This is a genomic window from Proteiniclasticum sp. (genome assembly GCF_032054185.1).
GTDB lineage: Bacteria > Bacillota > Clostridia > Clostridiales > Clostridiaceae > Proteiniclasticum.
Genome location: NZ_DAMBTF010000009.1, coordinates 1 through 57,671 on the forward strand (window position 1 = coordinate 1; position 57,671 = coordinate 57,671).

Below are 57,671 nucleotides of genomic sequence, written 5' to 3' on the forward strand. Positions count from 1 at the left end.
ATTTACGGACAGGCAACTCCATCAACTTTAAGTCATTTGAAATTAGCTAAAACATCAAACCGTTAATATTGTTGCTTGCATAAAAAAACCAGTTCATGAGATAATAATCAAATATAATAATCGACAGCACTTATTTATGTTATTCAACCTTTGGAGGTAAACCATGTCTAATACCCGTAAGATAACATACACTGCCCTATTCTTAGCTTTTAGTATCCTTCTCCCTCAGATTTTTCATCTGTTCGGAGGTACAGGTCCTGTATTTCTTCCCATGCATATTCCAGTTCTTATTGCTGGTCTATACCTTGGAGGCATACAGGGAGCCCTCATCGGTTTTCTTGCACCGATATTCAGCTCCATCTTTACCGGCATGCCGGTAGTTCCCATCCTCTACTTCATGATTGTGGAAGTTACGGTTTATGGATTTACGGCAGGATACTTCTATAAGAACAGAAAGCTGAATATCTATCTGTCTCTCATTCTTTCCATGGTTATCGGAAGACTGTTCCTTGCACTTACCGTATTTTCACTGCAGCCTCTTTTGGGACTCAAACTCTCACCAGAAGGTTATTTCACCGGAGCACTCATTACAGGAATCCCTGGAATGCTGATTCAGCTTATCTTCATACCCGTAGTGATCAGACTTCTTGAGAAGGCAGGTGGACATATTGTCAGAAACCATGCTTAACCTTCTTGAAGAAAAGAATGCTGCCTGTCTCATCTATAGTGGAGACAAGCTCCTTCATATCTCTGGCAGCATAGGGGTAAAGCCTCTACTGGAGTTTCTGGAGAAATATCCTGAAGGATCAGGAGAGAAAGATCTTGTCCTCATCGACAAGGTCATCGGAAAAGCTGCTCTCCTTCTCTCTGTTCATCTTGGCATCAGGGTCATCTATACACCAGTGGCAAGCAAGGCAGCAGTTGAAGCTGCAAAGCTTCACCATGTTGAGCTTCATGCAGAATCTGTGGTTCCCTATATCATAAATAGACAGAAAAATGGTGTCTGTCCATTGGAACAGTCCGTTATGGAGACAAATGATCCAGTAGAAGCATTAGTGAATATCAGAGCCGCAATCAAAATACTCATGGCCACTAAAAAGGGCACAGAGCATAATTCGCTATAAAGCATAGAAGAAGCTTATCATCTAAGATAAACTTCTTCTTTTTCAGTATCTGAATAATCATCAAGGACTTGATCTATAACTAAACGACAGAGCTTAATCACGCTTATCCTGCTTTATGTTGATTCTTTTAAGTAATGCATGAGGGGCGTTCCATCACTACTTAAAAGATCAGATCTGCTTACTTTTTAAGATCGTATGTTTTAACAATCTGGTCAGGGATCTCTCCACTGGCTTCTTTGAATACCCAACCCGAACCTTCCAGTTTACTGATATCCAGTCCTGCATCCATCAGGGGTTTCGCATCAAGAACAAAGACCATATCGGAATCATTTAATCCGAGTTCTTCCGTCCAGATCACTTCATTTGTACCCCCAAGATTAAGCACATAATGCTGCTGGTCTTCATGATACATTAAATTGTCTGTATCTTCAGCCAGAAGATTTTTCATGGATTCGTCAGAATCCTTGCCTGTTTTCTTGGTGTCAGCGATATCATATGGCAATATCAGTAGCGCGGGCTGTTCCATACCCATATCATCTTTACCGGCCTCTTGGACTATCCAGACATTCTTATCCAGTTTTTCTACATCCAGTCCTGCATTGATCAGTGGTTCCGCTTGAACGACCATGGCAAAGTCAGCTTTATTTGCCGACATATCCTGGCTCCACTCAAACTTTTCACCTGGTTCTACTTCAAATCCCCAATGCTGCAGGGAATCATGGAACCCTTTCTTTTCCGGATATGACTTAACAATTTCATTGAAGGCACTTATTCCCGAATCTGTTATATTTTCCTCTGCATTTTTGGTGCCACATGCAGATAGAGAAATAACAATCACGGATGACAGGGCAACGGTTAACATAAGCTTTAAACTATTCATTACTATTCTCCTTTGGTGTTTTATTCACTTCTATAAAATACTAAAACATTGTGGAGAACTTAAGGAGATGATCAGGTTGCTCGACGGTTCTGAAAAGCATTTATGCTTGCACTGATTTCAAACAGAAACCAGAATCATTTCATGGAATTCATTACTGGAACCTTGTCCTTCAAGATTTAACAAAAATAATCCTTCAGCACATGAAAATGCTGAAGGATTATTCGGTGTCTACCGGTTATTTCTTCGATAAGTTTTCTCTGCAGAAAAACATCTGCTCTTCGAAAAAACTGATTCTGCTATAGAGGATCAGGCAAGCGCAAGCGCCACCTTCTTCAGATCATCTATAATCGTAATGAACTGAGGACACTGAGGCTCACATTGGCCACATTCCTGGCACATGGATGCTCTCTTTGATTCATCCATGTTATGGTAGTTCTTTCTTGCCCCTTCATAATCTTCATAAATGGCACCGTTGTTCCAGATTTTGAAGTTTCCTGGGATATTCACCCCGAAAGGACATGGCATACAGTATCCGCAGGCGGTGCATTCATTCATCTGTCTGCTTCTATAGATCTTCGTCACCTTCTCCACCGCTTCACTCTCTAGAGGACTTAGAGACTGATAATCGCTAAAGGTGCGCAGATTATCATCAAGCTGACTCATCTCCGTCATACCAGAAAGAATGACCTTAACGTTCGGAAGTGAAGCGACATATCGGAAAGCCCATGATGCAACAGATCTGTCAGGACTTACTTCATGGAAGATATCTTCCATGACTTCTGGAAGCTTTGCAAGCGCTCCCCCCTTTACAGGTTCCATGATGACAACAGGTACACCCATCTTTTCCGCAAGATCATATCCCTTCATGCCCTGCTGGATGACTGTATCCACATAGTTAAGCTGAATCTGGCAGAAATCCCAGTCTCTATAAGTGAGGATTTCCTCGAATACCGGATATTCATCATGGAAGGAAAATCCGATATAGCTGATCTTTCCTTCATCGCGAAGTTTTTCCACCTCACGAATCATATCCAGTCTTTTGATGTCCTCCCAGCGATCTTTACTCAGCGCATGGAAAAGGTAGAAATCAACTCTATCCATCTGAAGTCGTCTCAGCTGCTCCTCAAAATATACTCTGACATCAGAAGTCTCCTTAATGAGCCATACTGGAAGCTTTGTCGCAAGGTAGAAGCTGTCTCTGTCATATTTTGCAAGAGCTTTCCCTACAAACTTCTCACTCTGCTGATCATGATAAGGGTATGCTGTATCGATATAGGTGACTCCACTGGCCATTGCATGATCAAGAAGTGCCTGTGATTTCTCCTCATCTATACTCTTGTCCTCATTCATGGGAAATCTCATGCAGCCATATCCCAGTATTGACGGTGATATCCCCAGTTTTTCAAATCTTCTCTTTTCCATCATGTTCCCCCTTGTTTTTAAGTGTCACAAAATCAGTATATGCTGCCATTAAAATATTCATGACTGATTTTTGACATAGAACTTCTTCTCTTGTTATCTATTTTACCATAGCCAGTAAGTTCTTTGTCATGACATGTTTTAAAGCATGGGATTTATCATGAGTTTACAGTAATCAAGCAAAAATTTTAAATCCTACCGGAAATAATAGAAACCTTCCATAGTCGTCAGATTGAAGTCCGATCTGCCCTATGGTAATCCCTGAGTATCTGCTTTGTGAAAGGCTCTTTAATGATGCTTTTCTAATTGATCCAATGAAAAGCAGAAATCACACCCTACATAATATAAACAATTAGAGGGTGTGATCTGTTACACAAGATATTAAATAAATTTGCTGAATCTGTGAAGAATATTATGTGATGATCAGAAGAACATCAATTTGCCTGTCATAAGCTTCGAGGAAAAAGCTCTTTTTGTCATGATTCACATTCATTTAAACGGTTTTGTTTTCATCCCCTGCTTCTTTCTATATAGCAATGCCTAAACTGCTACCCTGCAGTACTTCTCCACTTTAAATCCGTAGCTGAGCCTGAAAATATCTTCATTTCTCGACAGATCCAGTCCAGTCAACTCAATGATCTTATTGATTCTGTAGGAAAGACTGTTTCTGTGTATGGACAGCGCTTCTGCCGTTTTGACCATTTGAGACTGGTGCTCCACTAAAACCTGAAGGGTTTTATAGAGTTCTCCATTATGGATCTGATCGTATTTTCTAAGAATATTCAAGGCAGGATGAGCATACTGCAGAAGATCTTTCTCGTTAAGATTGCTGAGCATAATGTAGAAACTGTAATCAGAGAAATACATTATCTCTTTTTCAATCTGAAGTCTTTTTGAGATCTTATAAAGCTGAGCGCTTTGCCCATAAGCATCCTTTAACGCCATAATATCCGTGCACGGACTGCTCATGCCCATGTGGATGACACCTTGCTGGAAAAGACCAAGAAGTCTTCTCTCTTCCTCCGAAGTAAGCCTTCCATCTTGAGAAAGCCTGCAGATGACAAGTAGATTCCCTTGTTCTTCCAGACAGAAGGCACCAGGGAGAATATACTTAATCTGCTCCTTCAAGAATGTTGTGGCTTGAATACTGTTTAAGTATTCATTTGTCTTCATCATCAAGCAGCTCATCTTTTCAGGAAGTTCAATCTGATTGATTTTGAACCTGATCTTAATGAGTTCTTCATCTCCCCCATGGATCAGTTCATGAATCAGATTTTCTTCCTGAGATCCAAATACCCCCTTATGCTCTTTTGTCCGAAGAAGAACCTCACACACTGAGCTGCCCACCATTGGAAGATACTCTTCAATTAAGGCATTCTCGATTTCTCTTTTCTTCAGCATAATGACGTAGCCGACAAGTCGGTCCTTGTGGAAAATTTTACTGCATGACTTTACATAGGCAGAAAAACTGCAGTTCACCTCATAGACATCGGAGTTATGAGGGAAAGGTCTGATCTGGTCTATCTTGTGTACTTCTTTGATAAACTCATAGGAGCAGTAACCCCTCCTGATATTCGCTTTCCATATGTCATCATCAATATCTTCCATGGAGGATACGTCAAGAATTTTAAACCCGGCATCAATAATAATGACTGGATTTTCAAGTGTCTTTTCCGAAACCTTTAGTATGCTCTTAAGATCAGCCCCTCTCATGGCAAGAGCCATAAGCTCAGTCACCTGATAACTGGTCTTAAGTTTTTTCTGCATAATATTATTCACTGCCTGAAGCGCTTTCAAAGTGTGCTCTTCTCGTATCAGGGCATAGTTTGATATCATGCCGTTCTCCAGTGAATACGCCAAATGTCTGCTAACGGATTCATCCTCAAAATCTCTCTCTTTTATTCCGATAATGGCAGACAGGCCAGCCCCTTTCTCAGGGCTGTCCGCTTCGGCTTTAATCCATGATATGATCTCCTCTATATTTCCAATATAGAGCTTTTTCCTGATATTTTGAGCTCCATTCTCAAAAAGACAAATCTCACTGATTTCATCCTCTACTGTAATTTCTGATCTTAAAATCTCCAGTCTGTTTTCCTGCTTAAGTACCCTTAAGACGCTTCTGAAATCCATCACTTTCCCCTCTTTCCATTATACAGATTCTTATATTGACACCACTTGGGCAAGACGCACAAATACTCCTCTGATATTCATGCACTCCTCATCTATCGCCTTCTGAATTCATTTGTTATTATTATAACAGACTCTTCATGAATTGTCATAAATCTACATATCGCTTCAATGCCTGAACTTTTGAATCCTGAGTAAAAACTGAAAAATATATGCTGAGTACAATGATTTTTCAAGTCTTTAAAATCAGGGTTTTGTTCAAAATGCCAAAATATATTTTATGAATATCTTAAGAGGAGATTGTTATGAAATACGAAAAGTTATTTGAAAGAGGTAGAATCGGAAAACTTAACCTGAAAAACCGTGTGGTTATGCCTGCCATCGGCGTTAACCTTGCCAATTCCCAAGGAGAAGCTACAGATGTGATCACCAGGTACTACGAAGAAAGAGCCAAAGGTGGAGTTGGTCTGATCATCACGGAGATTGCTCGTATTGATGATGAATATGGTGTCGGTACACCGAATCAGCTTTCAGTCACTGAAGGGCGTCATATTCCCCATTTGGAGAGAATGATTGAAACCATTCAGAAGCATGGCACAAAAGTGTTTATTCAGCTTCATCACCCCGGCAGAGAAACCAAAAGCAGTCTCATAGGCGGAAAACAGATTGTTGCGCCTTCTGCCATCATGTGCAAGGTGACTCAGGAAATGCCGCGTGCCCTGACCACAGAAGAGTGTGAGGGCCTTGTGAAGAGCTTCATCAAAGGTGCAGTCATCTCCAAAACTGCCGGTGCAGACGGAGTAGAGATTCATGCCGCTCATGGTTACCTTCTTAATCAGTTTATCTCCCCTTACACCAACATCAGGACAGATAAATATGGTGGAAGTTTCCAGAACAGATTAAGAATTCTTTCAGAGATCATAACTGGAATCAAATACATGTGTGGAGCGGACTTTCCTGTTTCAGTAAGGATCAGCGCTGATGAATTCGTTGAGGGCGGCTTAAAGCTTCCTGAGTCGGTCAAGATCGCCAGAACCTTAGAGAGCCTGGGCATAGATGCAATCAATGTCAGCAGTGGAACCTACGAAAGTGCCACCACCATCATTGAGCCTGGATCCTATCCACAGGGATGGAAAAAGCATTTGGCTACAGAGATCCGCAAAAATGTTAAGATCCCTGTCATCGCAGTAAACAATATTAAAGACCCTCAAACTGCTGAGCAGCTTTTAAATGATGGTGTCTGCGACTTTGTTGGAGTGGCTCGTGGTCATCTGGCTGACCCCAACTGGGTAAATAAAGCAAGAGACGGAAAAAGCGATCAGATCAGAAAATGTATCGGCTGCCTAAACTGTTTTGCCGAGCTCAATCAGGGAAGACACATGAAGTGTGCGGTTAATGCCAGAGTAGGGCGGGAAATCGAATTTTCAGACCCTAATATAGATGGAGAAGGAAAGACTGTTGTGGTAATCGGTGGTGGACCTGCCGGGATGCAGGCTGCCTTACTTCTTGATCAGAGAAAGTACAGAACCATCCTCATTGATGAGAGAGAGAAACTTGGCGGAACGCTCAATGTAGCTGACAAGGCCCCCATCAAGGAGAAAGTGGCTGACATGAATAACGGAATGATCCGTGAGATTGAAGAGAGCGGCGTTGATGTGAGAATGAATACGAAGGCTACAGTAGAAATGGTGAAGGAACTGAATCCTGATGGCATTTTCGTTGCAGTAGGTGCCACGCCTGCCATTCCACCTATCCCAGGAATTCAAGGGAAAAATGTCATGCTTGCAGAAGATGTACTCACCGGGAAGTCCGTGGCCACAGGCAGAGTTGCCGTAATCGGTTCAGGACTTACAGGTCTTGAGACCGCAGAGCTTCTTGCTGACAAGGGTCATCCCATTACCCTTGTGGAGATGCAGAAAAACATCGGCCCTGGCATTAACCGCACCATTTTAGTGGACTTGATGATGAGATTCCAGAAACATGAACCTGTAATTATTCCCAATCATCGCCTGATGGGGATATCAGAAAACGGCATCACCATTATGAATCAGATGAACAATCAGGTTATGCAGATAGAGGCGGATACCGTCGTTCTTGCCCTAGGAGTAGCACCAAGGCGCTCTATGGTGAATGAGTTCTTGGACGCATTCGAGAATATCCGGGTCATCGGCGATGCAGAGAAAGCTGGGCGTATTCAGGAAGCCATTAAAGAAGGATACAGCCAGGCCTTTGCTTTCACCACTAAGTAAGAAGGGGGATTTTTACCATGAAAGATTTTAAAAATAAGGTTGCCGTTATTACCGGAGCAGGTAATGGATTCGGATTTGAAATTGCCAAAGAATGTGCAAGCCGGGAAATGAAACTGGTTCTTGCTGACATTGATGAAGAAAGTTTAACCGCTGCTGTGTCCTATTTTAAACATAAGGGTGCTGAGGTTACCGGTGTCCACTGTGACGTCACCCTCGACAGTGAAATCGGGAAAATGGTGGATACCGCTATGAACACCTATGGAAGCATTGATTTTCTTGTCAATAATGCTGGTGTCGCCATCTCAGGTCCCGTATGGGAGCTCCCTCTTCAAGACTGGGACTGGATTGTGGGTGCAAATCTCATGAGTCAGATTTACGCCATGAAACGGGTTATCCCCATCATGCTTAAGCAGGGTTCTGAGTGTCATATCCTGAATGTGGCATCCATTGCAGGACTGATCACAACAAACGGCATGCCCGCTTATCACACTACAAAGCATGCAAGTGTGGCGCTAAGTGAGAGTACAAGCTTTGATCTTCAAGCCATAAATGCCAATATCCAGATGTCCGTATTTTGTCCCGGATTTGTTCAGACAGACCTTCATCATCATGAGAACCATCGTCCTGAAAGATTCTCGGACAAGAGCGATCCATACTACAGTTCTCCTCAATATGCGGCAGGACTTAAGAGAGCCGAGTTTGTCATCACAACAGGAATGCCCATTGACAGCATAGGCATGAGTGTGATGAACGGCATCGAAGAAAATCAGTTCTACATCCTGACTCACCCGATCTATAACACCCTGGTAGGTAGACGAGTGAAGGACATCCTTGAGGGAAGAGGTCCTGATCTTAAGGTGCTAAGGGGCTAGTCTCTTCAGTCTATGCTTCAAACTGACCAGGCTTCTGGCCAATGAGACTAAATCTTCTTCTAAACTCCATGTTTTTCAGTATATCCAAAAAAACCCATTTATTCTAAAAGGCGCCGACTCCATCTGGAGACGCCGCCTTTTCATTTGGCTCTGTATGAAAGTAGTGTTGAATAAAGGTAGAGTAGGTCGGAGGAATTTCTTCCTCCTTCCCCTCATCAAACCGTGCATGCGGTTTTCCCGCACACGGCTTTCCGATGTTCTTCTTCCATGCGCATCATAACGTCAGGCCGCGAGTTTCTTCAGTCCGGCGGAGTCCAGGAGGTGCACGATTTTACGGTACCCGCCAAGCCTCCTCTTTTTCTGATGTTTCATGTTATACCAGAGGATGAGACGTTTCGTGACGTACCAGTCGAGGGTATTTAGTGCCTTCTTCGCATGTTTCAGGCCGTAGTAGTTCCTGAGTCCTACAATCTTGGGGTTCAGGATTCTGACGACCTCCTGCACTTCGAGGAGCAGGCTGCTCCTTGACTGGAACACCTCTTTGATCTTTTCCCTCATCGCTTTCTTCGCTTTCTTCGACGGCACCTGTGCCGTCGTCGTGTAGCGTCTGCCTTTTCTGGTCTCCATCTGGCTTCGCCGATGATGGAAGCCAAGGAAGTCGAACCCGTCCTTGCCGTCATACATGTTCACGAACCTCGTCTTCTCCAGGTTGAGCTGGAGGCCAAGCTTCGCCATCACATACGCCACCGCCTTATAGGCGTGGCCGATATCCTTCTTCGTCTTTGCGATGATGACGAAGTCATCGGCAAAGCGGACCAGGGTACCGAGGTGGCTGTAGTTCTTCTCCCAGTAGCAGTCCAGCACGTTGAGTTAGATGTTGGAGAGGAGCGGGCTGATGGAAGCGCCCTGTGCGGAGCCCGTTTCGGTCTCTATCACGTGGCCATCCTCCATCACACCTGCCTTCAGCCATAGCCGGATGAGCTTCGTCATCCTCCTGTCGCATATCCTTTTCTCCACCAGCTTCATGAGCTTCTCGTGGTCGATGTTGTCGAAGTATCCTTTGATATCCGCGTCCAGCACCCACCAACCTTTGTTGTTGCATTTCTTTCTGATGACCTCCAACGCCTGATGCTGGTTCCTTTTGGGCCTAAACCCGAAGGAACAGTCCCTGAAGTCCGCTTCGAAGATGGGGTCCATGACGATTTTCGCCGCGGTCTGGACCACCTTGTCATAGAGGGCATGGAACCTTCGCTGCCTGTTGTTTTTGGCGCACTGGTATAGTCCCCGCTGGAGTTCTCGTACTTTGTCTATGGTGTTGTTAGCTTTCGCATTCACTCGCGCTTACCTCCTTGGGGGACTTGAACAAAGCAGAGCCCCTTCCCTGGCCATGTTTGTGTTTTCATGACGTCACCGGTACTATGAGCTCCTCCGACTCCTTCTCTGCCAGAGGGCAATTTCACCACTTCGGGCTTATATGCCTCTGCTCTACGGCGTACGCCGTGCAGAGGAAGGTCTCTCCAGTTCCAGACCATACTTTGGATACATGTCGCTTCCTCTATACCGTGGGATTCTTTGACAGTGCGCGTCCAAGCTCTTCCTGTCTTCCATGGTCTTCGCCCATATGCCCGGGGCTTGACTTCCCATCTTTCCACTTGCGTGGCCTTTTTGACGATACGGCAGAATTCACTTCATGTTACGACCTGCATCCTTGCTAGCACTCTTCTCGAGTTACATCACCCTCCCGCTTCACACGCACCATTTCTGTTACGCATGGAGATTGGCTACTGGGGCTTCTTGGCAATTACCCCGTCCGGACTTTCACCGGCAGTATGGTCCAGCTTAGCTGGACGCACGGCATAGAAAAAGGGATTGGCATCCCTTTTATATTTTCTTATGCTTTATTCTGCAAATAATACTCCTTAACCCCAACTACACCAAGTACAATTAAACTAATTCGAATTATTGTCAGACAAATATTTGTACGGGTATGAACAAACTTACCTGTCATACTTCCATAAATCCAAAAGAAACCTAACAAAATATATAAATAATTTCTAATTAAATCTTTTCTTGTTTGGTTAGTCTTTATCTTCATTTTAACATCTCCTTATGGGAGAAAGTTTAAAGAATCAATAATATCGCAGTAACATTATATTATATATAAATATAAAGAATATATAACTTCTTCGTATATTAAATGGTTATAATTCAGATTCCTCTGCCTATCTATATATACTTATATTATACCATTTTCCAAGAAATCATTCCATTTTCAACATATATTCCATACAGAGCCTTTAATTTAACCTTATATTTTCTTATATCTCTCTTTAAGCTTATTCATCAAAAAGCTTCTAAATCCACTTACGTCTTTCACATCTATTTTTCGGATCAGTGCTGCCTGGTTTACTGTCAGATAGAATATAAAATAATCTTTGCTTTCCCTGACTCCGTAGAACTGAACATACTGAACTTCTCCAGTTGATTTAAAGGCTTCATTCTGAAGCATCATCTTATCCTCATAAAATGTCAGTTTGTTTATACTGTCAAAAGATCCCGTCTGGTCTGTCTTTATCCTCTTTGCATTTTTTCGTTCGATCTGAAAAATGATAATGACAAAAGCTGACGGTGTGAGAACGAGAAAACTGAGGATAAATCTGACCCAGCTGAACCCATAGGTATCGAATCCGATCACCACACTTCCAATAATTGACATGAATATCATCAGTGGAATCAGCAGCCTGTTTCGTCTGAACGTTGCGATATACAGAAACTTCTTATAGTCTTCCTTGGTCATTGTGGTTTCTATGTTGAATTTAGGTTCTTCTAGTCTTTCCAATGTATCCTCTCCTCAGCTGTATGGAGCAGCCTTCATTTTAAGGCTCTACTTCCATTTCATATTCAGTCATATTCTCAAGAATCTTTATAATATCTTCTATCAGTGAGAGTGCTTTTTTATTCTTCAAGAAGCCCATTTTGTTTACTTTGCCGTCAATCAGAATTTCTCTATTGCCGGCCAGGTTAATGGTATGGTCTCCTGCAGCAATACTGATCATGTGTCCACCGTAACCCTCAATAGAGCTTTCATCACCAAAATAGGAAAGACCGCGGTGGAAGGAATACCTGCTCATAATCTGCACTAACTCCTCAGCATCTGACGTTTCGTGTTCCAGAAAGTAGTCTTTTGATTCACTACTCGGTGTGCCATCAGACGGATCAATGGATCCTGCGTAATGTGATATCAACAGGTCCTCTCTTTCTGACAGGTATCTTTCAAACTTCATTGGATAGAATAAAAACGCACCAGCCGATATGGTCAGGATTATGATTATGCTGCTCAATAATAATTTTCTGCTACTCACCGAAACACCTTCTTTCTTATCATGATTGTACACTATATTTAACTAAATAATAACACCTTTATTATATCTTTTTCATATTATTTCTTCATTTTAAGGAATATTAAAAGGTCAGATTTCTTCTGCTGAAGATTAACACAGTAAAACAGAAAAAATCACAGACCCGTATCACTTTCTATAGCTGCAAAATAATAAATCAGACCACTAATCTATATTCACACATAGCACCAGTTCATTGCTATGAAATAAAACCCTGTTTTTGTGACCGCCGCTCCGGTCTATTTCTTAATAATTGTATCTATAGGCTTATATACCATCACAATTATCATAGCAGATTAATCAGTCATTCAGAATGAGGTAATGCTCCAATACCGCTTTATCTGAATGCTTGCTTTCACCGAAAATATTCTCAAAATTTGCTTTCATCCGAAGTTTCTATTTGCTATACTGGAAAAAACTTGTAGAAAAAGAAAAGAAGCACGCCTATTTGATATCATCGTCAGCACTTATTAAGAAGCCCTCCCAGAATCATCAGTCCGCACCCTATGAATTCCAGGATACTCCGGTGAAACACCGGCTGTATTTTCTTTTTATGACATCTTTCTTCACCTTCATTACAGGATTTCTATTCAATACGCCTTTTGAAATCATAAGCGGCCTTGGCAGAATCATAACTTCTCCGAGCATCCTTCTCACGGACTATATGGCAGTGGGGAATATCGGCTCGGCTTTTGTAAACAGCGGTCTGCTGATGCTTCTTTCTCTATTTCTCGCCATCAGAAGCAAAACTACACCAAGTGGTCCACTTGTGGCCGCTGTCTATACCGTCGGCGGATTTGCATTCTTCGGAAAGAATCTCTACAATATCCTGCCCATCATGGCCGGTGTTCTCTTCTATTCGAGATACCAGAAGGAATCATTCGGAAAGTTCATTCTTCCTGCACTTTTTGGAACAGCTCTTGGACCGCTGGTCAGCCAGATTTCCTTCGGCTATGAATTATCCCAGGCTTAGGCATAGTTCTGGGCATTTTGGCCGGTATTGCTGCTGGATTTATCCTGCCTCCCTTAGCCAATCATTTCATCAGATTTCATCAGGGGTATAATCTCTACAACATCGGGTTTACCGCAGGAATCATCGGGATGGTTTCCATGAGTATTCTCCGAGGCATCACTCTGGATAACCCAAAAACAGCGATCCTTCTTGGAGAGAAGAGCACAGGACTCTTCGTCTATCTGGTGCTTCTCTTCCTCTCCATGATCCTCTATGGCTACTTAACCGGTCATGACCTTCGAAGGGGACTCCCGATTCTCTTCTCAAGACCCGGTCAGCTGGTTTCAGACTTCATCGCGTCGGATGGATTCGCCGTAACCATGGTCAATATGGGTCTTCTCGGCTTCATCTCCATGGGATATCTTCTCCTTGCGGGATGAGCACTGAGCGGTCCCATCATCGGCGGAATCTTTACAGTAGTGGGATTCGGTGCTTTCGGTAAGCATGTCAAGAATGTGCTGCCCGTCATGGCCGGAATCTACATCGCAAATCTTGTCTTCCAGTGGGAAGTGTTCTCAGTCGGTTCACTCCTTGCAGCCCTTTTTGCCACTACCCTTGCTCCTGTTGCAGGTGCCTATGGCATCATTCCCGGAATCATTACGGGTTTTTTCCATATGGCTGTGGTCATGAATGTAGGTTTTCTTCATGGCGGAATGAATCTCTACAACAACGGCTTCTCCGGCGGCTTTGTCGGCGCCATACTCGTCCCTGTCCTTGATTCCCTGAATATCGGAAAAGATCATTATGAGGAGGAAACCTAATGCAGAACAGAATACGATCCGTGAAGATTCTTGAGGAAGTCATCGGTTACTTCCTCCATCACCAGATTGATCATCAGGATATCGATTTTTTCGCAGACTACGAGCGGATGGACATCACCGTATCCGGAGAAATTCCAATACCCCCAAAAGATCTTGAGCATCTCCACAACCTTCTCAATGAACCGAGAAAGCCGGAGTACGAAGAATACTACTGGAGCCTCCTGGGCGCTACGGGAAAAAGGCAGGAATTTCAGCTTCTGGGATCCCTTGTGGACAGCGGCAGCGCTCGCTGGGAAGATGGAATCTTAACTGTACACATTCAAAGAACATATTGAATGTTGTGGGAGACCTGATGGTATTACCGAAGTTCGGTAATGCTGTCGCTTCGGCTGATGACGGTCTTATGGCCGCCCTGCTGGGAAGGCTTGCAGTTTCTACGGGATGATCTTAAATTATTCCACTATGAGTGGGAATGTGTCTGAATCCGGTTCTCCGGAATCTTCAGTAATAGAAACTTCAATCAATAAAAAGAACATGCAACAGTCACATTGAACCGCTGCATGTTCTTTTATGCTCAGATATCTTTGACTGTCCCTAACTGATCTCTGAGAACTCTGATGTGCATTTTGGACAGGTGATTTTCACCTTACCCCTTCCTCTTGGGATCCTTACTTTCTGCCGACACTGTGGACAGCTGTAGAAGCGGTAGATCTTCCTTTCTTTGAAACGTCTGATCTGTCCCTGCCAGCTGCTTCCAAGTCTATGACGAAGCTGAAGATACTTCCGGTTCTGTCCGGAACATCTGTAGTAGTCCTTCGACAATATTCTGAAATAGGCAGATCCGATGGCTGCAAATCCTAAGAGATTAACCAAAGTGTTTCCTGTCAGACTGCCCATGATGATCATCGCCATACTGAGCATCATCAGAAATTTTGACAGCTCATCAACGCCATAGCGACCTCTCATGAATCCGATTATTTTCTCTTTCATTCTTGACTCCTCTTACCGTGCATTTTTTCTTTTCGTTCACAAAGAACTGCTATGCATCTGTTTAATGAACATCGTACTCCATAAAACATAAAACTTTCTTTATGGAGATATTTCAGAGCAATTCTCCTTGGCTTTAGATCAGAAAAGAGAACCCCAGATATTACTGTCATGGAGTAATATCTGGGGTGATGCTGATTCATCAGTCATATTTCTTTTCAAGTTCTCTCCAGGATGAATAGGCTAGATACAGCCCCCCTAATAGAGAGGTGATTGCCGAAACGATGAGCCTGTTTATGAAACCTTCGGACTGGAAATAGCTCTGTGAAAATCCGTGGTCTACTAAAGGAGAGATGAAACCGACCGCGACAAACAATACCAGACCCATTTTCATGATTCCCCATCTGAACATATAGGATTTCAGGCCCTGGGGTTTGATTTCTTTCCATAATCTCCTGTTTCTTTCGTCAAACATCTCTTTCTCCTCCTGAAAATCAGTTAATCCTATGGCTCTGTTCAAAGCTGTTCTGCCCTTTTTCAGTCCACATCGGCAGAAAAGGATAAACTGTAGCGATGCTTTACTGCCTCATCAAGCGGAATGAGGACCCCGCTCATTTCCTCATAACCTGTATAGTCCACTTCAGCTTCATAGTCAACGCCATATAGACTGTTACTGAAGCTTGAAAAATTCCAATTGTGTAAATAGAAGTCGCTTATCATCTCATCAAGGACATCATCAAATAGACTTACCTCTTTCTGTGCACCAGCTAATGCGAGAGTGGTCAGCATGATTTCCAGCCTGTTGCTAGAAAGGGGCATTTTCTTTCCATCGGCATTCACCTCAAAGGATACACTCTTTATGATCTGATCCTTAAGATTAAACCTGAAGGCAGGTTTTTCGTAGTAAGAAAGTTCAAGGACAACATCTTTTTCATCTCTTGTGCTGATCCACTCTCCGTACCTGTTCAATTCATAGTCTTCATCAATATCCATGATATCCTTGTAGTGATCATAGTTCTCCACAAATTCCGCAATGGTAAGTGCTCCTCTGTTTGGCGGAAGCTTCTCCACCTGAACCAGAAATACTGCAGCGGTGATCACAGCTGCCTCAAATACGATAAACAGCGCTCGACGATAGATTGTTTCACGCTTCATGGTATAGGCAATATCATAATCCCAGGGAAGAGTTTCTTCTTCATTAAGCGCTTTGTAGCTGACATAGAGCCGATAATAATTATAAAGGGGAATCTGGAAGCCGAGTCCGTAACGGACAACCTCAAAGGTTCTTCTCATGGCATCCCTGTAGGAAAGATGTTCTCCATCTGTCGATGTGATCCTCATCCCGAATATAGCTTTTCCTGGGGTAACGGCAAATCTCGAGAGAAAAAAAGGTTCAATAAGTATCATCATCAGCACCACGAGAAGAGATACGGCAAAATTCTGCAGGAAGTTAAATCTGGAGGTAACCGCCTGAAATCCCATAATCAGAATGCTGTCGAGGATAACTGAATAGATCTGTATATCGATGAGTCTTGCAATTGCCCGCCTTAATGGACGATAAACCTGCGGGAGCCTGTCTCTTTTAACCGAAAAATAGTTTGTGTTCAGCTCTTTCGACTTGTGTTCCAGCTGATTCAGATATTTTCTGACATCAAGATTCAGAAGAGAACTGTTCTCTTTCAGCATTTTACTGCAGAGCTCTTTTGCATAATTGACTTCTTCATTCTGCTCCTCAAGGATAGTCAGCTGCTCCTCCAGTATACGATCAAGAGAATCTCTTCCTTCAAAGAGGGTTCTGATCTTTTCAACAGGCACATGCAGACTTCTCAAAAGTCTTATTCTCAGCAGCCTTTCCACATCTTCATCCGAGAAATCCCGATATCCGTTATCCCCTCTTATAGGACTGATCAGGCCTTCCTTTTCATAGTATCTGATGTTGGTACGGTCCATTCCTGTCCAAAGTTCCACTTCACTGATCTTCATAGATGATTTCCTCCTTGTCTGTTATCTCTATTCTAAACTACGTACAAGGTACACAGTCAACTAAAATGTATGATAAATTCAAATAAAACCTGAAATATATATATCATTAATCTAAGTATACCGATAAACCCGCATAAGAAAAAGGACAATCCTTATCTGGATCATCCTCATCTTCTTGTTCAAACTTCTCTTGGCCTTCATGCATCCTTCAATCTTTTCTTCAGGAATCTACAGAATCCTCCATCCTTCATCCTTGGGATTTTCCATGAACACCTTCAGCTTCTCTTTGTCCCTTTTGCTGATATAGTCCATCATCAGTGCAGTATCAAGAAGCTCACTGTAGTCTGTCAGAGAATACTGGGAGACTTCATTTTCTTTCATGGATTTTTCCGCTTTCTCCATACCGTAGGTAAAGATGGAGAGAAGTCCAAGAACCTCACACCCTGCCTCTCTTAAGGCTAGAACAGCTTCGATGGAGGATCCTCCGGTTGATATGAGGTCTTCTATCACAACCACCTTCATTCCCTCATGGACCTTACCTTCAATCTGGTTCTGCTTTCCATGATCCTTTGCTTTTCCCCGAACAAACCCAGACGGTTTTCCCATAAGATAGGCCAGCACCGAGGCATGGGGAATTCCTGCAGCAGCAGTACCCATGATGCACTCGACATCGGGAAACTTCTCACTTATCACTTCTCTCATGGCTTCTATAACCTTTCCCCATTCTTCTCTATAGGAAAGAAGCAACCTGTTGTCGCAGTATATGGGTGAGATGATTCCTGAAGCCCAGGTGAAGGGCTCACTTGGTGAAAGACTCACCGCCCTGATCTTCAGAAGTATTTCTGCTATTTCCTTCATCTTTCTTCTCCTCCCAGAAATTCATTTCTGATCTTCTTGTAGACCTCATATGGGTACTCAGCCTCTGTGATGGGTCTTCCGACAACGATATAGTCCGAACCCAGCTCTCTTGCCATGGAGGGTGTCACCACTCTTCTCTGGTCACCTAGAGCACTCTCCAGAGGTCTTATCCCAGGGGTTATGGTCAGAAAATCCTTCCCCAGTTTTTCCTTAAGACGTGGCACCTCAAGTGCCGAACAGACCACCCCTTGAAGCCCTGAATCTTTTGTCATCTTCGCTAGAGACAGAACCTCATCTTCTAATGGAAACTCCACATGAAGCTCATTCTTCAGTGCATCCTCATCCATACTGGTGAGAATCGTCACGGCAATCATGAGCGGTTTAACCTCTTTATGGTTAAGCGCCTCCATAGCACATCTCATCATTTCCCCTCCACCCATGGCGTGGAGATTCATCATGTCCACATCAAGAGAGGATGCGCTTCTCACAGCGCCCATTACGGTATTCGGGATATCATGGAACTTGAGATCCAGAAACACCTTATGGCCAAGAGTCTTGATCTCAGGCACAATGGAAGGGCCCTCAGCATAGTAGAGCTCCATGCCTACCTTAACATAGACAGGCTCTGTAAACTCTCTCAGAAACTCCATCACTTCTTCTCTATCTTTAAAATCCAGGGCAATGATCACATCTTTCATATTTTTCTCTCCTTCTTCTATCGATGACAGTAGCCGACAGCATCCTTGACGCATGTAAATCCGTACTTTTTAAGCACATGTGGAAGCTCTTCGATGATTTTGGGGCAGGCATAGGGGTTCACAAAGTTTTCCGTTCCCACCGCAACAGCACTTGCTCCGGCATAGATAAACTCCAGAGCATCCTCCGCAGATGAGATTCCGCCCATTCCGATGATGGGGATATTCACCGCTTTATAGACCTCATGGACCATTCGGAGGGCCACAGGTTTTATGGCCGGACCTGAAAGCCCTCCGGTGCCATTGGCAAGAACCGGTCTTCCCGTATGTAGGTCAAGCCGCATTCCAACTAGTGTGTTGATCATGGTGATGCCGTCCGCGCCTCCTTCCTCCACGGCCTTGGCCATGGCTGTGATGTCCGTGACGTTGGGGCTCAGCTTCATGTATACCGGTTTTTCCGACACTTCCCTGATTTTCTTAGTCAGTCTGAATGCCACCTCAGGATCCTGACCGAACAGTATTCCACCTTCCTTCACATTGGGACAGGAGATGTTGATTTCAAGGGCCGAGACATTTCTGTGTTTTGAGATCTCCTCTGCAACGTACGCATATTCCTCTTCCGTGTATCCCGCAATATTTGCGATGATTTTCGTCTCGTATTTCTCAAGATACGATATCTCCTTACTGACTCCCATGAGCCCCGGGTTCTGAAGCCCTATGGCGTTCAGCATACCTGATGAGGTTTCCGCAAGCCTTGGCATGGCATTTCCTCGTCTTGGCTCCTTCGTCACCGCCTTCACCATGATGGCCCCTAAAAGAGAAAGGTCATAATACTCTTCATACTCTCTTCCAAAACCGAAGCACCCTGAAGCCGGCATCACGAGATTTTTAAGATCAAGTCCAGGAAGCTTCATCTCAAGCATTCTACTTTTCATCATTCACCTCTTTGCCTTTTGGTCTCAGTGCCTCAGCTCCAAGTTTCTTTTCGATCATTTTATCCTGCGGATCAGATCTTCTTTCGAGCTCAAAAAAGAGATTCCCCACGACCCTTTTCGAGCAGTGTGAAATCTCATTCATTCTAGACGCCAAAGTAAAGCATAATGCAGAAAAAAGATGATCTGCATGATTCGCATTCAGTCTTTCCAAGTATTTTTCCATAATAAAAACCTCCTTTACCCGTCGTAAAAAGAGGTCAGTTCACCATAACAGATCCAGATAGATTTTTCCTCTACCTCTGATCGGAAAGTATTCATCTTCTCTTTTCAGCCTCACGGGACTGATTTAAAGTATCTATTAGAATTCTAAAGGGGAATTCTCATAATGTCAACCCGCACTTTCCTTTCCCTGCCAATCTGACCCTCTCAGCTGCCTTATCCAGCTGATGATTTCTCAGGCAGTTCAGGCTGAAAAAGAGATGAGGGCTTTCCCCCTGGAAAACCCTCACCCTGTACTCTTATACCACTGTCTGCATATCATCTGTCTTCTGCATTTTTATTCCTGTCCATTTCTTAAGCTCTTCATCGGTTGCAAGCACCATATGGGTACCTCCGATATTTCTCAGCGTCCCCTTGGTATAGTCGATTCCGCTTTCTTCATAGCTGTAGTTTACCGCTTTTCTCTCCTTCTCCGTGACGGGATTGGGATGAGGAATCGCAGAAAGCAGGGACTTCGTGTAAGGGTGAACAGGATTTGAAAAGATCTCATCCGTTGTTCCCGTCTCCACCAGATGACCATAATGAAGCACTCCGATTCTGTCCGAGATGTATTTCACCATGGACAGATCATGGGCGATAAAGAGGTAGGCGATATTCGTCTTCTTCTGAATCTCCTTCATGAGGTTCACCACCTGAGCCTGAATGGAAACATCCAGCGCACTTATGGCTTCATCCGCAATGACAAGATCCGGATTCATGATGAGGGCTCTTGCGATTCCGATACGCTGACGCTGTCCTCCTGAAAACTGATGAGGATAACGATTGGCATGTTCATGGGAAAGACCGACAAGGTCTAGAATGTCATAGACTCTCTTTTTTCTCTCCTCCGATTTCATTTCTGGATGATGGATATCAAGACCAAGCGCAATGAGATCCATTACTTTTTTCCTCGGATTCAGCGAAGCCATGGGATCCTGAAAGATCATCTGCATGTTTGTCCGAAGCGCTTTCGAAGTGTTCTTATCAAGCTTTCCGGAAATATCCATACCCTTGAAGAGGATTTCGCCGTCTGTAGGGTCATAAAGCCTGATGACTGAGCGTCCGATGGTCGATTTTCCGCTTCCGGATTCCCCTACAAGTCCATAGGTTTCCCCCGGATAGATCTCGAAGGATACGCCATCCACAGCTTTCACATAGAACTTTCTCGAGACTCGGAAGTGCTGCTTGAGATTCTTTACTTCCAGTAGAGGTTTTCTATTTTCCACTTTCCATAACCTCCTTCTTCATGGCATTGATTCTGACTTTGAGCTGTGCGGGCATTTCCACTTTCGGTGCATGCTCATGCAGCAGCCACGTGCTGGCATAGTGGGTATCCGTGATCTTGAACATCGGCGGCTCTTCTCTATGGTCTATATTCAGCGCATAGAGATTTCTCGGTGCAAAGGGATCGCCCACCACCTGATTCAGAAGGTTAGGCGGACTGCCCGGAATGGCATAGAGAGACTGTTCGGTCTTCTCAAGGCTCGGTATGGCGGAAAGAAGACCCCAGGTATAGGGATGGCGGGGATCAAAGAAGATCTCTTCCGTGGTTCCTTTTTCGATGAATTTTCCCGCATACATCACGGCCACATAATCGGCTACCTTTGCCACCACACCCAGATCATGGGTAATGTAGATGACCGAGATGCCCAGTTTTTTCTGGACCTCTTTGATCAGTTCAAGAATTTTGGCCTGAATGGTCACATCCAGTGCAGTCGTCGGCTCATCGCAGATAAGCACTTCCGGATCGCAGGCCAGTGCTATGGCGATCACCACCCTCTGTCGCATTCCCCCTGAAAGCTGATGAGGATAGTTCTTCATTCTTTTCTCCGGTTCCGGAATCCCCACAAGATCAAGCAGCTCGATGGCTTTCTTTCTTGCTTCGTCTTTCATTTTACCATAATGGTAGATCATCCCTTCCATGACCTGTGACCCAATGGACATGGTGGGATTAAGAGACGTCATGGGATCCTGGAAAACCATGGCAATACGTTTGCCGTTGATCCTTTTTCTCATCTGTGTTCTGGAGAGTTTAAGCAGATCCTCATGAATCTCTTCTTCTTTTCTTCTGTATGTGAAATCGATGGATCCGCTGTTTACGGTCTCATTGCCCGATAAAATCCCCATGATGGCCTTAACCGTAACAGACTTCCCGCTCCCGCTCTCCCCTACAATGGCGACAGTGTCCCCTTTATACAGGGTGAAATCCACGCCACGGATGGCTTTGATCTCACCTGCTGAGGTCTTGAACGAGATGGACAGGTTTTTTATATCCAGCACTACTTCTTTTTGCATAGCATTCACCTACATTTCTTTCATTTTAGGGTCAAAGGCATCACGCAGACCGTCAGCCAGAAGGTTGAAGCTCAGCATGATCACCGCAAGAACAATCACCGGAAATACGATCATATACGGATGTGTGGTGAACGACTTGAAGGCATCACTGATGAGCGATCCAAGGGATGCATTCGGTGCAGGCACGCCAAGTCCTACAAAGGCCAGGAAGGCTTCTGTAAAGATGGCATTAGGCACGGAAAACATCGACATGATGATCAGCTGTCCGAAGATGTTGGGCAGAATCTCCTTGAAGATGATGAAAAAATCCTTCGCCCCTAAAGTCTTTGAAGCCAGGATGAAATCCTGCTCCTTCAGCTTCAGCACCTGTGCCCTTGCTACTCTACTCATTCCGATCCAGCCCGTAAGGGCAAGCGCGAGGGTGATGGTAAGCAGTCCAGGCTTCAGGACGATGATGAGAAGAGTCACGAGAACCAGTGTGGGAATCCCGTTTAAGATCTCAGACAGTCTCTGCATGATCATATCCACTCTGCCGCCGAAATAACCGGAAACAAGACCGTAGCTCATGCCGAAAAGCATATCCACAAGCACTGCAACAAGAGCGATATAAAGAGAAATTCTTGTACCTGCCCAGGTTCTTGTAAAGATGTCACGACCCAGTACATCCGTACCGAACCAGTAGTAGGTGTCTTCAAGGCCGGTTTCCTTTTCAGGATTCACGTATCTGTTGACTTCCACAACACCTGTGGAGGTGTTCATGGTTTCTGATCCGTCAAAGAGGCCGATGCCAAGATTTTCGATGCTCTTCACTCTAGGCGCCAGATTCTGATGCTGAATGATCTGAGAATCGAAGGTGTACTCATTCATATTCGGCCCGAATACCGCCATCATAATGATCAGGAGGATGAAGACCAGTCCGAAGATGGCTCCCTTGTTCTTCACAAATCTCATGAAGATGTCTTTCCAGTAGGATTCTTTTGCATAGGATTCATCCACAAAATCGTCCTGATTTTTTCTGATCAGTTCAAAGTCATCCGCTTTAAATTCATAGGTCTCGTTATTCATGGAGATCCTCCTTTGCAAGTCTTATTCTTGGATCGATGATGCCGTAGAGAATATCCACCACAAGCATGATCCCGATAAACATGACACTGTACACAAATGCCAGGGCAATGATGACATTGTAGTCATTGGACTGAATGGCCGTGACCATAAGAGAGCCGATTCCTGGAATGGAAAAGAGCTTCTCGATGACAAGGCTACCTGTCATAAGGCTGACCACAAGCGGTGCAAGCACGGTGATAATGGGAATCAGGGCATTTCTTAAAGCATGAACCAGTACAAGTCTCCTGTTGTCCAGACCCTTGCTTTCGGCAAGAAGCATATACTCCGAACCCAGCACTTCAAGCATTTCGGTTCTTGTGAATCTCGCCACCGTCGCAATGGTGAACATGCTGAGGGCTACAGTCGGAAGGACTGTGGACTCGAAAGGTGCCTGAATGTCATAGAGAAGAGGGAACCACTTCAGCTTGAAACCCATGGAATAGATCAGCGCCATGGCAAACACATAGGAAGGAAGGCTCACACCCAGCACCGAAATCACAGTCGTCAAGGTATCAAAAATGGTATTGTGCTTGATTGCGGCAATCAGCCCCAGTATGATTCCGATCACGGTTCCTGCCAGTACGGACTGAGCTCCGATTCTCAGCGACAGAGGTAGTCTTGACTGCAGAAGCTGTGTTATCGGTGTATTCTTCGAAATATTGTAGGATACACCAAAGTCCCCGGAAACCATTGCTTTCAGGTAACTGAAAAATCTCAGAAATAAGGGTTTATCCAGGCCGTATTTCGCATTGATGATGGCTCTTTGCGCCTGTGTCAGCTTTTCATCGTTAAATGGAGAGCCCGGCATGAGCTCCAGCATAATGAACAGAATAAAAAGAATGACAAGCAGCGTCAATGCGGAGATACCGATACGTTTTAAAATATACTTTTTCATAACACTTCTCCTCATGATATTAAGTCGGAAAACAGAAGAAGGACGCCGCATTTTTTATGTGTTCTTAAGCAGCGTCACACTCTTCTTCAGTTTATATAAGATATAGGGATAACTAATTCTTCTTTGCGTTCTTGAAGACTCTGTTGATGCCCACTGAGTGGAACTCTATGCCTTCAACCCCGCTTCTTACCATGACTGCATCACCTTTCTGATATACAGGTAAGATGACCGCTTCATCCATGACCATTTTTTCAGCATCCTTAAGTGCTTCCCATCTGGCTTCAAGATCAAGGGCAAGATCACCCTTCTTCGCATCTTCAATCAGTGCATCATATTCGGCATTCGACCATGATCCGTAGTTGTTTGAACTGTCTGAAGTCCACATATCGAGGTAGGTCATAGGATCTGCATAGTCTGGGCCCCATCTTGTCAGAACAAGCTCGTAGTCTCCGGCCTGCATTCTTTCCACACGATTTTTCTTCGGCATGGTCTGAAGTTCTACAGTAAGACCAGGAAGAGCTGTCTGCCACTCGGTCTGAAGGAACTGCGCAACATTTATGGAAGCTTCAGTATCTTCAACGAGCATGGTGTAGGTCAGTTCTGTGACACCCAGTTCTTTAAGACCGGCATTCCAGAATTCCGCTGCCTTCGTTTTATCGGTAGCAAGGTAAGTATCAGAAGTCTCTCTGAAGTCTTTTCCATCTGGACCTGTTGCCAGAAGAGAAGGCACTGCAAAGTCCGCTGGAATAGATCCGTCTTTCAGAATATTGTCGGCAATGGCAGTCTTATCAAAAGCCAGGGCCATAGCAGTTCTGATATTCACATTTTCAAGACCTTTAACAAGCTGATTTGGAGAAACATACCAGAGGTATCCTGCCACAACATTCACGAATTCAGGATCGTTCATGAACTGTTCGACCTGTTCTCCGGAAAGGGTTGCCACATCAAGATCTCCGTTCTGATAGGACAGCATGGTCTGCTGTGAATCTTTGATGACCTGATACTGGATACCTTCCAGTGCTACGGCATCAGCATCCCAGTAGTCCGCATTCTTCTCCAGAGTGATGGTTGTCGCTGCAGGCTCGTATGCGGTTACCTTGAAAGGCCCGTTTGCAAGCAGGGTTTCGGGTGAAGTTCCATAGCTGTCTCCTTTTGAAGTGAAGAATTCTTCATTCATAGGAAGGAAGGATGGGAAGGACATAAGGGATTCAAAGTATGGCACTGGAAAATCAAGTTCCACGACCAGTGTTTTTTCATCCTCTGCCTTGACACCCAGTTCATCAACAGCCATTTCACCTGCTGAGATCGCATCGGCATTCTTGACGCCGGCTACGCCCATGATGAAGGCATATTCACTGGCCACTTCAGGATCAACAAGTCTCTTCCAGGCAAATACAAAATCCTGTGCGGTGACTGGTGTCCCGTTTGACCATTTGGCATCTTTAAGTTTGAAGGTATAAGTCAGTCCGTCTTCACTCTTCTCTACGGTATCGACCATAGCAGGGATCGCTGAACCGTCCGCATCTACGGAATAGAGTCCTTCTGTTACAGCAGAAATGACTTCAAAGGATGTCCCATCTGTTGCAATCTGTGGATCCATGGAAGCAACTTCCACGTTAAACTGCACTTTCAGAACATTATCTCCGACTTCGCCTGACGCTCCCGGTGTTTCCGGAGTACTGCCAGGAGTTTCTGCAGGGGTATCCGTATTGCCGCAGGCGGTGACCATCATCACGGCTGCAAGAATCATGGACATTGCAAGAATTCTTTTTTTCTTCATGATTTTCCTCCTTGGATTTTATTGATTATTCCCGCCCTAAGAAACAGCTGTCCATATCTCTCGAACATTTTTATGAACAAAATGTATCTATCGGGTTGTATTTTAATAATTATACATTGAACTTTATGCATGTCAATAAATTCTCAGCGATTTTCGGAATTATGATGATACTTGTTTAATTGACCTTACTTTATTTTATTGTAAACGTATTTTTTCGAGATAAAATTATTAATTTATCATTCAGTAAGAGATATGATATCCGTATGATTATTCTCTGTTTATGATTATCGTTCCATAAGATACCCTTCAAAATACGATTAATCCGTCAAATCAATCATATAAATGACGGATTTCATGCATTTTTAAACCTTTTATGAATAATTATCCGCATACTGAAATCAGCCCGTGAAGGACCATCCTTCAACTAATGCTGCAAGCTTTTTTTTCATCAGTCTCCCCTACATCAGTATTTTCCGCAGATCATTATCTCATGTTTTTTCTCATGTTTTTATCAGGATTATTTATTCTTCATAAGCTGCAGATAATTACCCCCCTGCCTCAGGCAGGGGGGTATCGTATTAGAATTTCATCCGGGAACGACCTCATTTAAAGAGTTATAGGTCACAAGACGCTGTCATATTTCATTTCTCCCAGCCTGAATACCGGTCCATCCTTGCACACTCTCTTCAGTCCGGCCTTGGTTTCCGTCATGCATCCATAGCAGGCACCGATTCCGCAGGCCATTCTTTCTTCAAAAGAGAGAAATCCCTTCTTTATCTGTGCATAGCGCTCATCCAGCGTCCGAAGCATAGCCTTCGGACCGCAGGCATAGAGCGTATCAAAGCTCGGATCCATCTCTCTTATGGCATCCGTCACGTAGCCTTCTGTGCCGTAAGAGCCGTCTTCGGTTGCGATGTATAGTGGACCCAGCCTCTCAAAGTCTTCTCTTAAGAATATGCTCTCCTCGTCTCTGAAGCCAAGGACAGTCGTAACTTCCATCCCTTTTGCCTTCAGCTTTTTGCCCAGCTCATATAGGGGCGGAACACCTACCCCTCCACCGACAAGAAGAACCCTTCCGCTCTCATCCTGGATGGGAAATCCTTGGCCCAGAGGTCCAAGTACATTTAAAAGATCACCTGACTTAATTCCGCTCATTCTCTCTGTTCCTCTGCCCACAACCTTATAGATGATGCTAAGGGTTTTCTCTTTCTCATCCGCATCAAATATGGAAATGGGCCTTCTTAGAAGAAGCTCAGATCCTGTGCCCACTTTGATGTTCAGAAAGCACCCTGCCATCATTTCACTGAAGCAAAGCTCCTCTCCCCTAAGCTTCATTCTATAGACATCCTTTGCGATGCGAATATTCTCAAGGATCTCCATATCCATAAGTTTCTTCATGCCTTAACCTCCTCATAAGCGTCAACGGAAAAGTTCATGGATTCAAGGACATCCAGGATTGCCGAAGCTGTATCCAGGGAGGTCAGGCACGGAATGCTGCTTTCCACCGATTCCCTTCTCATGAGGAAACCATGGGAGAGGAAATCTCTTTTGGCCTGGGAGAAGGTATTGACCACAAACTGCACTTTTCTGCCTCTTATGACATCAAGGACCGTTTCTGTCCCTTCTCCGATTTTTCTGACCAGTTCAGCTTTAAGACCGTTCTCCTGAAGAAAGTCCCGGGTGCCCTTTGTGGCCACAAGGCCGTACCCGATACTGCTGAATCGCTTCGCAAGTTGAAGCGCCTCCTCCTTGTCTCTGTCTCCTATGGTAAAGAGCACCTTCCCGTACTCGCCCATCTCAAAACCTGCAGCGATCATGGCTTTGTACAGCGCCTTGTTGAGCGATCGGTCACGTCCGATGACTTCTCCCGTGGATTTCATCTCCGGTCCAAGAGCGATGTCCACTTTCCGAAGCTTGCTGAAGGAGAAGACCGGCATCTTCACCGCGTAGCCCATCCTGTCCGGCAGGAGTCCAAGAGGCACCTTCTGCTCTTTCAGGCTTATCCCGAGAATCGCCTTCGTCGCCATATCCGCCATGTTCATTTCGGTGATCTTGCTGAGAAACGGTACGGTTCTTGAGCTTCTCGGATTGACCTCCAGAACATACACATCACCACGGGAATCCACGACAAACTGAATGTTGTAGAGCCCTATGATGTGCAGCCCTTTACCGATCCTGTTTGTGTAGTCCACAATGACCTTCAGGGTTTCTTCCTTAAGGGATATGGGCGGATACACCGCCATGGAGTCTCCCGAGTGAACACCCGCTCTTTCGATATGCTGCATGATGCCCGGAATGAGGATGTCTTTTCCGTCTGATACCGCATCCACTTCACACTCCACACCCGTTATATATCTGTCCACAAGAATTCCCTGGGTTCTGGTCTCTTCAGCCAGTTTTTCCATATAGTTTTCCAGCTCCTCCGGCGTATGGATGATCTCCATGTTTCTGCCCCCAAGAACATAGGAAGGCCTTAGAAGTACCGGGTATCCGATTCCTTCTGCGACATGGAGCGCTTCTTCATTATGGTGCACAACCTTTCCTTCAGGCATGGGGATGGAAAGCTCTTTGAGCCTTTTCTCGAAGAGATCCCGGTCTTCGGCAAGGTCGATGCTCTCAAGGCTTGTTCCAAGGATGTTTACACCTTTTCTCTTAAGCCCTGCTGCAAGATTGATCGCTGTCTGTCCGCCGAACTGCACGATGACCCCGTAAGGCTTCTCAAGCTCCACCACATGCATGACATCCTCAAGGGTGAGCGGTTCGAAATACAGCTTGTCGGATATGGAGAAGTCCGTCGAGACCGTCTCCGGATTGTTGTTGATGATGATGGCTTCATACCCCAGTTTACGGATGGACCACACACAGTGGACCGTGGCATAGTCAAACTCCACGCCCTGTCCGATTCTGATGGGACCGGACCCTAGAACGATGACGGACTTCCTGCCTGAAGACTTCGATTCATTTTCTTCGCCATAGGTGGAGTAGAAGTAAGGGGTCTCAGATCTGAACTCCCCTGCACAGGTGTCCACCATCTTGTATACCGGTCTGATCCCTGTCTCCTTTCTTTTTCTTTCCACTTCATCCTCCGTGAGGCCATAGAGTCCGGCGAGATAAGCATCGGAGAAGCCCATTTTCTTGGCTTCGGGAAGGATTTCCTCCAGAGTGCTGTCCATCGTTCTTCTCTCCATCTTTGCAATTTTCGCGATTTTATTCAGGAAGAAGAGATCGATTTTCGTCTCTTCATGGAGGGTCTGAAGGGGTTCTTCCTTAAGGAGCAGTTCATAGAGGACAAAGAGTCTGTCGTCTTCTGCCCGGGAAAGAAGTGAGATAAGCTTTTTCCTCTCCATTGACTGGTATTTTTTCAGGCGGATGTGGTCGGCTTTCACTTCCAGTGAACGGACCGCTTTAAGAAGGCCCTCTTCAAAGGAGCTTCCCAGCGCCATGACCTCTCCTGTGGCCTTCATCTGCGTTCCGAGCTTTCTGTTTGCCGACTGGAACTTGTCGAAGGCGAACCTCGGGAGCTTTACCGCGATATAGTCGATGGCGGGTTCAAAGCAGCAGTAGGATACATTTGTCACGGGATTGATCAGCTCATCCAGTCTGTAGCCCAGAGCAATTTTCGAGGCGATCTTTGCAATGGGGTATCCCGTCGCCTTGGAAGCAAGCGCCGATGACCTTGACACCCTCGGATTGACTTCAATGATGTAGTAGCTGAAGCTTCTGGGGTCCAGCGCCAGCTGGACATTACATCCGCCTCTGATGTCCAGCGCTCTTATGATCTTAAGAGAGGCATCTCTTAGCATCTGCACTTCTCTGTCCGTCAGGGTCTGTACCGGGGCAACAACGATGGAGTCTCCCGTATGGATGCCCACAGGATCCACATTTTCCATGGAACAGACCACGATGGCTGTGTCGTTTGCATCCCTCATGACTTCGAATTCGATCTCTTTCCATCCTGCGATGGACATTTCGATGAGACACTGGTTTGCAGGAGAGAGGGAGAGACCGTTTTCTACAATGGTCCTAAGCTCCTCCTCATTCTTTGCGATGCCGCCTCCGGTTCCGCCCAGGGTAAAGGCCGGTCTTACAATGACAGGATATCCGATTTCCTCCGCGAAGGTTAAAGCGCCTTTGATGTCCCGGGTGATGGTCGAAGGGGGCACAGGTTCTCCGATTTCATTCATGAGCTTTCTGAAGGCTTCCCGGTCTTCGGCCTTTTCGATGGCCTGAAGATCCGTTCCGAGGACTTCCACCTTGAATTCTTCCAGTATCCCGTCCTTTGAGAGCTCCATGGCCATATTAAGTCCCGTCTGCCCGCCAAGGGAAGGAAGAAGTGCATCAGGCCTTTCCTTTCTGATGATTTTCTTGAGAAATGGAAGCGTCAGCGGCTCCATATAGACTCTGTCGGCCATTTCTCTGTCGGTCATGATGGTTGCCGGATTTGAATTCACAAGGACAACTTCTATGCCCTCTTCTCTCAAGGCCTGACAGGCCTGGGTTCCCGCATAGTCAAATTCCGCCCCCTGCCCGATGACGATGGGGCCTGAACCGATGACGAGGATTTTCCTTAGATCTTCTCTTTTTGGCATTATCTTCCCTCCGTATGGATCATCATTGTGTCAAATTCCTCAAATATCACCTTCGCATCCTTTGGTCCCGGTGCACTTTCCGGATGAAACTGCACCGAGAAGGCCCTCTTTCCGGGAATTGTTATCCCTTCTATGGAGCCGTCGTTTACACTGGTATAGATGGTCTTTATATCTGTTCCGGTAAGGGAAGCTGAATCCACCTCATACCCGTGGTTCTGGCTTGTGATGAGGATTTTTCCCGATCTGTGGTCTCTGACGGCGTTGTTTCCGCCACGGTGTCCGAATTTCATCTTCCTTGTTTTCGCGCCTGAAGCCAGCGCCAGAAGCTGGTGTCCCATACAGATTCCGAAGAGCGGAACCTTTCCAAGGAGTCCTTTGACCGTTTCTATGGGTCCTCTCGCATCCTCCGGATTTCCAGGGCCGTTTGAAAGAACCACTCCGTTCGGATCCATCTCAAGAATCGTCTGAGATGAAGTATCGTGAGGAACAACAGAGACATGATAGCCCTTTTCCACGAGTGCCTTAAGGATACTCATCTTCATTCCGAAATCCATGAGAACAACTCTTTTTCCACCCCCAGGCACCTCATAGATGTTCTTTGTTGAAGCACGGCTGATGTGGTCCGTGTAGAATGGATAATCCGCAACTTTCTCCAGACACTCCTTCATCGGCATTTCAGCCGGGAGGATTGCCCCTTTCAGCGCACCTCTCTCTCTGATGTGCCTTGTGAGTTTTCTCGTATCGATTCTTGAAAGTCCTGGTATTCTGTATTTTTCCATATACTCCAGGAGGGACTTCTCGCTTCTTGCGTTTGACGGTGCATCGCAGTATTCCCTGACGATGAGCGCCGTAAGATGAGGCTTCATGGATTCATAGTCATCCCTGTTGATGCCGTAGTTTCCGACCATAGGGTAGGTCATGACCAGCATCTGACCCAGTAAAGAGGGATCGGTCAGAAGCTCCTGATATCCGGACATGGAGGTGGTGAAGACCACCTCACCATAGACATCTTCTCTGTATCCGAATGCTCTGCCTGAAAATTCGCTGCCGTCTTCCAGCACCAGTTTCTTATCCAATGATTTTTCCTCCTTCTACAATGAACTTTCCGTCAAGCATGACCGTCTCTACCTTTCCCTTGACCGCCCAGTTGTCAAAAGGTGTGCTTTTCCCCTTTGACTCAAAATCTGCGCTTTTTATGATCCATTCCTTTTCAAGGTCGATGAAGACAAGATCTGCCGATGAGCCTTTAAGAAGGCTTCCGGATGGCAGCGACATGACTTTTGATGGGCCGACTGTCATGGCATCAATAAGCCTTTCAAGGGACAGATGTCCTTTTCTCACCAGGTGGGTGTTGAGCAGAGAAAAGGAAGTTTCAAGTCCTACGATTCCGAAAGAACTTCCTTCGAGTCCTTTTTCCTTCTCTTCTTTGGTATGAGGTGCATGATCAGTGGCTATGCATTCTATGACGCCTGCTCTTAGACCTTCAAGAAGAGCCTCCCGGTCTTCTCTGCTTCTCAGGGGAGGATTCATCTTGTATCTTCCCTCTTCTCTCAGGTCTTCCTCTGTGAGGAGAAGATGATGTGGGGTGACTTCTCCAGATACCTTAATTCCGTCCTCCTTTGCCCGCTTAAGAGCCTTCACTCCACCTTCTGTGCTCATATGGCAGATATGGTAGGGACATCCTGTTGCCTCACTGATGGCGATATCTCTTATGATCTGGAGATCTTCCGTCAGAGCATGTATCCCTTTATGCTGATGAGTTTTCGCATATTCTCCATCATGAATGTATCCTGAAAAGAGCATGGATTCATCTTCGCAGTGGGTAGTGATGATTCCACCGGCTTCTGCCGTTTTTTTCATCGCTTTATACATCATGCCTGCATCCTGAACCCCTTTTCCGTCATCGGAAAACCCTAAAGCGCCAGCCGCTTTCATCTCACAAAAATCAACCAGAGTTTCCCCTTTCTCTCCTGCAGTGATGGCGCTGTATGCATATACTTTGATGAGACTGTCCGTCTTCACTTTATCGTAGAGAGCTTTCATCTTTTCCGGAGTATCCGGCACAGGATCCGTGTTCGGCATGGCTGCGATGGTGGTGTATCCGCCAAGAGCCGCAGCTCTTGTACCGGTCTTTATGGTCTCCTTATGTTCATGTCCGGGTTCTCTGAGATGCACATGGATATCCACAAACCCCGGTGTAACCAGCATCCCTTTCGCATCATATGTTTCTTCTCCATCTAAGGTTTCAAGACGGTTTCCGATCTCAAGGATTCTTCCTTCTTCGATTCGGATCTCGCAGCCTTCTGTCGTGTTTTCTTCTCTTACGCGTATGGCATTTATGATCTTCATTTCTCACTCTCCCTCAATGCTCTCTCCAGTACCGCCATTCTCACAAAGACACCGTTGCCCATCTGGCACAGGATTCTGCTCCTCCCGCATTCCACCACATCATCCGTCACTTCCCACCCTCTGTTGACCGGTGCCGGATGCATGAGTATTGCGGTGGACTTCATCTTTTCGATCCGATCTGTATTCATGCCATAGCTTCTGTTGTAGGATAGAGGATCAAGAACCGTTCTGACTTCATGACGTTCATGCTGAACCCTCAGCATCATGACGATATCCATCTCCGGAAGAATCTCATCCATATCCTGATACATTCTCCCCTTCTCCTGAAACATAGGCGGTGCAGCAAGATGAACCTTCATCCCTAGTCTTTCCATGATGTGGATATTTGAGTGGGCAACCCTTGAGTGGGAGATGTCTCCTGCAATAAGCACCTTAAGTCCTGAAAAATCTCCGAACTCCTCCTTTATGGTCATAAGATCGAGAAGGCTCTGGGTGGGATGATCTCCGCTTCCGTCTCCACCGTTTAGTACCGGTATGGAGACTTTTCCTCTTAGCGCTTCATAGTATCTGTCCTCCTTGGAGCGGATGACAACGGCATCCACACCTATAGCTTCGAAAGTCCTTACCGTATCGTAGAGACTTTCTCCCTTCACCAGACTGCTTCCTTCGGGATACAGATCCATATTCTGTATCCTCATTTTCTTCTCTGCCATGATAAAGGACTGCTGAGTTCTGGTGCTGGGTTCAAAAAAGAGATTCCCCACTACCCGATCCGGATAATGTGAAATCTCACCATTTTTAAACGCTGAAGCACGATTCAATATAGAAATAAGATCATTTGTGTCAATTTCCTTCAGGCTGTACAGATTTCTTTCCATAATAAAAACCTCCTTTACCCGCGGTAAAAAGAGGTCAGTTAATCATAACAGATCCAGATAGAGTTCCCCCTACCTCTGATCGGAAAGTATTCATCTTCTCTTTTCAGCCTCACGGGACTGATTTAAAGTATTCTAGTAGATTCTATAACGGATGAATTATGTTGTCAACTGGGGAAATATAAATAATAATCCTCGAATTGAGCATAATTCAGCTTCTCGCATATTATGTATTGCTGTTAAAACTAAGCTTTCAGCAGGCAAAAATGATCATTGACTATCTGTTCCAGCTGGCGTTCCACTTCTACAAATTCACAATCCAAATCCAGTGTTTTTACCGTAATTTTATTACCACTCATCTGATAGACATTATTGGGATGTATCAATTCGTCTGTTTTGGCATAAAGCAACATACCCGCTACTTCGTGTTCCTGATCCTTAAGTTCCACTTCCTTATTTTTTACATATGTGAATATCTGATACAGATTACTGGAATGGAGAGTATTTTTATCGTACTGAACCTGTGTGGTATGAGAATAATATTTGACATCTATTATAAGTGTCTTTTCTCCATGACGAAGCATTATATCGGTCTGCATTACAGGCAACATGAACGTGATCCCATCATCAACCTGCCATGGTATCTGTGATGCAGTTACAGTAAGCTGAGGATATTCTTTTCGATAGTATTCCAGAATGAATTTCTCGTACAATCTGTGCATTCGCTGCTCATCCAGATAATCCATCAGTCTTGATGACCCATCAGAACTGGTCTGCAATAAACCCTTAATAACAAGATAGCAAATCGAAATTAACATTCTGTAAGTCTGATTATTACGGTTATACTGTACTTTCCAGTTAATATTATGGATGTCCAAGAGCTCAACTCCGTCAAAAAACACCAGAAGCTTTCTTAAATCCTTTTTTCTGCCCTTCGTCATATCCGACTTCAGTAGTATACCTACAGTAGTCTTTATTATACGATTCATATAAGAATTCACTGAAAACTCATCATATTCACATACCAGCTGCTTTTTTAGAAGACTTGTCGTCTTTATAGAATTTGCTATATTGATTTTGCCGCGAAGAGTCGAGAGAGTGTCGGAATTAGCAATGTATTCTCTTCCTAGTCCTCTCTTCAACTGATACTCTATTCCTCGAGTTAGAATTGACGCACACAGTTCTGCAGTATTATTAAATTCTTCAGTTCTAATGCTTTTATACCCCTGCTCTCTCAAGACTTTAAATGCATAAGATAGCATATAGTAAATATTATTTATAGATATCACTTAATGGCACTCCTTAAATTGCTCGCCCAGTTCTTCACTTTTTGGGGTTCGTCAAACCAATATTCCTTAATCAATGGAATAAGTTCAAATTCAATAATACTGTTAAGTGAATGAATATCCGCCTCTTTCAGATTGCAGAAATAACTGTGACCAATGCAGAAACCCTCACCTAGAGACTCATCATCTGAAATAATTGTATTTAGATTTTCTACACATTGAATGAGCTTATCAAATCTTGAATCATTCAGTCTCACTTTATAATCATTGAAACCTTCTGAACTGAAACCTGGCTGCATTTCAAAAAAAGCAAATCGTCGTCGCATCGCATAGTCAAGCATTGCCAAACTACGATCTGCAGTATTCATCATTCCTATAATATATACATTGTCGGGAACTGAGAATTTTTCATCAGAATACAACAATTGAACTTCAACACCACGTTTATCATTTTCGATAAGCATGAATAGTTCACCGAATATCTTGCTTAAATTTCCACGGTTTATTTCATCAATGATAAAGAAGTACGGGTTATCGCTGTCTAATTCCGCCTTCTTACAGAAGTTATAAAACACGCTTTTCCTGAGTTCGAATCCAGCTTCTGTAGGGCGGAACCCCATGATGAAGTCTTCATATGAGTAACTTTGATGAAACTGGATCATCATTACACGTTCTTTATCCTTTACACCCATCATAGAATAAGCAAGACGTTTGGCTGCATAAGTTTTTCCTACTCCAGGTGCACCTTGGAGAATGACATTCTTTTTGGTTTCAACAAGTCTGACTAATGTATTATAACTGTCTTCATCAATATAAACTTCCTGCAGAAAATCCTCTGCATTATAATGTGGATAAGATATTTCAATTTCCTCTACGTCTTCTTTATTGCTGTTTTCAAAAAGAGCTTCAAGCTTCTCAACATAATCTGTATATGAAGTGATGTCTGTTAGAGTTTTCATTACAGCTTGGCCTGGATGCTCCCATTCTCCATAGTTCGTCCAATTAACCTCACGAATATTTCCAAACTCATCTTCTACAGACGCATCATAACGATACTCAGAAGTTACAGTTCCGCGACCTACAAGAATATGCATCCCTTTCTTGACAAAAATAACATCTCCAGGTTTCATTTCGTTTGCAAACTGCCATGTGGCGTGTGCTGCATTCTTGAAAGATAGTGAACCATCAATATTCTGTTTCATTTTTTTCTTCATTTCATCTTTACTCTTGAACTTACTCAGGTCTCCAATTTCACCCCATCCAATGGCCATAATCCCGCTCTCATAGAACTCATCCCATTTGAACGCACCATCACCTGGTGAATATATCCAGTAGTGTACAGTGTCAATATTTTCATCTGCAACTGCAGCACCAGTATTCCCTCGCTTACTCTTCTGATTTTCTTCCTTGATCTTCTGATTTACCTTTGTAGAATAATTCCAGGCTTCAAATGACAGTTCCTTGAAATCCTTGAATGGACTTTCATCACTGTTAACATATGTTTCCAGATGATCGATTATTTCAAAATAATCCGCTGCGGGTATTTTATTGGTAACGGGAGGTAACTCCCTCACAACTGTTTCTGGTAGGCTTTCTGAATCATATATATACCATTTGTTACGACTATCTAAATTTAAGTATAGGCTGGGATCTATCCAGTAAAGACCCATGGTAACTTTACTGTTCGCATTTCCTTTTGTATTTATTACCAGGTCAAAGTATTTAGTAAGACCTTTTCTGTTTTGCTCGGTTTGATTCTCAGAGTATTTCAGAGCATACGAAAAGAGCATCCATAAATTATCAATATCACTATCATTTCTCCATCCCACAAAATTGTAAAATGTTGCATTTTGATTATTTAGAGTAGGAACTCCGTCAAAATTATCTGGTACAGAAGTTGAGAGTTTCAGTTTCTCTGCAAATTTACTGACAATTTTTACACGGTTCTCATGCTTCATTGAACTTTTATTAAACAGTCCTAGAATAGTAAATGGATCAATATCAACAATTTTGTTGTCAGCTTCAAGTTTAGGCAGTTCAATCTCGATATCCTTATAAACGCTCTTAATAATATTTATAAGCTCTTTTCGATTTTCCTTATACGTCAGAAGTTTGTTACAAAACTCCTTATAAAAAACAACCCAGCTAAATTGATTATTATCAATCATATTTATCCTCCAATTTTTAATCAGTCACTCAAAGTAATACTATTTGTGATTATCTACCTATATATTATTATAATCCTATGTTACATCTTTTGTTTATTAAAATATCATTATCAAGAAGTGAAAATTTGTCTAAAGCAAAAAACAGCAATATAAGTTCAACATTATATTGAATTATACTTTTTGATATGTAATACTTGATATATCGAGAATGACTAAGATCTATTATTTATCCTTAAATATTATTTTTTTTAATCGTAAATTGAACTGTAAATATATTTAATATATTAATAAGAGTGGGGGGGAAGTATGGATAGTAATTTAAATATAGCATTGGAGAAATTATTCAACGAACGAAAAGATTTTATTATTATTGGTTTAACTGGCAGAACTGGATCAGGATGTACAACCGTGGCAGAGCTTCTAACAAAGGATTTTAGAGACTTAGATCTGCCGATTCCTAAAGTTCAAGAATTTCATACTAATGAAGAGAGAAAGTACAGTGTATTGCATAAATATGCTGAAAGAAACTGGGTGAAATTTACAAGAATCAAAATGAGTGATATTATTACCTCTTTTATTCTTGAAGATAATTTCCAGCAATTTAGAAGCTTTGTAGAAGAAGTCTTTCCAAAAAAAGATCTTGCTCCATTGGATTTCCTTCGGCCAAATTTTGATGAGATGCACAAGGAAAGGTTGCGTTTTAAACAAGCAGTTGAAGAAAATGAAGAAAACTTAAAGAGTCCTGATATATATGGTTTTTACTTCATTAGAATACCTAGTTTTACACAAAAACTAAAGGATAAATTTGATGAAATAAATAAGGAGATGTACACAAAAATATATCAACGCATAGCTAGCAATATACGTTGTTCAGGTACAGCCTTATTAAACACATTTAACGGAGAAAATATTTTCAAGTTAGCACAACGAACCAATACATTAATTAAAATTCTTAGAAGAAAAAATAAGGAAGATAAGGGAAGGGTTTTAGTTGTTATTGATACAATACGGAATCCTTATGAAGCAACTTTCTTCAAAGACAGGTATTCTTCGTTTTATCTATTTTCTATTAACACAGAGGAGAAAGAGCGTAGAGATCGGTTAGGCACTAAAGGACTAATACCTAAACAAATTGATGAAATTGATAAAATAGAATATCCTGGTAAATTATCTGACAGTGCCAGATTCTGGTCACAAGATATACAGAGCTGTATTGAATTATCCGACGTCTATCTATACAATCCGCATTCTTTGATGATCGACTTAACTGAAGTTAAAAAGGGAATAGTGAAATACGTAACTCTTATAATGCACCCTGGTTTAATCTCCCCAACACATGTCGAAAGAAGTATGCAAATTGCATTTAATGCCAAGCTGAATTCAGGATGTATTTCAAGACAGGTAGGAGCAGTGGTAACGGATGATAACTACTCAATAAAATCTGTTGGATGGAATACTGTTGCAGAGTGTCAAATCCCCTGTAACTTAAGAAGTCTGAATAGATTGGTAAGAAGGCATGATAAAGAAGCATTCAGTGATTATGAATTAAAAAATGAAACATTTACTGCTAAGTGTATAGAAAAGTCGAATAAAGCAATGGAAGACAATCTCAACGGTAGGACCTACCATTACTGCTTTAAAGATATCTACAACGACCTATCAATACCTCCAAAGAAAAATCAGGTTCACACAAGATCCTTGCACGCAGAAGAAAATGCATTTCTTCAGATCAGTAAGTATGGTGGAACAGGTATCATGAATGGCTACTTGTTTTCAACTGCGAGTCCTTGTGAGTTATGTTCAAAAAAAGCTTATCAATTGGGCATAAAAAAAATATACTATATCGATCCTTATCCAGGAATTTCTGCAGAACATACATTGATGAACGGGAGCAGAGATCCTGAAATGATACTCTTTCAAGGTGCTATTGGACGTGGATTTACACAGCTTTATACGCAAATATTACCATTAAAAGATGAGTTGGAAATCTTACTAGGTGATTAATAGTATTTATGTACATACTATCTGTATATGATATTTGTAATTCCGAAGTTTCCTGCGAAAAGAGCTCTACTGCACCTTTCCCTCAAAAACGTCGAGCAGAAGTTCTCCATGAGACTGAAAAACCCGAAAAGCCTGCTTAAAGGAGAATGGATCATTGAACTTCCAGAAGATTGACAAGGATGATCTGCACCTCATCGAGCGCCCTAAAAATGATGATCTGATCTTTAGATAAGCAGTAAAAGCAGCTGGAATTTTTTATCCGGCTGCTTTAAATTCCTCTTTTATTTCGTTCTACTGATGTATAATCTAATTAACAGCACCTGTTTATTATTTATCAGAGTAAAGATAATCATGCTCCATCAGAACGTAAACTGAAAGGATGTGTCTTATGCGAAAAAATGCTCGAATCATAAAAAGCGGAGTTCTTGTTCTTCTTGCCATCGGTCTTTTTATACTTGGAATTATCATTCTACCGGAAACTATAGGTCTTCAGGTTCAACTTGATGGTTCCATGGATAACTACGTCAGTAAGTATCTTGGCCTTCTCATTCCACTCGCCATAACTTCAGGTGGAGCGATTGTCTATTATGTCAAAGAAGAGGGTAAAGCCCTGCTGTTCTCCATACTCGGATTAGGCATGTATATTGCGACATTTTTCATGAATTTGTTGGAGTGACATCAAGAATCGGTAAAAAAGTGAATTCCGATGCTTTGCAGTCCTTAGCCGACGCGAAATAGAAAAGCTGCCGATATCTGATTCGGCAGCTTTTCTCGGTTTCATGATCTGATTTTTTAAGTATCAGTTCATCAGGATGTCCTCAGTCCGCCTTTATCTTGACGTAACGGATCATCTTGTCCTCATAGTAGATGAGATGCAGCTGGTCATCAAAACGATTCCCGAATTCTTTCATGATCACGTCGACTTCCTTATTTTTCAGCGGTCCTGTAAGAATATCGAAAGAAGCTTCATCCTGATCTATGTGTCTTTTCAGCACCTCAAGGATTGTGTCCTTTGTTGCATAGTAATCATTTTTATAGAACCAGGTATACTCTTCACTGTCACCTGCAAGTTCATTCTCCAGAGTCTTGATGTAGTCTTTGAATTCGTAACGGTCGATATAGGCAATACCTGTAGGCTGATTCATCCACATATAGGGATTTGGTGTCTCAATGTCATCCCAGGTCGTATCGACAACAAGCCACTGACCATCAATCTTCACCCTGTTCCAGGCATGTATGATTTCCTCTCCGTTATAATCCACCATTCCTTCGACGTAATAGACTTCAAGGCCTACGGCCTTGGCCAGAAGTGCATAGGCCTGGGCATATCCGCCACATACAGCCTTCCCCAGAACCAAAGCGCCGTACGCATTACCCGCTTCCTGCATGCGATTCCAGGACTCCTGTGTCCACTCCTTGTTCTCAAGGATGAGATCAAACACTTCATAATCATATACAATATTCTCAATGACAAGATCATGTACCAGAAGGGACTTGTCGTAATCTGATAGCCCTGTAAGGTCAGTATCACCGAGAAGTTCAAGCACTTTTTCTTCAAGCGCGTTCCTTCGTTCTACAAGCTCTTCCTCCGATTTATAGGAATAGTATCCTATAGTGTTCTCTCCCATAAGAAGCGATGGATAAAGAAGAAGAGAAATCTGCGGATTCTGAGAAGCGGCATCCAGTGCAGCCTCCACAAGCTCTATATTGGTCATATCCGTTAAGGGGAACTTTTCCTTGATTGTTTTGATATCGATCGTGAGCTTCCCCTCAAGAATTTCCGAAGTGAGGTATCTCACAAGTTCTGTCGGACCACTTGGTGCATGGAACCTCGCTTTCAGCTCATCTTCGTAATCAGGGACAGGTATCACCGGAACTTCGGGAGCCGGAGTTTCTTCCATCTCCTTCGGTATCTTTGGAATAATCTTCGGATCTTCCTCCGGTATGATCTCAGGAGAGGAAACTTCGATGACATCCGGTCCTTCCAGAACTTTTTCTGCCGGCTGAGGTACTGGTGCACAGGAAATGAGAAATGGAAGAATAAGAAGTACACTCATGACTCCACTCCATTTGTTCTTCCACCTCAGCTTTCTAAGTCTATCCATAATGTCACCTCATTTCTCTCTCTATTACATTCATCATATTCACAGATTCACTTCTACAGATTACATTCAATTAACAAAGCTCACCTTATTATTCAGCTGAATAACCCGTTTCCATGCTTCACAGCTTACGCCTTCGTAGCCTGAAACATCTGCAGTCAATCTTATATTCCAATTATACTGAATTACTTTAAAAATACCTATTTATTAAGAACACTTTCATTTATGAAATTTTTCATCATGATTTAGTGAGAGCCTAAGGTATTCCACATCCGGTCACCCATTTTCCGGCAGCAAGCAAAAAAGAAAGAGTCTCCGGCTTTTTCACTGGAGACTCCATCGGATGATCAGATGATTTTTTTCAGTTCTTTAAGATGATTGACGACAATATGGGAGTTATGTTCGATATCCTTGAGGATTCTTTCTGCCGCCTCGATATTGCCTGCTTCATATGCTACAATGGCCTTTTTTGCACCCATATGAATTTCATTATGAGGCTTGTCGATGCCTGAGATGATCCCTTTAATTCTTGTGTCACTCTGATCCAGCTTCGCAATCCACTTGCCTAGCCTGCAGGAAGTGTGGTCACCTACAGTTTCTGTATCCAGTTTCACATATCCGAGAATCATATTGTAGACTCTCCACTTCCACATCAGATGGTCGGTAATGGTCAGGTCAATAAGAACCTTCTGATCGTCTGTATCTGCAAAGGATAGAGCGTTCAGTCTCACCTCGTCGATCTTCTGCGATATGTCATAGAAAGACTGACCGGTGTGATGGGTTCTTTCTTTCAGAATTACGGACTTCGCGTTGACTTCCATGATGTTCGCTGTGATTTCCTGTGTAGTTGCTGTCTGTTCCTCGACATTTGCCGAAATGGATGTGAAGCTGCTTTCCATGGTGCTCATGATACCGCCGATCTGGAAAATACCTCCGGTAGCCTCATTGATGGATACTTTGGACTCGGAAAAACTGGTCACCACCTTGTCGATTTCTCCAGAGGCACGATTGATCTTGTCATTAAGACCTTCAACAATCTCTCTGATGATATCCACCTGTTCTTTGGTGTTTTCGGCAAGCTTCTTGATTTCATTTGCCACCACAGCAAACCCTCTTCCGTTTTTCCCGCTCTTGCCGCTTCAATGGAGGCATTTAAGGAGAGAAGATTAGTCTGGTCTGCAACGGATTTGATGACACTTACAAGCTCGTTGATCTTCACGGTTTCATCTTTGACTTCAGCCATGATGTCTTTCACTCCATCAATCTGATTCATATTTTCCTCAACGGAAGAAAAGGTCTTCTCCACTTTGTCCAGAGCCTGATCAGTCTCCCCCTTTGCCTTTCTCATATTATCACTTGAGATCTGCACATAGTTTGAGATGTCTTCTGTAGCCGCGGTCATTTCTTCACTGCTGGCCGCAACGTTCTGAATCATATCCGCCTGATCACTGGCATCTATAATCATTTCTCTTACATAATCAAGTCCCGTCATATATTGAAGAAGCTCATTGACTACACCCATTGTGGAGACAATGCACTTTTCTTTGTCCTCGAATATTTTGTCATGCTGTGCTTTCTCTTCTGTCATCTGATGAGTCTTGGCAGGAACTTCTTCCTGTTTAATGTCTGTTCTCTTTCTGAACATTTTCATCCTCCGTTCATTTATATTCTATAGTTCTATCCTGACCGCACATCCCGTTTTACAGTTCATCATCCTCCTCTGAAGTGCGAAATCAATATAGAGTACACCTTGATATATCGGTTCACTTTGTGAAAATTCAATGTCACCCGGATAATTCTCTAGGCATTCAGTTGTACTTCAAATAGAGAGGAGAAGGGCTGTCCAGCCACACGAGGAAATCTTTGTGCATTCTGTCAATGGAATCCTTTTCAGATTGCTTCTATGATGAGAGTATACTCAAAATAAAGGAGCTGTTTAGAATTGGCAAGTTTAGAACTGACAAATGTATGGAAAAAATATCCTGGTGATGTTGTTGCGGTGAAGGATTTCAACCTCACTATTGAAGATAAGGAATTCATCATATTCGTAGGTCCTTCAGGCTGCGGAAAGTCCACTACTCTTAGAATGATTGCTGGTCTTGAAGAAATCAGTGACGGAACCATCAAGATCGGGGACAGAGTCATAAATGACATTGACCCTAAGGACAGAGACATCGCCATGGTTTTCCAGAACTATGCCCTATATCCTCATATGAGCGTCTACGATAATATGGCTTTCGGACTGAAGCTGAGAAAGATGTCCAAGGCTGATATCGATACGAAGGTAACAGAAGCTGCAAGGATACTCGATATCGAGCACCTTCTCAAAAGAAAGCCTAAAGCTCTTTCAGGGGGACAGAGACAAAGAGTTGCCCTTGGACGTGCCATCGTCAGAGACCCGAATGTATTCCTCATGGATGAACCGCTTTCAAATCTTGATGCCAAACTGAGAGTCCAGATGAGAACGGAAATTTCAAAGCTTCATCAGAGACTGGAAACCACATTCATCTATGTCACTCATGATCAGACAGAAGCCATGACCATGGGGACAAGAATCGTCGTCATGAAAGATGGAGTCATACAGCAGGTGGATACACCACAGAACATCTACGACAATCCTGTAAACATGTTTGTCGCCGGATTCATAGGTTCACCACAGATCAACTTCCTGAGCGGAAGAGTTGTGGTGAAGGACGGTGACGCGCACCTTGAATACGATTCTGTCCTTATTCCTCTGTCAAAGGAGAAGAGCAGAATTCTTCTTGATCAAGGCTACGACGGGAAAGAAGTGGTCATCGGGGTCAGACCGGAACACATCAGCTATGAGGAAGAACTCATCGGCAAATGGGGAACCCCTACATTCAATGCTAAAGCAGAAGTTACAGAAGTTATGGGTGCAGAGTCCTATATCTATCTGACCAAAAATACTGATGCGATCACCATCCGTGTCAACGGAAGCAGTACCATAAAACCGAATGATATGGTTCCGCTAGCCTTCAACAGTGATAAAATCCATGTCTTTGACAAAGAAACCGAAGAAACCTTATTATAGTATCAGAAGAACATCTCGGGACTTGCCCCAGATGGATAAAAATAATCAACTGAGGGATCTTTTCACTGCAGTTAAAGGAGAAACCTATGGCAGAACATTTTCTTTCTTCGCTGAGAACCGAGGATCTGACGGAAGAGCTCATCACTAGGCTGGAAAAGAAAAAAGAGAAAAAAGAGCTGTGTCCCATTTTTGTCGGTACAGAAGAACCGAAGATCATGCGGGAATTCCTCGAAACCTACTTCAGACATGAGGCGGATTTTATGACGGATTCTCAAGGTATCTTCATTCTGACCCCATACCCGGAATCTGAGAAAACAGCCGAAGGTCTTTCCACTGCTCTCCAGGAGAACTTCATGCCAAGGCATACAGTCATCTATTACCGTAATCGCTGCAGCAGAAAACTGGCAGTGTCCATCCGAGAGCTTAAGAAAGCTTATGATACGCTTGTTTCCATGTCTCATACAGAATCCCTCATGGCCTTTGAAGACCTGTTCATTCTTTCCATGGTAGATGGGCTCAGTAAAGAGAGCAGAGAATTCTATAGGAATGAGCTCCTTCCGCTCTATGAAAAACTGCCCTATGAGCTGAAGATCACAGCAGTCACCTTTGCCAGAGAGAACCTCTCCATGGGAAGGACCGCAAAAGCTCTTTTCATCCATCGAAATACCCTCACCTACAGACTCGATAAGATCCTCCAGATTACAGGTCTAGATATCCGGCAGATCAATGAAGCGGTCAAGCTTCTCGTACTGTCTTATCTGTAGAAAGTAATGAACCGATACAGAAATCTTCAAAAACCGGCTGTCATTCAAATGCCGGTTCCCTCTTAAAAGCGCCGTATATACCTTTTCGGGTACGTACGGCGCTTTAGTATTTTCTTCGAAGGTAAAACGATCTACCGATTTCTTGAAAGCAGATACTCATCAATGCTTTTCTCAAAAACTTCGGGATAATTCTCCATAAGACCTTCCTTCAGGACTTTAAGATAAAGGCTTCCTGCATCATTCTTATCGACAACCTTATGGTTTGTTACGGTCATGACCGGAATATCATCGAAGGTTCCAAGCATCACTTTCCTGCCGTACCATCCTGACCCTTCATCAGGAATTTTTCCTCCGTTTTCCATGGCATAGATGTGCTCGAACTGTTCCTTTGTCATCAGGTAGGCAACACCATAGGCTTTCCCGGGTTTAGTCGCATCAAGAAATGATACACCTTTTCCTTCCCATCCTGAAGATCTCATCCCGTAATACATATCATGAGGAAACTCATAGTTCATCTTTGCTCTTGGCGGTGTAGGGTCAGTGCATGGAAGACTTTTTTTCATGCTGTTTCTGAAACAGGTCCCATTAAGGTAACACATGAGTCTTTCTTCCAGCATATTGGATCCGTAGGCCGCATACCATACAAGGTTTTCATGCTTATTGTTCTTCTTTCCCCACGGCTGATTATGAGGTGAGACCAGATTCTTCTTATCTACATCATGGAGATACACATAGACGCCCACGTTGGGTACGCTGTTTCCGTCCATTTCCACTGTTTCTCTCTTAAGAGAATAGAGACTGCCTTCACCTTCAAGGACATTGATTCTTTGGAGCGTCTCATCTGTGACATAATAGACTTCTCCTCTGACTGAGCCGGTTCTTGAAGACCTGATTCCAGGATAGTTACCCAGATCATAAAGGTCATATCCTTCAAGGATTCCCTCTCCAAGATACCTGCTCTCGCCTAGATAATGCCCGTGATTGCTGTTTCCGCTTATCAGTGTTCCATAAACAAAGATCAGTGTGCCCTTTTCCAATTTCTTCATCCTCTCCATGACCGAAAAGGCAGCATCCGTAAAATCTTCTCCCCAGCCATTGGTCACTTTTCCCCTCTTCATCTTCTCCTCAAGGATGGATCGCACATCCAGAAAGATGCTTGTAAATGTCGGACAGATTTCAGGAAATCTCATGACAAACGGACACATTTCTCCTGTGGTGAATATATCCAATGCATCGATGAGTCCCTTAATCGCATCATGACCCGATCCACTGAAGCCTCTACCTGTTGCACCAAGGAGACCCTTTTTAAGAATCTCCTGATAGCCCTTAAGCGCTTTCGCTTCTTCCGGGCCATTCAGCCAGATATAGGAAAGGATGGATACAGCAATATAACTCGGTCTGTAGAAGTAGAGTACTCTTGAATCGCTGGGCATGGATTGAGGTTCATCAAGTCCCCAGAATACCATACTGGGATTCTTTGCAAGAGGCACAGCATCTTGAATGAGCTTTGCCGCATACTCGATGATCTCCTCTTTGCCGGCTTTTCCTGATACAAGCTCATTCAGATCATTTCTCATTACCTCTATAATCTGGTCAAATTCCCTGGAGCTGACTTGTCCTGGTCTGTAGAATGTGTTTTTCATTTTCTTTCCCTCCGCAGTTTTATTTTTGATTCACTTTATGTATCCATCATAATCTGCAGACTGCGGAAGTGCGATGAAGCCGGGCTTCATCTTCAGACGAGGTTTTCTTCATGATAGGCACTGTTCAGTACTTTTCTCAGTATGATCGTCTTTTGTCCCTGATCGCACATCACTTCCACTTTTTCTCCGTGGTAAGATCCGGGCAGTAATCTGCATCCGGTGTAAAAGACTGAATCTCTCTTTGAACCTTCTTCATCCTCACCCATCTGATACTCGATGATGCAGGTTTTATCATTCTTTATACAGTCCATGAGAACCCCTGGTCCCTGAAAGCTTTTTCTGCTCTTTACTTCTGTTACGAACATCCCTTCCTCATCCATTTCAAGATCTCTGTACCAGGACACATCATCTGCGATCAGATTCTCCATGACATAAAGAATCCTTTCCTTTGCATAAGGAGAAAGCTGCTTCCATATGGAAACCGCTGAATGCATGGCATAATTTTCAAGTGCAGGTTCTTTGCACATCGCTTTCAGTCCTTTAAGCGTCGTGATGACCTGGGTCAGGTTGAATGTGAGAAAAAGCGGATGCGCAGTTGAGGAAAATTTCATCGTATCATCTTTTCTTATGGTCTCATCGATGATAAACGGTTTTCCCATGATCTGTATGGGATCCTTATTTCCTCTAAGCCTTGCCAGATCGTCCTCAATAGTTCGCTTACTGACCCAAAGGATATCTTCCAGATCCGATATTCTGATTTCAGGACTCTGGAGCGCTTTGGCGATATACATGAGCCTTTCGAAGGAATTGGAAATATCGATGGGCGGAAAGGCGATCTCGGGGTCAAATCCATATTTTTCCTTAAGGAACAGAAGAAACTTCTTTAATATCTCCACTGCACTGGTTTTACTGCTCGAATAACTGATTACAGTTTCTCTTACGGCATAGTCCATCTTATCGGAATCAAGCTCATCTTCTTTATCGTATTTCAGCACAAGCAGCTGCAGAAGATTCTTCACGGTACTTTCAGCGTAGCCTGCACCAATGAAATTCTTGAAATTTCTTGGGGTCATAAATTGTGAGATTACCTGGGTTAATTCTGGCATAGATACCTCCACTCATCTTATTCGTCTCACATAATCGTTATATATTCCTTTTCTCTAACTATACATCAGCTTTTTTCATTTCTCTATGAAAACTACATGTACTTCTATGTTTTCTTCTGTAAAAAGATCTGATCCCAATCACTTCTTGATCAATGCGTTTCTGTATTCCGTAGATGTCTGTCCGGTATACTGCCGGAAGACCTTGCAGAAATAATGCTGATTCCGGTATCCCGTTTCTTCAGAAACCTTCAGCATGGATATTTCCGGACAGGAATTTAAGATCGATATGGCGGTTTCCATCCGAACCTTCGTCAGAAACTCAGAGAAGCTCATCCCTGTTTCCTTTCTCATGATTCTACTGAGATATGAAGAACTCACATGCAGTGTTTCAGAAATCATGGAGAGACTGAGATCTGGATTCCTGTAGTTTCTGTAAACATACTGTACGGCATCAGATCCGAGAGAAGTTTCTGTTTCCGGTGCACTTTTTGCCGCAGCGATTTCTTCCTGAAGCGACAGATTGAGTGCCTGTCCCACTGTTTCTAACAGTTTTCTACGGTCAACAGGTTTCAGCAGATAATCGAATACCTTCAGCCTGATGGCTTTCTGTGCATATTCGAATTCACTGTACCCAGACAGAACGATGAACTTGGTCTGTGGTGACTGCATACCGGTTTTTTCCATAACTTCTAGACCCGACAAACCCGGCATGTTGATATCCATTAGCACCACATCGGGATGATGATCAAGAATAAGCTGAACCGCCTCGTAACCGTTGGATGCTGCTCCCGCTATGACCAGTTTAGGATAATGCTTACCGATCAGTTCCATAAGGCCGGTTCGTATGGTGATTTCATCATCACAGATGATTATTTTCTGCATTTTTCTCTTCCTCCTCATAGGGCAGACTTATCGTCACGCAAGTCCCCTTTTGCCTCCTGCTCTTAATCTCTAATCCGTACTCTTTTCCATAATACAATAGGATCCGCTGACTGACATTATATAGACCGTAACTCTTCTTCGGCCTTGCACTCTTGATGTCCTCTTTCAGCTTTTCCAGCGTTTCCTCATCTATTCCCACGCCGTCATCACAGACTTCCAGTATCAGGTCCTCTCCTCTTCTTATCGCTGCGATACGGATCTTTCCACCTGAGAGCTTCGGTTTTATGCCATGGTAGATTGCATTCTCAACCAGAGGCTGTATGATGATTTTCGGAATGAGCGCACCTTCTATGTTTTCATCCCCTTCAATCTCATAACGGAGAATATCGCTGTATCTGTACTGCTGTATCTCAAGATAGCTTCTCACATGGGCTAGTTCCTTGGACAGGCTGATCTTTTCTTCTCCCTTGCTCAGCGAGATTCTGAAAAACGAAGACAGAGCCTGGATCAGGTCCGAAAGTTCATCCGCTCCATAGGATAGCGCTTTCCACTGAATGGTGTCCAGCGTGTTGTAGATGAAATGCGGATTGATCTGAGCCTGGAGCACCTGAAGCTCCCTTTGCCTCTTCTCCTTCTGCGTGAGAATAACTTCTCTCATCAGCCTCTTGATCTCCTCCACCATGAGATTGAAATGCATGGACAGCTGAGAAATTTCATCTTTTCCCCTTACAGCAAGTGTCATGTCAAGATTTCCTTTCTGCACTTCCTCCATGGCATCAGACAGGAGGGAAACTCTTCTTGTGATACGTGAGCTCATGAAAAATGAGGCGACAATCCCGATGAGGACCATGGCCATCCATAAACCCGATAGAGAAGAGGTCAGAAGCTCGGTATCATGAAAAAGCCTGCTGTTTTCAACCACTGTACAGAGATACCAGTCATGGCTTCCAGGAATAGGGGCATAGAATGCGGTATACGTGTCTCCAAGCTCCTCCACAATGACCTGGTCAGACTCCTCCTCTGGAATGGAATCTTTGATGTTTTCCAGAATGATGGGCGGAAGACTGTTCGAGCCATGGGTGTAGAGCGTGCCGCTTCTGTCCATGATCAGGGTGTCGCCATCGTAGAAGGAAAGATTTTCGGTGATGGACGTCAGCTTATCCAGGGATATGGATGCAGCCACGAATCCGGCCTTCTTCCCTTCCGGGTTATATATTGAGTAGCACGCAACAGTAATCATGCTGCTGTCCGTTTTCGATATCACGGGTTCACTGAAAATATATTCCTTGTCCGTCACGAGCATTTCCTTGAAATACGCCCGATCACGTACATCGATCGTCTGATTTTCGGTGATATACTCCAGTCCACTGAAATCATTTATACCGAAAGTGCCGTATTCATTGCCGTAATAGTCATCCATATCCTCGCTGAGCTGAGTGACATATTTCTTGATTGCTTCCTCTTCCATGGAAACCACTGTCGGAGTTCTGCTTATGGTATGCAGTTCTCTTATTCTCTGGGCAAGCCACCCTCCCGCTTCATTGGCCTTGGATTCGATAAGCTGTGTACTGAGATTATGGGTCAGTGCCTGATTTGAGCTATGAATTCTGTCATAGCTTGCATAGGCGGTAATTGAGAAAATCACTGAGAAAACTGCAGTGAAAAACAGCGTGAATTTCCATTTCAGATTCATTTTTTCAACCTCACAGTGCATAAAAGTATAAAATCAGTGTCGATTCGTTCAAAGACGATGCCACTGAATTATACTATACTGTTAAAGAAATAACAAATATCGCAAATTTACGGAGGTAAATACCCATGAAGAAAATCATTTCCCTAGTCATCGCCGCAACACTGACCTTGAGTCTGATTGCCTGCGGAAATAAAGCATCAGCTTCAGTTCCCGATGGGACCTATCAGGGTACAGGAATAGGAAAAGGCGGAGATATCGTCGTAGAGCTGACCATGAAAGACAGCATGATTTCAGATATCAAGGTCATTTCCCAGGATGAATCAGAAGGACTCGACAAGGCCATCGATATCATGAAGGCAGAGATGCTTGCAACAAACAGCACCGATGCGGATGCAGTGTCAGGCGCAACACTGACCTCAGCCGGATTCCGTATGGCCGTGAATGATGCGTTCAAAAAGACCGGTGCAGACAAGAGTGTTCTTGTCACCAAAGAGAAGCCTGCAAAAGAGGCGCGCGAGGAAGAATATACCGCTGATGTCATCGTCATCGGAGCAGGTGGAGCCGGACTTACCGCTGCCATAACGGCTGCTGAAAACGGCAAGGAAGTCATCGTTCTTGAGAAAATGCCTATCGCAGGAGGAAATACGCTGATCTCCGGAGGAGAATATGCGGCGCCGAAGAACTGGGTACAGGAAAGTGAAAAACTGGAGGACAGCAAGGATCTGTTCTATGAAGACATCATGAAAGGCGGAGACAACGAAAGCGATCCCGCTCTTGCAAGAATCCTCGCTGACCAGGCACTGGATGGGGCAAAATGGCTTAAAGACGAAGTCGGCATGATCTTTGAAGACTATATGCTCTTCTTCGGGGGTCACTCAGTGGAGAGAAGTCTTGTGCCGAAGAACGCCACAGGATATGAGATGATCAGCAAGCTGAGCAAAAAGCTCGAAGAAACCGGATCACCTCTTCACCTGAACACAGAGGCTACAGAGCTCATACAGGATGAAACAGGTAAAATTACAGGCGTTACAGCCACTTATCATGGCAAAACCATAACTTACCACGCAACCGGCGGTGTAATCATCGCATCTGGCGGATTCGGATACAATAAGGAAATGAGAGCCAAGTACAATCCGAAGATGAATGAAGGCTATCTCTCCACAAATTCCGTAGGAAGCACAGGAGACGGACTGGTCATGGCGGAAAAAATCGGTGGCGTTCTGACCGATATGGAGTACATCCAGGCTTATCCGACCTGCGACACTCAGTCAGGTGCTCTTCTTTATGTAGGTGATGTAAGACTTGAAGGCAGGTCCATCCTTGTGAATAAGGAAGGAAAGCGTTTCGTTGAAGAGCTGGAAAGACGAGATGTCATCTCTAATGCAGTGCTCGAGCAGACAGGAGGCGTGTCCTATATGTTCTTCGACGAGTCCGCCATGGTGGACTCAAAAGTCAGCATCAAGCATGCCTCAGAATATAACGGACTTCTTGCAAGAAAACAGCTGGTGAAGGCGGATACCCTGGAAGAGGCCGCCGCATTCTTCGATATCGATGCAGAAGAGCTGAAAAAGACAGTGGAAAACTACAATCAGTATGCAAAAGATGGCAAGGATCTTGAATTCAGCAAAAGAGGAACCCTCGTACCTTTTGAAGAGGGTCCATACTACATCATGGTCTCAAAACCCGCCATACACCATACCATGGGCGGTGTGAAAATCAACACCTCTGCCCAGGTAGTCAAAGAGGACGGCTCAGTTATAGAAGGACTCTTTGCAGCCGGCGAAGTCGTCGGAGACATCCATGGAACCAATCGTCTTGGAAGTGATGCCATTGCAGATATTACAGTGTTTGGTCGTATCGCAGGAGAATCCGCTTCTAAATAAAACCCCATCCGTTCAATACAGCTGATGAAATACACCCCTTGAAATGAGATCAGTCTTTTAAAGACTAGTCTCATTTTCATCTTCGCATATCCTCTAATACTTCAGTCTCTTCAATGTATACGGGATAAATGAACATGTATCCCTACCATATTCTTGATAATGTCATTCAAATGATACAAAATATTCTAATAACTCTTCTATAATGAAGAAAAAGATAAGGAGTGAGGTGCAACATGAAAAAAACAATCGCATTTCTGGTTATCGGAATGATGACCTTGTCTGCATGCAGCGCAGCCGGTACTCCCCCTCCAGACGATGGAAACGGCACAGAGACACCCCAGGAAGAGCCGGTAGAAACACCCGTTGAAACCCCTTCTGGTAATGAAACTGACGATGAGATAAATGAGGAAGTTCTTGCTGATTTCGAAGAAGGTTTTACTGGCGCAGAAGATCCGCTGGAGGTCAGAGCGGCGCTCGACGCCATCATGGAGAAAGAATCGGAGAAGACAAACGACGCTGCCCTTACAGCATACCTTACCTATCTGAGAGATTTTCAGCAAAACGGCATAGCCCCATTCTTTGACGAGATACAGAAGCTGCAGCCGTTCTTCGAAGAAGGTACACAGAATCTTACTGAAGAATCCATAACGGATGAGTCGCTTAAAGATCTCCATAACCGTTTCACAGAGATGGGCTACAGATTCGTGCAGGTTGAAGGATCCGTCGAACCTGTTGCAGATTACAGGATCATAGAAGACTACGCAGGATCAGTATCGGATGAAATGCTCGGATACGGTGAGTTCAAGTCCATGGAATCCGAGCAGATGTGGGCAGCAGATGCAGGTATCGTCATCTCCATAGAAGAACTTGGAGAACGTATTGCAGCTGGGGAAGCCTTCCTCGCCAAGTATCCTGAAACCGCCCATAAACCGGATGTCATACTGGAGCTTCGAAACTATCTAAGCGGTTTCTTCGGCGGCCTTGATAATACACCTGTGGACGATGACAATAAGTACAGTGAAGAATTCATTACCGCCTATGAAGGCTACATGGAAAAACATCCAGATACAAAAACAGCAGAAGTACTCAAAACCTATTACGATGAACTGGAAGAAACAGACTTTGCTGCTCCATACAACGTAAACGATCCGGACAGCAGAAGGCTTTTCAAAGAACAGATCACCTATAAGGTGGATGAGGTCGTTAACGGGCTTTAATAGAGGTAAGAGACTGAAAAGAAGCAGACTCTATACTCTCTGAGCACCGAAAAAGAGATTTGCAGATCGGGGACCATTGAAAATCAGAAGTTTTTATGGTCCTTTTCTTCTGGTAATCCATAATACATTCATATGATACTGATCCTTAAGGATCGGTATGCCCAGAAACGGATCTGCACCTAAATCAATGTAAAATTCATACTCGAGGTGATGTTAAATGAACGGTAAAGTACTCATTATTGAAGACGAAAAGACCATTGCTGATGCCATAGCTTATGCACTGATAAGAGAAGGTTTCACCGTGGATGTAATCTACAGCGGAAGCGAAGCCATCGATAGAATCAGATCATTCCTGCCGGAGGTCATCATACTCAATGTCATGCTTCCGGGCATGGACGGCTACGATATCCTGAAGAAACTGAAAACCGAAAAACCATTCGGCATCATCATGCTCACTGCAAGGGAAGATATTGTGGACAAGGTCCTTGGACTTGAGCTTGGTGCGGATGACTACATGACAAAGCCCTTCGATATGAGGGAGCTTCTTGCGCGTCTTAAATCTCTCCTCCGAAGAATCCAGAGCCTCGGCTCTCCTCCTGATCAGGACGCCATAAATCTCAGCGGCATTCTGCTTAAACCAGGCAAGAGATCGGTGTATGCCGGAGATCAGCCTCTTGATCTTACCCCTAAGGAATATGATCTTCTGGCACTTCTTGTCTCAAACCCCGAACGGGTTTACTCCAGAGAGCAGCTTCTTGATCTTGTCTGGGGCATGGAATATATCGGCGGAACACGAACAGTGGATATCCACGTGCAGAGACTACGCAAAAAGCTTGGACCGGAGTTCAGCGAAATCATTCAGACCCTGCACGGCATCGGCTATAAAGCCGTAGGAGGCCATGGTGAAAGTAAGTATTAAGATCAAGTTCAGCGCATTTCTTGCCGCACTTCTTATGCTGACCGTTCTCATTCTCAGCCTGCTTGTCCTTCGGGGCATCCGGGTGAACCAGAAATCGCAGTATGAGACTTACCTCGCCCGTCAGGCACAGACCGCAAATGTCTATTTTCTTCAGACACTTCTTTCTGAAGAAAACAAAGTTCCGGAAACCTTTCTTGATTCAAAAGGAGCGGAACTGGCAAGAAACCTTGAGATGATCACGGGCAATCTGGTCAGCCTCTACGATGCAGAGGGCAATCTGGTTTCTGATAAAATCGAACATATGCAGTCAGAAAGCACAAAGGAAACTCTTCAGTATGCACTGGACAATAAGACCGCCTACCTCATCGAGGACTCTTCTCTGTACTATCTGACCCCACTTAAAATCGGAGATGATCAGGTGGGTGCCCTGCAGCTCTATTATTCACTTCAAAGTGAATCCGAATTCTATGACAGCATACTTAAGCTCATGATCTATGCGGGTCTAGGTGTGTTCATTCTGAGCTTTTTCCTCGCCTACTATTATTTCAGTTCCTTCGCAGGCGGCATCATGCAGCTCAACAGGATGGTGAACCTTGTACGGGAAGGAAACTACGAAACAGAAATCATAAAACGAAGGGATGAAATCGGAGACCTCAGCATCGGAATACACGAAATGAGCGGAAGAATCCGAAAGACCATTCTGGATATGGAAGATGAGCAGAAAAAACTGAGCTCCGCCGTAAACAAGCTCTCTCTCCTCGACCAGCAGCAGAAATCCTTCATCGGAAGCGTAACCCATGAATTCAAAACACCCCTGACCTCAATTAAGGCATACCTTGACCTTCTGGATATGTACCCTGATGATTCTGAGCTCCTTGAAACCGCAAAAAAGAACATCGAAGGCGAAACCCGAAGACTTTATGATATGGTGGAAAAAGTCCTTAAGCTTTCAGTCACGGAAAAATACGATTTTGAGTATCATATGGAAAAGCTTGAAGTGAAGGAACTCATTCTGGATATTACAGACAGTCTTAAAGGCAAAATGGACAAGTTCGGTCTGACGCTGAATGCGGATCTTTCGGAAGCATTCATTCAGGCCGATAAGGACAGCATGACCCTCATTCTACTGAACCTTCTGGATAATGCCATAAAATACAATGAGACAAGGGGAAGTATCTCCATCAGATGCGGCATATCTTCTGATCAGGTGATGATTGATATCTCCGATACCGGGATCGGTATTCCTCACGAACTTGCTTCAAAGATATTTGAACCCTTCTTTACAGTGGATAAAAACCGCTCCCGCGAAAACGGCGGAGTGGGACTCGGACTGTCCCTTGCAAAAAAATATACGGAAATTCAGGGCGGTACCCTGACTCTCCTCTACACGGGACCTGAAGGAACAGCCTTCAGACTGAGCTTTCCGGCATATGGCTGAAGATCGGACAGAGGAAAAGCTCTACTGATTTTCATATTTACAGTTTGTACACAATATGTTGCAACTTCGAAACAATTGCTTATCCTCCGGAAACAACCCCCTGTTAAGATAAGAGTATAAAAGAGGAGGTCATCAAAATGAAAAACACAAACATAATCAGAAACATCGCAGCACTGTCATTACTTCTTTTTGCTGTCGGCTGTGCAGGTACCCCCGGTGGAGACAGAGTAATTATAGATAAACCCGGAAAAAGCATTACTGTAATAGAAGAAACACCTGGCGACAACAGTAATCCTACGATATCCGTAGTAAAAATCGACCGTTTCGAGAACATGGAAATCAGCGACTGGCTGAGCGACAGAACCCTCATCGTTTCGAAAGAGAATACCTCTCTTGAAAAGATGGAGCTTCCTGAATCATCAGGGCTGTATCCAAGAAGCCTCTATACTTTTGACATAGACAGCAATGAGTATATTCTTCTTAGAGCCATGGACGGAGGCAACCTGGGCGGCGCTGTTTTATCATCGGATCGCAGGAATCTCCTGTACCATGAGTTCACTGCCGGTGATCCTGCCTTCTATGTAGCAGACATGAATAATGATGAAGACCCTAAGTTCAAAGACAAAATAATTTCTTCCGCCATGAGTGCCAGATGGGCAGCTGATGATTCGGTTATCGGCGCATCCTATAACGGCGGTGCCTATATTGCAGATGCCGATGGCAATGTCACCTTCGTCGAAGGACTGAAAAACGAATCCCTGATCGTGACCGAGAAGGTCCGAGGTGAAATCTACTATACCCTTCCTGATGAAACATTATGGAAGATGGATGTTCAGACCAAAGAAAAAGTCAGTCTTGGCCTCAATAACGTCTACAGCCTGTCTCACTCTCCTGACGGCAAAGAGATTCTTGTTGTACAGAGTGACGGTGCCAGATTCACCCTTTCCCTATATGACACCGAAGGCCCAGACAGCACCCTCATTGACGAAGGACAGGAAATCAGCGCAATTTCATGGTCACCTGATCAGAGAATGATCGCCTACCAGCTGAAAAACGATACAGACGGCAAGAGCTCTACTGGACTATATGTACATGACATGCTGACGGGTGAGACATCAAGAATCGCTGTAGATGTAGCCCCTTACGCCACAACCTGGAGCCCATCAGGTAAAGAGCTCGTATTCAGTGAATCTGACGGAACCGCATACCACAGCAGTATCGTCTATCTTGAATTCTCTCTTGATCAGTAATCGTAATATCGCCTCCTGAATAATTATGGCAGCTTCTTTCAGTGAGATGGAAGGAGCTGCTGTTTTTATCCCCTAAAACGGGTATTCATCATGATCTTTCTCCTCGATATATCTATGATATTGTGATCTCTCATAAAACATGATACATTGATGATATCCCCCATGGGGGGATATTATTCTGGAGGTGATTCTATGAATAGTCATCCGCATCAGCATGAACATACCGAGGCCGTCCTCAACAGGCTTTCCCGAGCCATCGGCCATCTGGAGTCAGTCAGGAAAATGGTTGAAGAAGGCAGAGACTGCAGTGATGTTCTCATTCAGATCGCTGCGGTTAAATCAGCAGTAAACAACATCGGTAAAATTATTCTGAAAGATCATATCAAAAGCTGTGTAGTCGATGCGACGGTCACGGGAGATGATACGGTCCTTGAAGATCTTAATGTCGCCATTGATCAGTTCATGAAATAGATGGAGGAAGAAAGTTTGAAGACAAAAAAAGATACTGCAGTTCTCTTTGCAATCATTGCTGCTGCATTATATGCGGTAAGCTCCCCTCTTTCGAAGATTCTTCTTGTCAGGGTTCCCCCGACCATGATGGCGGCGCTCCTCTATCTCGGTGCAGGTACAGGAATGTCTCTCATTGCCCTATACCGGTTTAAAACCGGAAAAATGAAACCGGAAATGAATCTGACAAGGAAAGAGCTTCCTTATTCCATAGGTATGATTCTTCTGGATATTCTTGCACCCATCATGCTCATGCTGGGTCTAAGGCTCACCACTCCTGCAACAGTTTCGCTCCTCAACAACTTTGAGATC

The 57,671-nt window shown here is 43.9% G+C and carries 50 protein-coding genes and 3 pseudogenes (1 of these 53 running past the window's edge); 18 read left to right on the plus strand and 35 right to left on the minus strand.

The features are described from left to right. Positions 1 to 163: 163 nt before the first annotated feature. Together RTX25_RS06645 and RTX25_RS06650 are read left to right on the plus strand one after the other, a co-directional pair. Positions 164 to 688 (plus strand): ECF transporter S component, encoded by a 525-nt coding sequence (locus tag RTX25_RS06645; RefSeq protein ID WP_312652005.1) that lies wholly within the window; start codon positions 164 to 166, stop codon positions 686 to 688. Beyond that, positions 669 to 1,124, plus strand: coding sequence for a DUF1893 domain-containing protein (locus RTX25_RS06650; protein WP_312652007.1), 456 nt, complete (start codon positions 669 to 671; stop codon positions 1,122 to 1,124). Before RTX25_RS06645 ends, RTX25_RS06650 begins: the two co-directional genes overlap by 20 nt. Before the next feature lie 178 nt (positions 1,125 to 1,302). On the opposite strand, the gene RTX25_RS06655 is transcribed toward RTX25_RS06650, so the two are convergent. From RTX25_RS06655 to RTX25_RS06665, 3 genes are all read right to left on the minus strand, one after another. After that, positions 1,303 to 2,004 carry a hypothetical protein gene (locus RTX25_RS06655; RefSeq protein WP_312652009.1) on the minus strand — a complete coding sequence of 234 codons (702 nt, stop codon included), beginning with the start codon at positions 2,002 to 2,004 and terminating at the stop codon, positions 1,303 to 1,305. Positions 2,005 to 2,310: 306 nt separating this feature from the next. Further along, a complete protein-coding gene (locus RTX25_RS06660) occupies positions 2,311 to 3,426 on the minus strand; it encodes an aldo/keto reductase (protein ID WP_312652011.1) in 1,116 nt (371 codons plus the stop codon). 537 nt (positions 3,427 to 3,963) lie between these two features. Beyond that, positions 3,964 to 5,553 carry a helix-turn-helix domain-containing protein gene (locus RTX25_RS06665; protein ID WP_312652013.1) on the minus strand — a complete coding sequence of 530 codons (1,590 nt, stop codon included), beginning with the start codon at positions 5,551 to 5,553 and terminating at the stop codon, positions 3,964 to 3,966. A gap of 302 nt (positions 5,554 to 5,855) precedes the next feature. Between RTX25_RS06665 and RTX25_RS06670 the strand changes: the two genes are divergently transcribed. Both RTX25_RS06670 and RTX25_RS06675 read left to right on the plus strand, forming a co-directional pair. Continuing rightward, positions 5,856 to 7,799 carry an NAD(P)/FAD-dependent oxidoreductase gene (locus tag RTX25_RS06670; RefSeq protein ID WP_312652015.1) on the plus strand — a complete coding sequence of 648 codons (1,944 nt, stop codon included), beginning with the start codon at positions 5,856 to 5,858 and terminating at the stop codon, positions 7,797 to 7,799. A 17-nt stretch (positions 7,800 to 7,816) separates the two neighbouring features. Further along, positions 7,817 to 8,671, plus strand: coding sequence for an SDR family NAD(P)-dependent oxidoreductase (locus RTX25_RS06675; protein ID WP_211799298.1), 855 nt, complete (start codon positions 7,817 to 7,819; stop codon positions 8,669 to 8,671). A 282-nt stretch (positions 8,672 to 8,953) separates the two neighbouring features. Here the strand turns inward: RTX25_RS06675 and RTX25_RS06680 are convergent, their stop codons facing one another. From RTX25_RS06680 to RTX25_RS06705, 6 genes and pseudogenes are all read right to left on the minus strand, one after another. Further along, positions 8,954 to 9,298, minus strand: coding sequence for a group II intron maturase-specific domain-containing protein (locus RTX25_RS06680; protein WP_312652214.1), 345 nt, complete (start codon positions 9,296 to 9,298; stop codon positions 8,954 to 8,956). Positions 9,299 to 9,325: 27 nt separating this feature from the next. Beyond that, positions 9,326 to 10,006 (minus strand): annotated as a pseudogene (locus RTX25_RS06685) (reverse transcriptase domain-containing protein); the annotation flags it as partial. Between the two features lie 220 nt (positions 10,007 to 10,226). Continuing rightward, positions 10,227 to 10,358 carry a hypothetical protein gene (locus RTX25_RS06690; protein ID WP_312652023.1) on the minus strand — a complete coding sequence of 44 codons (132 nt, stop codon included), beginning with the start codon at positions 10,356 to 10,358 and terminating at the stop codon, positions 10,227 to 10,229. Positions 10,359 to 10,562: 204 nt separating this feature from the next. Further along, entirely contained in the window at positions 10,563 to 10,766 is a 204-nt protein-coding gene (locus RTX25_RS06695) for a hypothetical protein (RefSeq protein ID WP_312652025.1), read from the minus strand. Positions 10,767 to 10,979: 213 nt separating this feature from the next. Then, the gene (locus tag RTX25_RS06700; protein WP_312652027.1) at positions 10,980 to 11,510 is read right to left on the minus strand and encodes a YcxB family protein; all 531 of its coding nucleotides are present in this window, start codon (positions 11,508 to 11,510) and stop codon (positions 10,980 to 10,982) included. A gap of 37 nt (positions 11,511 to 11,547) precedes the next feature. Beyond that, the gene (locus RTX25_RS06705) at positions 11,548 to 12,033 is read right to left on the minus strand and encodes a hypothetical protein (RefSeq protein ID WP_312652029.1); all 486 of its coding nucleotides are present in this window, start codon (positions 12,031 to 12,033) and stop codon (positions 11,548 to 11,550) included. A 562-nt stretch (positions 12,034 to 12,595) separates the two neighbouring features. Between RTX25_RS06705 and RTX25_RS06710 the strand changes: the two genes are divergently transcribed. The 3 genes and pseudogenes from RTX25_RS06710 (at position 12,596) to RTX25_RS06720 (ending at position 14,177) form a co-directional block, all read left to right on the plus strand. Then, positions 12,596 to 13,042 carry a DUF1576 domain-containing protein gene (locus RTX25_RS06710; protein WP_312652031.1) on the plus strand — a complete coding sequence of 149 codons (447 nt, stop codon included), beginning with the start codon at positions 12,596 to 12,598 and terminating at the stop codon, positions 13,040 to 13,042. A gap of 17 nt (positions 13,043 to 13,059) precedes the next feature. Next, a pseudogene (locus tag RTX25_RS06715) lies at positions 13,060 to 13,842 on the plus strand (DUF1576 domain-containing protein). Beyond that, the gene (locus RTX25_RS06720) at positions 13,842 to 14,177 is read left to right on the plus strand and encodes a hypothetical protein (RefSeq protein WP_312652033.1); all 336 of its coding nucleotides are present in this window, start codon (positions 13,842 to 13,844) and stop codon (positions 14,175 to 14,177) included. Before RTX25_RS06715 ends, RTX25_RS06720 begins: the two are co-directional and overlap by 1 nt. Positions 14,178 to 14,436: 259 nt before the next feature. Here the strand turns inward: RTX25_RS06720 and RTX25_RS06725 are convergent, their stop codons facing one another. The 19 genes from RTX25_RS06725 to RTX25_RS06815 form a co-directional block, all read right to left on the minus strand. Further along, complete coding sequence (locus RTX25_RS06725) at positions 14,437 to 14,832, minus strand: hypothetical protein (RefSeq protein WP_312652035.1); 396 nt, start codon at positions 14,830 to 14,832, stop codon at positions 14,437 to 14,439. Between the two features lie 199 nt (positions 14,833 to 15,031). Continuing rightward, positions 15,032 to 15,304, minus strand: a complete 273-nt coding sequence (locus RTX25_RS06730) for a hypothetical protein (RefSeq protein WP_312652037.1) — start codon at positions 15,302 to 15,304, stop codon at positions 15,032 to 15,034. Positions 15,305 to 15,366: 62 nt separating this feature from the next. After that, positions 15,367 to 16,812, minus strand: a complete 1,446-nt coding sequence (locus RTX25_RS06735) for a MerR family transcriptional regulator (RefSeq protein WP_312652039.1) — start codon at positions 16,810 to 16,812, stop codon at positions 15,367 to 15,369. Between the two features lie 228 nt (positions 16,813 to 17,040). Then, positions 17,041 to 17,670, minus strand: a complete 630-nt coding sequence (gene pyrE / locus RTX25_RS06740) for an orotate phosphoribosyltransferase (RefSeq protein WP_312652041.1) — start codon at positions 17,668 to 17,670, stop codon at positions 17,041 to 17,043. After that, positions 17,667 to 18,368, minus strand: coding sequence for an orotidine-5'-phosphate decarboxylase (pyrF, locus tag RTX25_RS06745; RefSeq protein WP_312652044.1), 702 nt, complete (start codon positions 18,366 to 18,368; stop codon positions 17,667 to 17,669). Before pyrF ends, pyrE begins: the two co-directional genes overlap by 4 nt. A 17-nt stretch (positions 18,369 to 18,385) precedes the next feature. Next, positions 18,386 to 19,300 (minus strand): dihydroorotate dehydrogenase, encoded by a 915-nt coding sequence (locus RTX25_RS06750; protein ID WP_312652046.1) that lies wholly within the window; start codon positions 19,298 to 19,300, stop codon positions 18,386 to 18,388. After that, on the minus strand, positions 19,290 to 19,523 hold the full coding sequence (locus RTX25_RS06755) for a hypothetical protein (protein WP_312652048.1): 234 nt from the start codon (positions 19,521 to 19,523) through the stop codon (positions 19,290 to 19,292). The genes RTX25_RS06750 and RTX25_RS06755 overlap by 11 nt, the downstream gene beginning before the upstream one ends. Before the next feature lie 295 nt (positions 19,524 to 19,818). Continuing rightward, a complete protein-coding gene (locus RTX25_RS06760) occupies positions 19,819 to 20,784 on the minus strand; it encodes an ATP-binding cassette domain-containing protein (RefSeq protein ID WP_312652050.1) in 966 nt (321 codons plus the stop codon). Then, positions 20,774 to 21,853, minus strand: coding sequence for an ABC transporter ATP-binding protein (locus RTX25_RS06765; RefSeq protein ID WP_312652052.1), 1,080 nt, complete (start codon positions 21,851 to 21,853; stop codon positions 20,774 to 20,776). Before RTX25_RS06765 ends, RTX25_RS06760 begins: the two co-directional genes overlap by 11 nt. A gap of 9 nt (positions 21,854 to 21,862) precedes the next feature. Beyond that, positions 21,863 to 22,918, minus strand: coding sequence for an oligopeptide ABC transporter permease (gene opp3C, locus RTX25_RS06770; protein ID WP_312652054.1), 1,056 nt, complete (start codon positions 22,916 to 22,918; stop codon positions 21,863 to 21,865). Beyond that, positions 22,911 to 23,852 carry an ABC transporter permease gene (locus RTX25_RS06775; RefSeq protein ID WP_312652056.1) on the minus strand — a complete coding sequence of 314 codons (942 nt, stop codon included), beginning with the start codon at positions 23,850 to 23,852 and terminating at the stop codon, positions 22,911 to 22,913. The genes opp3C and RTX25_RS06775 overlap by 8 nt, the downstream gene beginning before the upstream one ends. Positions 23,853 to 23,964: 112 nt before the next feature. Next, the gene (locus RTX25_RS06780; RefSeq protein WP_312652058.1) at positions 23,965 to 25,632 is read right to left on the minus strand and encodes a peptide ABC transporter substrate-binding protein; all 1,668 of its coding nucleotides are present in this window, start codon (positions 25,630 to 25,632) and stop codon (positions 23,965 to 23,967) included. A gap of 621 nt (positions 25,633 to 26,253) precedes the next feature. Then, the gene (locus tag RTX25_RS06785; protein ID WP_312652060.1) at positions 26,254 to 27,030 is read right to left on the minus strand and encodes a dihydroorotate dehydrogenase electron transfer subunit; all 777 of its coding nucleotides are present in this window, start codon (positions 27,028 to 27,030) and stop codon (positions 26,254 to 26,256) included. Next, positions 27,027 to 30,221: a carbamoyl-phosphate synthase large subunit gene (gene carB, locus RTX25_RS06790; RefSeq protein ID WP_312652062.1), complete on the minus strand. Its 3,195-nt coding sequence runs from the start codon at positions 30,219 to 30,221 to the stop codon at positions 27,027 to 27,029. The genes RTX25_RS06785 and carB overlap by 4 nt, the downstream gene beginning before the upstream one ends. Continuing rightward, on the minus strand, positions 30,221 to 31,297 hold the full coding sequence (gene carA / locus RTX25_RS06795; RefSeq protein WP_312652064.1) for a glutamine-hydrolyzing carbamoyl-phosphate synthase small subunit: 1,077 nt from the start codon (positions 31,295 to 31,297) through the stop codon (positions 30,221 to 30,223). The genes carB and carA overlap by 1 nt, the downstream gene beginning before the upstream one ends. Beyond that, positions 31,290 to 32,570, minus strand: coding sequence for a dihydroorotase (locus tag RTX25_RS06800; RefSeq protein ID WP_312652066.1), 1,281 nt, complete (start codon positions 32,568 to 32,570; stop codon positions 31,290 to 31,292). Before RTX25_RS06800 ends, carA begins: the two co-directional genes overlap by 8 nt. Further along, entirely contained in the window at positions 32,567 to 33,448 is an 882-nt protein-coding gene (locus RTX25_RS06805; RefSeq protein WP_312652069.1) for an aspartate carbamoyltransferase catalytic subunit, read from the minus strand. Before RTX25_RS06805 ends, RTX25_RS06800 begins: the two co-directional genes overlap by 4 nt. A 242-nt stretch (positions 33,449 to 33,690) precedes the next feature. Further along, on the minus strand, positions 33,691 to 34,734 hold the full coding sequence (gene mcrC / locus RTX25_RS06810; protein WP_312652071.1) for a 5-methylcytosine-specific restriction endonuclease system specificity protein McrC: 1,044 nt from the start codon (positions 34,732 to 34,734) through the stop codon (positions 33,691 to 33,693). Next, positions 34,731 to 36,899 carry an AAA family ATPase gene (locus RTX25_RS06815; protein ID WP_312652073.1) on the minus strand — a complete coding sequence of 723 codons (2,169 nt, stop codon included), beginning with the start codon at positions 36,897 to 36,899 and terminating at the stop codon, positions 34,731 to 34,733. The genes mcrC and RTX25_RS06815 overlap by 4 nt, the downstream gene beginning before the upstream one ends. 306 nt (positions 36,900 to 37,205) lie before the next feature. Between RTX25_RS06815 and RTX25_RS06820 the strand changes: the two genes are divergently transcribed. Both RTX25_RS06820 and RTX25_RS06825 read left to right on the plus strand, forming a co-directional pair. Beyond that, positions 37,206 to 38,903, plus strand: a complete 1,698-nt coding sequence (locus tag RTX25_RS06820) for a dCMP deaminase (protein WP_312652075.1) — start codon at positions 37,206 to 37,208, stop codon at positions 38,901 to 38,903. Positions 38,904 to 39,291: 388 nt separating this feature from the next. Next, the gene (locus RTX25_RS06825) at positions 39,292 to 39,579 is read left to right on the plus strand and encodes a hypothetical protein (protein WP_312652077.1); all 288 of its coding nucleotides are present in this window, start codon (positions 39,292 to 39,294) and stop codon (positions 39,577 to 39,579) included. A 142-nt stretch (positions 39,580 to 39,721) separates the two neighbouring features. Here RTX25_RS06825 and RTX25_RS06830 read toward each other — a convergent pair whose 3' ends face one another. From RTX25_RS06830 to RTX25_RS06840, 3 genes and pseudogenes are all read right to left on the minus strand, one after another. After that, positions 39,722 to 41,008, minus strand: a complete 1,287-nt coding sequence (locus tag RTX25_RS06830) for a transglutaminase domain-containing protein (protein WP_312652078.1) — start codon at positions 41,006 to 41,008, stop codon at positions 39,722 to 39,724. Between the two features lie 344 nt (positions 41,009 to 41,352). Further along, positions 41,353 to 41,826, minus strand: coding sequence for a CZB domain-containing protein (locus RTX25_RS14590; protein ID WP_397428528.1), 474 nt, complete (start codon positions 41,824 to 41,826; stop codon positions 41,353 to 41,355). A gap of 45 nt (positions 41,827 to 41,871) precedes the next feature. Beyond that, positions 41,872 to 42,656 (minus strand): annotated as a pseudogene (locus RTX25_RS06840) (methyl-accepting chemotaxis protein); the annotation flags it as partial. A 291-nt stretch (positions 42,657 to 42,947) separates the two neighbouring features. On the opposite strand from RTX25_RS06840, the gene RTX25_RS06845 reads away from it, so the two are divergent. Both RTX25_RS06845 and RTX25_RS06850 read left to right on the plus strand, forming a co-directional pair. After that, positions 42,948 to 44,057 carry a sn-glycerol-3-phosphate ABC transporter ATP-binding protein UgpC gene (locus tag RTX25_RS06845; protein WP_312652082.1) on the plus strand — a complete coding sequence of 370 codons (1,110 nt, stop codon included), beginning with the start codon at positions 42,948 to 42,950 and terminating at the stop codon, positions 44,055 to 44,057. 86 nt (positions 44,058 to 44,143) lie between these two features. Next, positions 44,144 to 44,821, plus strand: coding sequence for a helix-turn-helix domain-containing protein (locus tag RTX25_RS06850; RefSeq protein WP_312652084.1), 678 nt, complete (start codon positions 44,144 to 44,146; stop codon positions 44,819 to 44,821). 131 nt (positions 44,822 to 44,952) lie between these two features. On the opposite strand, the gene RTX25_RS06855 is transcribed toward RTX25_RS06850, so the two are convergent. From RTX25_RS06855 to RTX25_RS06870, 4 genes are all read right to left on the minus strand, one after another. Next, complete coding sequence (locus RTX25_RS06855; protein ID WP_312652086.1) at positions 44,953 to 46,464, minus strand: gamma-glutamylcyclotransferase family protein; 1,512 nt, start codon at positions 46,462 to 46,464, stop codon at positions 44,953 to 44,955. A gap of 92 nt (positions 46,465 to 46,556) precedes the next feature. Next, complete coding sequence (locus tag RTX25_RS06860; protein WP_312652088.1) at positions 46,557 to 47,570, minus strand: hypothetical protein; 1,014 nt, start codon at positions 47,568 to 47,570, stop codon at positions 46,557 to 46,559. Positions 47,571 to 47,708: 138 nt separating this feature from the next. Continuing rightward, positions 47,709 to 48,452, minus strand: a complete 744-nt coding sequence (locus RTX25_RS06865) for a response regulator (protein WP_312652090.1) — start codon at positions 48,450 to 48,452, stop codon at positions 47,709 to 47,711. Beyond that, positions 48,430 to 50,145 carry a sensor histidine kinase gene (locus RTX25_RS06870; protein ID WP_312652092.1) on the minus strand — a complete coding sequence of 572 codons (1,716 nt, stop codon included), beginning with the start codon at positions 50,143 to 50,145 and terminating at the stop codon, positions 48,430 to 48,432. Before RTX25_RS06870 ends, RTX25_RS06865 begins: the two co-directional genes overlap by 23 nt. A gap of 125 nt (positions 50,146 to 50,270) precedes the next feature. On the opposite strand from RTX25_RS06870, the gene RTX25_RS06875 reads away from it, so the two are divergent. The 7 genes from RTX25_RS06875 to RTX25_RS06905 form a co-directional block, all read left to right on the plus strand. Next, positions 50,271 to 52,028 carry a flavocytochrome c gene (locus RTX25_RS06875; protein WP_312652094.1) on the plus strand — a complete coding sequence of 586 codons (1,758 nt, stop codon included), beginning with the start codon at positions 50,271 to 50,273 and terminating at the stop codon, positions 52,026 to 52,028. 233 nt (positions 52,029 to 52,261) lie between these two features. Beyond that, complete coding sequence (locus RTX25_RS06880) at positions 52,262 to 53,245, plus strand: hypothetical protein (protein ID WP_312652096.1); 984 nt, start codon at positions 52,262 to 52,264, stop codon at positions 53,243 to 53,245. Positions 53,246 to 53,462: 217 nt separating this feature from the next. After that, complete coding sequence (locus RTX25_RS06885; RefSeq protein WP_312652098.1) at positions 53,463 to 54,164, plus strand: response regulator transcription factor; 702 nt, start codon at positions 53,463 to 53,465, stop codon at positions 54,162 to 54,164. Then, the gene (locus RTX25_RS06890) at positions 54,148 to 55,602 is read left to right on the plus strand and encodes a HAMP domain-containing sensor histidine kinase (protein ID WP_312652099.1); all 1,455 of its coding nucleotides are present in this window, start codon (positions 54,148 to 54,150) and stop codon (positions 55,600 to 55,602) included. Before RTX25_RS06885 ends, RTX25_RS06890 begins: the two co-directional genes overlap by 17 nt. A gap of 137 nt (positions 55,603 to 55,739) precedes the next feature. Continuing rightward, complete coding sequence (locus RTX25_RS06895) at positions 55,740 to 56,852, plus strand: hypothetical protein (protein WP_312652101.1); 1,113 nt, start codon at positions 55,740 to 55,742, stop codon at positions 56,850 to 56,852. 192 nt (positions 56,853 to 57,044) lie between these two features. Next, on the plus strand, positions 57,045 to 57,323 hold the full coding sequence (locus RTX25_RS06900) for a metal-sensing transcriptional repressor (protein ID WP_312652103.1): 279 nt from the start codon (positions 57,045 to 57,047) through the stop codon (positions 57,321 to 57,323). A 15-nt stretch (positions 57,324 to 57,338) separates the two neighbouring features. After that, positions 57,339 to 57,671: the 5' end (the start) of a DMT family transporter gene (locus RTX25_RS06905; RefSeq protein ID WP_312652105.1), read on the plus strand. The gene runs 543 nt beyond the window's last position; 333 of the gene's 876 nt are visible here — the first part of the coding sequence; it begins with the start codon at positions 57,339 to 57,341; the stop codon falls past the right edge of the window.

What these genes read in the sequence shown, in the direction of transcription:
- RTX25_RS06645 (WP_312652005.1), top strand. Translation starts at nt 164, where the DNA reads ATGTCTAATACCCGTAAGATAACATACACTGCCCTATTCTTAGCTTTT.
- RTX25_RS06655 (WP_312652009.1), bottom strand. Translation starts at nt 2,004, where the DNA reads ATGAATAGTTTAAAGCTTATGTTAACCGTTGCCCTGTCATCCGTGATT.
- RTX25_RS06660 (WP_312652011.1), bottom strand. Translation starts at nt 3,426, where the DNA reads ATGGAAAAGAGAAGATTTGAAAAACTGGGGATATCACCGTCAATACTG.
- RTX25_RS06665 (WP_312652013.1), bottom strand. Translation starts at nt 5,553, where the DNA reads ATGGATTTCAGAAGCGTCTTAAGGGTACTTAAGCAGGAAAACAGACTG.
- RTX25_RS06670 (WP_312652015.1), top strand. Translation starts at nt 5,856, where the DNA reads ATGAAATACGAAAAGTTATTTGAAAGAGGTAGAATCGGAAAACTTAAC.
- RTX25_RS06675 (WP_211799298.1), top strand. Translation starts at nt 7,817, where the DNA reads ATGAAAGATTTTAAAAATAAGGTTGCCGTTATTACCGGAGCAGGTAAT.
- RTX25_RS06680 (WP_312652214.1), bottom strand. Translation starts at nt 9,298, where the DNA reads ATGGAGACCAGAAAAGGCAGACGCTACACGACGACGGCACAGGTGCCG.
- RTX25_RS06695 (WP_312652025.1), bottom strand. Translation starts at nt 10,766, where the DNA reads ATGAAGATAAAGACTAACCAAACAAGAAAAGATTTAATTAGAAATTAT.
- RTX25_RS06720 (WP_312652033.1), top strand. Translation starts at nt 13,842, where the DNA reads ATGCAGAACAGAATACGATCCGTGAAGATTCTTGAGGAAGTCATCGGT.
- RTX25_RS06725 (WP_312652035.1), bottom strand. Translation starts at nt 14,832, where the DNA reads ATGAAAGAGAAAATAATCGGATTCATGAGAGGTCGCTATGGCGTTGAT.
- RTX25_RS06730 (WP_312652037.1), bottom strand. Translation starts at nt 15,304, where the DNA reads ATGTTTGACGAAAGAAACAGGAGATTATGGAAAGAAATCAAACCCCAG.
- RTX25_RS06735 (WP_312652039.1), bottom strand. Translation starts at nt 16,812, where the DNA reads ATGAAGATCAGTGAAGTGGAACTTTGGACAGGAATGGACCGTACCAAC.
- pyrE (WP_312652041.1), bottom strand. Translation starts at nt 17,670, where the DNA reads ATGAAGGAAATAGCAGAAATACTTCTGAAGATCAGGGCGGTGAGTCTT.
- pyrF (WP_312652044.1), bottom strand. Translation starts at nt 18,368, where the DNA reads ATGAAAGATGTGATCATTGCCCTGGATTTTAAAGATAGAGAAGAAGTG.
- RTX25_RS06750 (WP_312652046.1), bottom strand. Translation starts at nt 19,300, where the DNA reads ATGAAAAGTAGAATGCTTGAGATGAAGCTTCCTGGACTTGATCTTAAA.
- RTX25_RS06755 (WP_312652048.1), bottom strand. Translation starts at nt 19,523, where the DNA reads ATGGAAAAATACTTGGAAAGACTGAATGCGAATCATGCAGATCATCTT.
- RTX25_RS06765 (WP_312652052.1), bottom strand. Translation starts at nt 21,853, where the DNA reads ATGCAAAAAGAAGTAGTGCTGGATATAAAAAACCTGTCCATCTCGTTC.
- opp3C (WP_312652054.1), bottom strand. Translation starts at nt 22,918, where the DNA reads ATGAATAACGAGACCTATGAATTTAAAGCGGATGACTTTGAACTGATC.
- RTX25_RS06775 (WP_312652056.1), bottom strand. Translation starts at nt 23,852, where the DNA reads ATGAAAAAGTATATTTTAAAACGTATCGGTATCTCCGCATTGACGCTG.
- RTX25_RS06780 (WP_312652058.1), bottom strand. Translation starts at nt 25,632, where the DNA reads ATGAAGAAAAAAAGAATTCTTGCAATGTCCATGATTCTTGCAGCCGTG.
- RTX25_RS06785 (WP_312652060.1), bottom strand. Translation starts at nt 27,030, where the DNA reads ATGAAGAAACTTATGGATATGGAGATCCTTGAGAATATTCGCATCGCA.
- carB (WP_312652062.1), bottom strand. Translation starts at nt 30,221, where the DNA reads ATGCCAAAAAGAGAAGATCTAAGGAAAATCCTCGTCATCGGTTCAGGC.
- RTX25_RS06800 (WP_312652066.1), bottom strand. Translation starts at nt 32,570, where the DNA reads ATGAAGATCATAAATGCCATACGCGTAAGAGAAGAAAACACGACAGAA.
- RTX25_RS06805 (WP_312652069.1), bottom strand. Translation starts at nt 33,448, where the DNA reads ATGGAAAGAAATCTGTACAGCCTGAAGGAAATTGACACAAATGATCTT.
- RTX25_RS06815 (WP_312652073.1), bottom strand. Translation starts at nt 36,899, where the DNA reads ATGATTGATAATAATCAATTTAGCTGGGTTGTTTTTTATAAGGAGTTT.
- RTX25_RS06820 (WP_312652075.1), top strand. Translation starts at nt 37,206, where the DNA reads ATGGATAGTAATTTAAATATAGCATTGGAGAAATTATTCAACGAACGA.
- RTX25_RS06825 (WP_312652077.1), top strand. Translation starts at nt 39,292, where the DNA reads ATGCGAAAAAATGCTCGAATCATAAAAAGCGGAGTTCTTGTTCTTCTT.
- RTX25_RS06830 (WP_312652078.1), bottom strand. Translation starts at nt 41,008, where the DNA reads ATGGATAGACTTAGAAAGCTGAGGTGGAAGAACAAATGGAGTGGAGTC.
- RTX25_RS14590 (WP_397428528.1), bottom strand. Translation starts at nt 41,826, where the DNA reads ATGGAAGTCAACGCGAAGTCCGTAATTCTGAAAGAAAGAACCCATCAC.
- RTX25_RS06850 (WP_312652084.1), top strand. Translation starts at nt 44,144, where the DNA reads ATGGCAGAACATTTTCTTTCTTCGCTGAGAACCGAGGATCTGACGGAA.
- RTX25_RS06855 (WP_312652086.1), bottom strand. Translation starts at nt 46,464, where the DNA reads ATGAAAAACACATTCTACAGACCAGGACAAGTCAGCTCCAGGGAATTT.
- RTX25_RS06860 (WP_312652088.1), bottom strand. Translation starts at nt 47,570, where the DNA reads ATGCCAGAATTAACCCAGGTAATCTCACAATTTATGACCCCAAGAAAT.
- RTX25_RS06865 (WP_312652090.1), bottom strand. Translation starts at nt 48,452, where the DNA reads ATGCAGAAAATAATCATCTGTGATGATGAAATCACCATACGAACCGGC.
- RTX25_RS06870 (WP_312652092.1), bottom strand. Translation starts at nt 50,145, where the DNA reads ATGAATCTGAAATGGAAATTCACGCTGTTTTTCACTGCAGTTTTCTCA.
- RTX25_RS06875 (WP_312652094.1), top strand. Translation starts at nt 50,271, where the DNA reads ATGAAGAAAATCATTTCCCTAGTCATCGCCGCAACACTGACCTTGAGT.
- RTX25_RS06880 (WP_312652096.1), top strand. Translation starts at nt 52,262, where the DNA reads ATGAAAAAAACAATCGCATTTCTGGTTATCGGAATGATGACCTTGTCT.
- RTX25_RS06885 (WP_312652098.1), top strand. Translation starts at nt 53,463, where the DNA reads ATGAACGGTAAAGTACTCATTATTGAAGACGAAAAGACCATTGCTGAT.
- RTX25_RS06895 (WP_312652101.1), top strand. Translation starts at nt 55,740, where the DNA reads ATGAAAAACACAAACATAATCAGAAACATCGCAGCACTGTCATTACTT.
- RTX25_RS06900 (WP_312652103.1), top strand. Translation starts at nt 57,045, where the DNA reads ATGAATAGTCATCCGCATCAGCATGAACATACCGAGGCCGTCCTCAAC.